At 31.6% G+C, this 57,671-nt stretch carries 56 protein-coding genes; 13 read left to right on the top strand and 43 right to left on the bottom strand.

From position 1 onward, the window contains the following. Positions 1-61: 61 nt before the first annotated feature. The 3 genes from bhYOR_RS05560 (at position 62) to bhYOR_RS05550 (ending at position 2,757) form a co-directional block, all read left to right on the top strand. Entirely contained in the window at positions 62-1,198 is a 1,137-nt protein-coding gene (locus bhYOR_RS05560; protein WP_025434195.1) for a hypothetical protein, read from the top strand. Between the two features lie 709 nt (positions 1,199-1,907). Next, on the top strand, positions 1,908-2,498 hold the full coding sequence (locus bhYOR_RS05555) for a hypothetical protein (RefSeq protein ID WP_025434194.1): 591 nt from the start codon (positions 1,908-1,910) through the stop codon (positions 2,496-2,498). Next, a complete protein-coding gene (locus tag bhYOR_RS05550; protein WP_025434193.1) occupies positions 2,479-2,757 on the top strand; it encodes a hypothetical protein in 279 nt (92 codons plus the stop codon). The genes bhYOR_RS05555 and bhYOR_RS05550 overlap by 20 nt, the downstream gene beginning before the upstream one ends. Positions 2,758-2,972: 215 nt before the next feature. Here the strand turns inward: bhYOR_RS05550 and bhYOR_RS05545 are convergent, their stop codons facing one another. From bhYOR_RS05545 to bhYOR_RS05360, 38 genes are all read right to left on the bottom strand, one after another. Beyond that, on the bottom strand, positions 2,973-3,827 hold the full coding sequence (locus bhYOR_RS05545) for a complement regulator-acquiring protein (RefSeq protein ID WP_025434192.1): 855 nt from the start codon (positions 3,825-3,827) through the stop codon (positions 2,973-2,975). 236 nt (positions 3,828-4,063) lie between these two features. Further along, positions 4,064-4,927 (bottom strand): complement regulator-acquiring protein, encoded by an 864-nt coding sequence (locus bhYOR_RS05540; protein ID WP_025434191.1) that lies wholly within the window; start codon positions 4,925-4,927, stop codon positions 4,064-4,066. Positions 4,928-5,161: 234 nt separating this feature from the next. Further along, positions 5,162-6,019 (bottom strand): complement regulator-acquiring protein, encoded by an 858-nt coding sequence (locus tag bhYOR_RS05535; protein WP_025434190.1) that lies wholly within the window; start codon positions 6,017-6,019, stop codon positions 5,162-5,164. Between the two features lie 178 nt (positions 6,020-6,197). After that, positions 6,198-7,013, bottom strand: a complete 816-nt coding sequence (locus bhYOR_RS05530; protein ID WP_025434189.1) for a complement regulator-acquiring protein — start codon at positions 7,011-7,013, stop codon at positions 6,198-6,200. Between the two features lie 295 nt (positions 7,014-7,308). Continuing rightward, on the bottom strand, positions 7,309-8,121 hold the full coding sequence (locus bhYOR_RS05525; protein WP_025434188.1) for a virulence associated lipoprotein: 813 nt from the start codon (positions 8,119-8,121) through the stop codon (positions 7,309-7,311). A gap of 274 nt (positions 8,122-8,395) precedes the next feature. After that, on the bottom strand, positions 8,396-9,091 hold the full coding sequence (locus bhYOR_RS05520; protein ID WP_080684302.1) for a virulence associated lipoprotein: 696 nt from the start codon (positions 9,089-9,091) through the stop codon (positions 8,396-8,398). Between the two features lie 482 nt (positions 9,092-9,573). Beyond that, entirely contained in the window at positions 9,574-10,491 is a 918-nt protein-coding gene (locus bhYOR_RS05515; RefSeq protein ID WP_247088466.1) for a virulence associated lipoprotein, read from the bottom strand. Between the two features lie 277 nt (positions 10,492-10,768). Next, positions 10,769-11,581 (bottom strand): virulence associated lipoprotein, encoded by an 813-nt coding sequence (locus bhYOR_RS05510; RefSeq protein ID WP_247088464.1) that lies wholly within the window; start codon positions 11,579-11,581, stop codon positions 10,769-10,771. 343 nt (positions 11,582-11,924) lie between these two features. Next, a complete protein-coding gene (locus tag bhYOR_RS05505) occupies positions 11,925-12,746 on the bottom strand; it encodes a virulence associated lipoprotein (RefSeq protein WP_247088462.1) in 822 nt (273 codons plus the stop codon). A gap of 398 nt (positions 12,747-13,144) precedes the next feature. Continuing rightward, positions 13,145-13,936, bottom strand: coding sequence for a virulence associated lipoprotein (locus bhYOR_RS05500; RefSeq protein ID WP_025434183.1), 792 nt, complete (start codon positions 13,934-13,936; stop codon positions 13,145-13,147). Between the two features lie 344 nt (positions 13,937-14,280). Then, positions 14,281-15,138, bottom strand: a complete 858-nt coding sequence (locus bhYOR_RS05495) for a virulence associated lipoprotein (RefSeq protein WP_025400257.1) — start codon at positions 15,136-15,138, stop codon at positions 14,281-14,283. Between the two features lie 197 nt (positions 15,139-15,335). Next, positions 15,336-16,403, bottom strand: coding sequence for a CRASP family complement regulator-acquiring lipoprotein (locus bhYOR_RS05490; protein ID WP_025400256.1), 1,068 nt, complete (start codon positions 16,401-16,403; stop codon positions 15,336-15,338). A 260-nt stretch (positions 16,404-16,663) separates the two neighbouring features. Then, positions 16,664-17,758 (bottom strand): virulence associated lipoprotein, encoded by a 1,095-nt coding sequence (locus tag bhYOR_RS05485; RefSeq protein ID WP_025400255.1) that lies wholly within the window; start codon positions 17,756-17,758, stop codon positions 16,664-16,666. 167 nt (positions 17,759-17,925) lie between these two features. After that, on the bottom strand, positions 17,926-18,195 hold the full coding sequence (locus tag bhYOR_RS05480; RefSeq protein ID WP_025400254.1) for a hypothetical protein: 270 nt from the start codon (positions 18,193-18,195) through the stop codon (positions 17,926-17,928). A 288-nt stretch (positions 18,196-18,483) separates the two neighbouring features. Then, positions 18,484-19,059 carry a virulence associated lipoprotein gene (locus bhYOR_RS05475; protein WP_281506152.1) on the bottom strand — a complete coding sequence of 192 codons (576 nt, stop codon included), beginning with the start codon at positions 19,057-19,059 and terminating at the stop codon, positions 18,484-18,486. A gap of 173 nt (positions 19,060-19,232) precedes the next feature. Further along, positions 19,233-19,865, bottom strand: coding sequence for a hypothetical protein (locus tag bhYOR_RS05470; RefSeq protein WP_247088459.1), 633 nt, complete (start codon positions 19,863-19,865; stop codon positions 19,233-19,235). A gap of 21 nt (positions 19,866-19,886) precedes the next feature. Then, the gene (locus bhYOR_RS05465) at positions 19,887-20,081 is read right to left on the bottom strand and encodes a hypothetical protein (RefSeq protein WP_247088457.1); all 195 of its coding nucleotides are present in this window, start codon (positions 20,079-20,081) and stop codon (positions 19,887-19,889) included. A gap of 225 nt (positions 20,082-20,306) precedes the next feature. Continuing rightward, a complete protein-coding gene (locus bhYOR_RS05460; RefSeq protein ID WP_247088455.1) occupies positions 20,307-20,960 on the bottom strand; it encodes a virulence associated lipoprotein in 654 nt (217 codons plus the stop codon). 77 nt (positions 20,961-21,037) lie between these two features. Then, a complete protein-coding gene (locus bhYOR_RS05455) occupies positions 21,038-21,724 on the bottom strand; it encodes a hypothetical protein (protein WP_247088452.1) in 687 nt (228 codons plus the stop codon). A gap of 443 nt (positions 21,725-22,167) precedes the next feature. After that, complete coding sequence (locus bhYOR_RS05450; protein ID WP_247088450.1) at positions 22,168-23,406, bottom strand: virulence associated lipoprotein; 1,239 nt, start codon at positions 23,404-23,406, stop codon at positions 22,168-22,170. Positions 23,407-23,636: 230 nt separating this feature from the next. Further along, positions 23,637-24,623, bottom strand: coding sequence for a virulence associated lipoprotein (locus bhYOR_RS05445; protein ID WP_247088448.1), 987 nt, complete (start codon positions 24,621-24,623; stop codon positions 23,637-23,639). 241 nt (positions 24,624-24,864) lie between these two features. Next, positions 24,865-25,896, bottom strand: coding sequence for a virulence associated lipoprotein (locus bhYOR_RS05440; protein ID WP_247088446.1), 1,032 nt, complete (start codon positions 25,894-25,896; stop codon positions 24,865-24,867). 242 nt (positions 25,897-26,138) lie between these two features. Continuing rightward, complete coding sequence (locus tag bhYOR_RS05435; RefSeq protein WP_025434268.1) at positions 26,139-27,044, bottom strand: virulence associated lipoprotein; 906 nt, start codon at positions 27,042-27,044, stop codon at positions 26,139-26,141. Between the two features lie 241 nt (positions 27,045-27,285). Continuing rightward, entirely contained in the window at positions 27,286-28,221 is a 936-nt protein-coding gene (locus bhYOR_RS05430) for a virulence associated lipoprotein (RefSeq protein WP_025434269.1), read from the bottom strand. 286 nt (positions 28,222-28,507) lie between these two features. Next, positions 28,508-29,053, bottom strand: coding sequence for a virulence associated lipoprotein (locus bhYOR_RS05425; RefSeq protein ID WP_281506151.1), 546 nt, complete (start codon positions 29,051-29,053; stop codon positions 28,508-28,510). Between the two features lie 137 nt (positions 29,054-29,190). After that, entirely contained in the window at positions 29,191-29,439 is a 249-nt protein-coding gene (locus bhYOR_RS05420; protein ID WP_247088442.1) for a hypothetical protein, read from the bottom strand. After that, positions 29,440-29,634, bottom strand: a complete 195-nt coding sequence (locus tag bhYOR_RS05415; RefSeq protein ID WP_247088440.1) for a hypothetical protein — start codon at positions 29,632-29,634, stop codon at positions 29,440-29,442. It lies immediately after the preceding gene. A 251-nt stretch (positions 29,635-29,885) separates the two neighbouring features. Next, positions 29,886-30,530, bottom strand: coding sequence for a virulence associated lipoprotein (locus bhYOR_RS05410; RefSeq protein ID WP_247088438.1), 645 nt, complete (start codon positions 30,528-30,530; stop codon positions 29,886-29,888). 32 nt (positions 30,531-30,562) lie between these two features. Further along, on the bottom strand, positions 30,563-30,766 hold the full coding sequence (locus bhYOR_RS05405; protein WP_247088436.1) for a hypothetical protein: 204 nt from the start codon (positions 30,764-30,766) through the stop codon (positions 30,563-30,565). Further along, on the bottom strand, positions 30,767-30,958 hold the full coding sequence (locus bhYOR_RS05400) for a hypothetical protein (protein ID WP_247088434.1): 192 nt from the start codon (positions 30,956-30,958) through the stop codon (positions 30,767-30,769). It lies immediately after the preceding gene. Between the two features lie 240 nt (positions 30,959-31,198). Beyond that, positions 31,199-32,575, bottom strand: coding sequence for a virulence associated lipoprotein (locus bhYOR_RS05395; protein WP_247088432.1), 1,377 nt, complete (start codon positions 32,573-32,575; stop codon positions 31,199-31,201). 225 nt (positions 32,576-32,800) lie between these two features. Beyond that, the gene (locus bhYOR_RS05390) at positions 32,801-33,427 is read right to left on the bottom strand and encodes a CRASP family complement regulator-acquiring lipoprotein (protein WP_281506150.1); all 627 of its coding nucleotides are present in this window, start codon (positions 33,425-33,427) and stop codon (positions 32,801-32,803) included. A gap of 534 nt (positions 33,428-33,961) precedes the next feature. Beyond that, entirely contained in the window at positions 33,962-34,906 is a 945-nt protein-coding gene (locus bhYOR_RS05385) for a virulence associated lipoprotein (RefSeq protein WP_247088430.1), read from the bottom strand. Between the two features lie 241 nt (positions 34,907-35,147). Next, a complete protein-coding gene (locus bhYOR_RS05380) occupies positions 35,148-36,101 on the bottom strand; it encodes a virulence associated lipoprotein (RefSeq protein ID WP_025434278.1) in 954 nt (317 codons plus the stop codon). Positions 36,102-36,188: 87 nt separating this feature from the next. Further along, positions 36,189-37,004 (bottom strand): virulence associated lipoprotein, encoded by an 816-nt coding sequence (locus bhYOR_RS05375; RefSeq protein ID WP_025400411.1) that lies wholly within the window; start codon positions 37,002-37,004, stop codon positions 36,189-36,191. Positions 37,005-37,471: 467 nt separating this feature from the next. Further along, positions 37,472-38,221, bottom strand: coding sequence for a CRASP family complement regulator-acquiring lipoprotein (locus tag bhYOR_RS05370; protein WP_025400410.1), 750 nt, complete (start codon positions 38,219-38,221; stop codon positions 37,472-37,474). Positions 38,222-38,433: 212 nt separating this feature from the next. Further along, complete coding sequence (locus bhYOR_RS05365) at positions 38,434-39,222, bottom strand: complement regulator-acquiring protein (protein ID WP_025400409.1); 789 nt, start codon at positions 39,220-39,222, stop codon at positions 38,434-38,436. A gap of 363 nt (positions 39,223-39,585) precedes the next feature. After that, on the bottom strand, positions 39,586-40,446 hold the full coding sequence (locus bhYOR_RS05360) for a complement regulator-acquiring protein (protein ID WP_276325103.1): 861 nt from the start codon (positions 40,444-40,446) through the stop codon (positions 39,586-39,588). Positions 40,447-41,100: 654 nt separating this feature from the next. Between bhYOR_RS05360 and bdr the strand changes: the two genes are divergently transcribed. Beyond that, the gene (bdr, locus tag bhYOR_RS05355) at positions 41,101-41,571 is read left to right on the top strand and encodes a Bdr family repetitive protein (protein ID WP_025400407.1); all 471 of its coding nucleotides are present in this window, start codon (positions 41,101-41,103) and stop codon (positions 41,569-41,571) included. Between the two features lie 144 nt (positions 41,572-41,715). On the opposite strand, the gene bhYOR_RS05350 is transcribed toward bdr, so the two are convergent. Beyond that, positions 41,716-42,492, bottom strand: coding sequence for a hypothetical protein (locus bhYOR_RS05350; RefSeq protein ID WP_025434277.1), 777 nt, complete (start codon positions 42,490-42,492; stop codon positions 41,716-41,718). Between the two features lie 754 nt (positions 42,493-43,246). Here bhYOR_RS05350 and bhYOR_RS05345 point away from each other — a divergent pair. The 3 genes from bhYOR_RS05345 to bhYOR_RS05335 all read left to right on the top strand — a co-directional run bounded on the left by bhYOR_RS05345 (position 43,247) and on the right by bhYOR_RS05335 (position 46,712). Beyond that, entirely contained in the window at positions 43,247-44,311 is a 1,065-nt protein-coding gene (locus tag bhYOR_RS05345) for a BTA121 domain-containing protein surface lipoprotein (RefSeq protein ID WP_025434276.1), read from the top strand. Positions 44,312-44,581: 270 nt separating this feature from the next. Beyond that, on the top strand, positions 44,582-45,523 hold the full coding sequence (locus tag bhYOR_RS05340; protein WP_025400404.1) for a BTA121 domain-containing protein surface lipoprotein: 942 nt from the start codon (positions 44,582-44,584) through the stop codon (positions 45,521-45,523). A gap of 91 nt (positions 45,524-45,614) precedes the next feature. Next, entirely contained in the window at positions 45,615-46,712 is a 1,098-nt protein-coding gene (locus tag bhYOR_RS05335) for a BTA121 domain-containing protein surface lipoprotein (RefSeq protein WP_025434275.1), read from the top strand. Positions 46,713-46,921: 209 nt separating this feature from the next. Here bhYOR_RS05335 and bhYOR_RS05330 read toward each other — a convergent pair whose 3' ends face one another. From bhYOR_RS05330 to bhYOR_RS05315, 4 genes are all read right to left on the bottom strand, one after another. After that, on the bottom strand, positions 46,922-47,500 hold the full coding sequence (locus tag bhYOR_RS05330) for a hypothetical protein (RefSeq protein ID WP_025400402.1): 579 nt from the start codon (positions 47,498-47,500) through the stop codon (positions 46,922-46,924). Between the two features lie 148 nt (positions 47,501-47,648). Then, complete coding sequence (locus bhYOR_RS05325) at positions 47,649-48,785, bottom strand: hypothetical protein (protein ID WP_025400401.1); 1,137 nt, start codon at positions 48,783-48,785, stop codon at positions 47,649-47,651. Positions 48,786-49,213: 428 nt separating this feature from the next. Then, entirely contained in the window at positions 49,214-50,239 is a 1,026-nt protein-coding gene (locus bhYOR_RS05320) for a hypothetical protein (RefSeq protein ID WP_247088428.1), read from the bottom strand. Between the two features lie 12 nt (positions 50,240-50,251). After that, positions 50,252-50,995, bottom strand: coding sequence for a hypothetical protein (locus bhYOR_RS05315; protein WP_025434272.1), 744 nt, complete (start codon positions 50,993-50,995; stop codon positions 50,252-50,254). 507 nt (positions 50,996-51,502) lie between these two features. On the opposite strand from bhYOR_RS05315, the gene bhYOR_RS05310 reads away from it, so the two are divergent. The 6 genes from bhYOR_RS05310 (at position 51,503) to bhYOR_RS05285 (ending at position 57,144) form a co-directional block, all read left to right on the top strand. Then, positions 51,503-52,651 carry a hypothetical protein gene (locus bhYOR_RS05310; protein WP_025434271.1) on the top strand — a complete coding sequence of 383 codons (1,149 nt, stop codon included), beginning with the start codon at positions 51,503-51,505 and terminating at the stop codon, positions 52,649-52,651. Positions 52,652-53,614: 963 nt separating this feature from the next. Further along, positions 53,615-53,911 (top strand): hypothetical protein, encoded by a 297-nt coding sequence (locus bhYOR_RS05305; protein WP_025400396.1) that lies wholly within the window; start codon positions 53,615-53,617, stop codon positions 53,909-53,911. Positions 53,912-53,973: 62 nt separating this feature from the next. After that, positions 53,974-54,447: a hypothetical protein gene (locus bhYOR_RS05300; RefSeq protein ID WP_247088426.1), complete on the top strand. Its 474-nt coding sequence runs from the start codon at positions 53,974-53,976 to the stop codon at positions 54,445-54,447. 1,412 nt (positions 54,448-55,859) lie between these two features. Further along, the gene (locus bhYOR_RS05295) at positions 55,860-56,054 is read left to right on the top strand and encodes a hypothetical protein (protein ID WP_155265612.1); all 195 of its coding nucleotides are present in this window, start codon (positions 55,860-55,862) and stop codon (positions 56,052-56,054) included. Between the two features lie 128 nt (positions 56,055-56,182). Then, on the top strand, positions 56,183-56,950 hold the full coding sequence (locus bhYOR_RS05290; protein ID WP_025400393.1) for a hypothetical protein: 768 nt from the start codon (positions 56,183-56,185) through the stop codon (positions 56,948-56,950). A 41-nt stretch (positions 56,951-56,991) separates the two neighbouring features. Then, on the top strand, positions 56,992-57,144 hold the full coding sequence (locus bhYOR_RS05285; protein ID WP_155265611.1) for a hypothetical protein: 153 nt from the start codon (positions 56,992-56,994) through the stop codon (positions 57,142-57,144). Positions 57,145-57,671: the final 527 nt, after the last annotated feature.

The following is a 57,671-nucleotide window of genomic DNA, read 5'->3' as shown; positions in this document are numbered from 1 at the left end:
TATTAATTATATTAATTACACGTTGATTTATAAATTTATTTTAATGTTCAAGGAGAAGTGAGTGAAAAAATTTAGTGTATTAATTTTTTGTGTTATAAGCATAATGATGATAGGATGTGGGCATCAAGGGAAGAAACGTTTAGATGGTGTAATTTCCAAAGGACGTCGGGCAATAAGAGGTCCTGCTTTAAATAAGGTGGTTGTACCACGACGTGCTCCATTAGTTAGGGAAGAGTTAAGAAAGGGTATTTTAACGCCAATAAAAGTAGATGATGTTAGTTCGTTGGTTGGAGGTGATGGAGCTGTAGATGGTGATGAAACTGTAGATGGTGATGGAACTGTAGATGGTGATGAAACTGTAGATGGTGATGAAACTGTAGATGGTGATGAAACTGTAGATGGTGATGGAACTGTAGATGGTGATGAAACTGTAGATGGTGATGGAACTGTAGATGGTGATGAAACTGTAGATGGTGATGAAACTGTAGATGGTGATGAAACTGTAGATGGTGATGAAACTGTAGATGGTGATGGGAAGCAAGATGGTAAAGCAGCTAGAGATCTGGCTTATAAAATATTCACCATGAGATTAGACTTTCATATTAAAGAGCTTAATGCTGTAGTAGATACAGTTGCAGCCAAAGAAGCAGGATTTGATCCAAAAGACTCTTTATTTGATGACCAGGTTATTGCTAAAAAATTACAATATTATGAGCATCAAAGGATAAAGAGAAAAATTTATGCAACATTAGGAAATAGTATTGAAGATATTCAAGTTTTAAAAAGTCTATGTAAAGAGTTAGATTTATCAATCGATATTAATGATTATAGATATAACGATAGTGAAACGAAGCTTATGGCAGGTGTGTTATACCAATTATATTATGCTTCAGCTTATGCCTATCTAAATTTAAGTTTGAATTTCAGTGAAGAAAAATTAGCTTTAATTAATAAAAACATGTCTTCAGAAAAAATAGCTGCAATTGACCTTAAGTTACAAGAGTTTATTGACGTAAGAGAAAATGTGATGCTTAAAATAGTTAATAAGTTGAATGGGGCAATAGGATATAAAAATAATAGAGATAGGATGTTGTCGTCATTGAGAGTAATTGCTGCTTCAGATGGGCCTATAGCGTTGGAAATCCACTCTTTATTGAAAATATCAAATGACATTGGACATTTAATTCGTTCTTTATAAGAAGAGGGTAAGTTTAAATTTAAATGGAGCGGTTAAACTTCCCATAGTATAATGACAATAGCATTAATTATTATGTTATGTGTATGCCGCTTAAGCCAAGATGTCTTTTGTCATGTCTTTTATTTAGTGTAAAGATTAAATATAAGATAAACATGAAAATAAAGAAATTAGTTAATTTAGGTCTGTTTCAGGCCTTTTTTTTGAAAAAATTTCAGAGATTTTAATGTATTTAGGTGCGGTATGAATTTGTTCCAATATTATGTTACAATGCTTAAATAAATACAATGAGTGTTAATAAAGCTATAAATTTAGGCTGTATTCAAATATTAAAGAACAAGAGAAATAAAAACTAAGGTTAAAACAGTTTGAAGTTAAGTTTGTGGATATTAGCTCTAGTGAATTTAGTGTTCTTAGAATCTAAAAAGCATACAAGAAGTCACTTCTATAAAAAGATCATAGAAACAGTAGTTTACCCATAGTAAATCCTGAAAAGATGTAATAAAGATTTAAAAAGGTTAAGCCACCTACAGCTTGGGGTATTCCAAGCTGATATTTTAAATATTGTTTGTTGTGAATGGACGAAGTAATAAATTTAAAAACCTTAAATTATATGGATTGTAACGTATAATAAGTATCATAATGTAATATTTATTATATAAGATTAATTATTGTTTGTATAGTGAAAAAACTAAAAAGAGGAGATATATTAATGAAAAAATTTAATATATTATTTTGGGCATTATTTGTAGTCATTGTATCTTGTGGGGAAAAAGATAAATTAAATATGCCAAGAGATAAAAAAAGAATAGTAATTCGTAGTACTAGAGTACCGGAAGGAGGCAGCAGCAGCAGCGGAATAACGACTAGTAGCTTGCTAAAACAGGGAAAAATGCCAATTGATGACCTAATGCATATAAATGATAGTGATACACCTTATGAGATATTAGTAGGAGAGGTACGGAAGTTTAGCGCATCACTTCAAAAGCTAAGAACTGACTTTAAACAAGGTGGGTGTTCATTTAATATTCCTTTTAAAGAATTTCCACAATATTTTAGTTTCCCAGATACATACTATGACGTTTATGAGAGTTTAGGGTATGATGTTATTTTTATTGAGAAGTTGGAGAGTATATTGATGACTTTAATAGGCGAAAAAAATATTGATTCCCAAAGGGTTTATCAAAGACGTAAGGATAGGGAGGTTGTTAAAAATGTGTTAAATAGTTTACGTAAGGTTGCAGTTGTTTCCAGAGGAGGGGATGGACGGCGGATGCATTTAAATGATTACGCTTTGGGGTAAACTTAAGGAATTAGCGACTGAAGATGAAATTAATAATGCTACATTGCAATTACGTGCATTGATTAATTTAAGGGAGAACATAATATTTCAAATTAAAATGCATATAGGAGAAGCGTCAAGGGCTAATGATAGACAAATAATATTGGCCCATTTGGAAAATATCTATCATGAGGAGAAAGGGCTTAATCCATTGTTCAATCAGATTGTACGGTCTTTATATGTGCTTAAAGGACTGGTTAAGAGAATAATAACTAATTAATATAAGTTAGATCCATTACATCGGGAATTACTAAGATATGATCAATGATATGATCAATTATTATATTGATATTAGAAAAGGATGTACGAGAGTAGATTTGCTTTATGGATTTTGTGAATTTAGTTGATTTTATTTCTTTTTGGTATTTTCTCTGTAAAAAGATAAAGGAAGGAAATTATTTTTTCCTTCCTAAGGTTCTAGTGTTTTGTAAAGTGTTATTTTAAAATTTTTTCAATATCTTGAGTTAGTGCTTGAGTCTTAGGAATTTCATCCTTAAATACCCGGCCATACTTAGAGCTTACGTACTTTAATAATTCTTGGTGGTTATTTGGAATACCATCAATATTAGCTTCATAATCAGCAATGATGTTATTGATAGTATCTTTCCATTGCTGTCTTAATGTGTCAATATCTTCAAGTTTGCTTTTAATATTTTTTAATTCTTGAAGTGTCAAAGTCTTAAGATTATCTTTTTTGCTTTCTATTTTATCAATTATTTGTTCAAAATTCCCTTGAGCATAGTCTGTTCCTGCGTTTAAGATATTTTTTGCTAAATCTTTGTTTTCATTGTTTTCTATTTCATTTATAATTGTTCCAAATTTTTTAATTTTGTCTTCACTCCAGTCTAGGGATGAATATAATTGCTTTCTTAGGTATTGATTTTCATCAGAATTCATTATTTTTTGATTTGCTTTGTTCTTTAAAAATTTAAATACCCTACATTTCATTCCGTATTGCTCAGAGTCTTCAATATTATTGTTATATTTATTTATTAAAGCCATATCAGTTTGAGCTTTGTTTGTTATCCAGGCTACTAATGATGCTTTATCTTCTTCTTTGTCTTTTTCTGATTTTACGCCTTGGGCTTTTTCCAAAGTGTTTTGTGCTAATTTTTGTTTGTCATTTAGATTTGGTTTTGTTAGATTTGGTTTTGCTAGAGTTTGTGTTGTTGCATCATCGCTATGACCATCTTGTAGGGCAGTAAGATCACCACCCTTTGGGTTACAACCAACTAGCATAGATGCCATTAAAGTAAATCCGATAAAAATGTTATTTAAAATATTTCTCATAAAATATTCTCCTTCCTTAATATTATTATATCATAATCAAATTAATAATGATTACAATATGATATTGTATATCAAATAATTTGAAAACCAATAAACTAAAGAAAAAAATAATATTTTTTTCTTTAGTTTATTGGTTGAGATTTATATTTTTTATTTCTTTTTGGTATTTTCTCTGTAAAAAGATAAAGGAAGGAAATTATTTTTTCCTTCCTAAGGTTCTAGTGTTTTGTAAAGTGTTATTTTAAAATTTTTTCAATATTTTGAGCTAGTACTTGAATGTTAGGAATGAAATGTTTAAATGTTGTGCCATACTGAGAGTTTACATGTTTTACTAATACTTGTTTATTATTTTGAATGTCATCGGTATTAGCCTCATAATCAGAAATGATGTTATTAGTAGCATTTATCCATTTCTGTCTTAATTTATCAATTTTTTCAAGGTTGACTTTAATGTTTTTTAATTTTCGAAGTGTTAATTTATTTAGATTTTCTTTTCTTTCGTATGTTATATCAATTATCCATTCAAAATATCCTTGAGCATAATTTATTCCTGCTGATAAGATCGTTTTTGCCAAATGATCACCATCATTTGGTCCTATTGTGTTCAAGATTGTGCCAAGCTTTCTGATTTTGTCTTCGCTCCAGTCTAAGGATGAATATAATTGCTTTCTTAATCGTGTATTTTCGACAAAATGTATTGGTTTATTATTATCCGTGTTATTTAAAAATTTAAATACTCCCAATTTCATTCCGTATTGCTCAGAGTCTTCAATATTATTGTTATATTTATTTATTAAAGCCATATCAGTTTGAGCTTTGTTTGTTATCCAGGCTATTAATGTTTCTTTTTCTTTATTTTTTTCTTTATCTTTTTCCGACTCTACGCCTTGGGCTTTTTCTAAAGTGTCTTGTGCTAATTTTTGTTTGTCATTTAGTAGATTTGGTTTTGCTAGATTTAGATTTGCTAGAGTTTGTGTTGTTGCATCATCGCTTTGACCATCTTGTAGAGCAGTAAGATCGCCACCTTTTGGGTTACAACCAACTAGCATAGATGCCATTAAAGTAAATCCGATAAAAATGTTATTTAAAATATTTCTCATAAAATATTCTCCTTCCTTAATATTATTATATCATAATCAAATTAATAATGATTACAATATAATATTGTATATCAAATAATTTGAAAACCAATAAACTAAAAAAAAATATTATTTTTTTCTTTAGTTTATTGGTTGAGATTTATATTTTTTATTTCTTTTTGGTATTTTCTCTGTAAAAAGATAAAGGAAGGAAATTATTTTTTCCTTCCTAAGATTTTAATGTTTTGTAAAGTGTTATTTTAAAATTTTTTCAATATCTTGAGCTAGTGCTTTAATTTTAGGAATCTCATCCTTAAATACCCGTCCATACTTAGAGCTTACGTACTTTAATAATTCTTGGTTGTTATTTTGAATGTCACCGGCATTAGCCTCATAATCAGAAATGATGTTATTAGTAGTATCTATCCATTTCTGTTTTAATTCGTAAATTTCCTCAAGTTTGCTTTTAATATTTTTTAATTCTTGAAGAGACGCGGTCTTAAGATTATCTTTTTTGCTTTCTATTTTATCAATTATTTGTTCAAAATCTCTTTGAGCATGACCTGCTCCTGCTAAGAAGATGTCTTGTGTCAAATTACCGGTGTTATTTAGATCTATTTTGTTAAAGATTGTGCCAAACTTTCTAATTTTGTCTTCATCCCACTCTAAGGATAAATAAAATAATTTTCTGAGGCGTGTATTCTCATCAGAATTTACTATTTTTTGATTTCTCAAGTTTTTTAATAATTTAAATACTCCCTGTTTCATTCCATATTGGTCGTCATCTTCAATCTTATTTTTGTATTGCTTGATTGAAGCTATACTAGTTTGAGCTTTGTTTGTTATCCATGCCATTAATGGTGCTTTATCTTTTTCTTTGTCTTTTTCTGATTTTATGTCTTGAATTTTTTCCAAGGCGTTTTGTGCGAATTTTTGTTTGTCATTTAGTAGATTTGGTTTTGTTAGATTTAGATTTGCTAGAGTTTGTGTTGTTGCATCATCGCTTTGGTAATCTTGTAGGGCAGCAAGATCGATACCCTTTGGGTTACAACTAACTAGCATGAATGCCATTAAAGTAAATACAATAAAAATGTTATTTAAAATATTTCTCATAAAATATTCTCCTTCCTTAATATTATTATATCATAATCAAATTAATAATGATTACAACATCATATTGTAATCATTATTTTGTCTGAGATATTAGCTATAAGTTTTTAACTAAAAAAGAAGAGAAGAATATCTTCTCTTCTATGGTTGTAATTATTATGTTTAAATATATTTTGTGATGTTATTTTATTTCATCTATTATTTTTTTAATTTCAGTACCTGTGTCTTTAGTACTTTGAAGAGCAGCTTTAATGTCTTTGTCGTATGATATCTTTATATGTGCTACTAATTTTGCAACGTCATTTTTGATGCTACCTTTATCAGCCGTGTGATCTGCGATAATTCCATCTACAAATGTTTTCCAAGTCTTTTTTGATTGTTCAATTTTCTCGAGGTTGCTTTTAAGTGCGTTTAGTTTTTCAAGACTTAAAGAATTAAGCTTGTCTTTTTTTACGTCTATTTGAGTGGTTGCCTTACCAAGTTCTTCTTGAATATTTTGTCCTGCTTTTATTAGATCTGCATTCCAAGTACCTTTATTAGCGGCATCTGCTTCGATTTGAACAATGATTTTTCCAAAGTCCTCAATGGTTTTTTCGATCCAATCCAAAGATGCATAAAATGTCGCTCTTAAAGACTTGTTACCATCATCGTCGTAGGTTTTGTTATTAGCAGTGTTAGTTAATTTTTTAAACGCCCCATCTTTCATTCCGTATTGATCATTCTTTTCAACCTTGCCTTTTTGTATGGCTTGTTCACTTGCGGCTTTTTGCTTAAGAGCATCTATTACAATTTGTTTTTGAGCTTCATTTGCTTGAGCAACATTATCTGCTGGTTTGGCTGGTATTGGTTTTTTTGGAGTTTGTGTTGTTGAGTCATTGCTATTGCCTTGGGCGTCTTGTAGGGTAGCAGGGTCATCACTGCCTTTTGGGTTACAACCAACTAATATAAATGCTATTAAAGCAAATACAACGAAAATGTTATTTAAAATATTTCTCATAAAATATTCTCCTTCTTTAATTTTGATTATTATTTAATAATCATTCTTAAATGATATTATACACTATTGAATTTGGATGTCAAGTGAATTGATCAAAAAAAATAATAAAAATTTTGATCATAATATTTGTTAGTGCGGCAATCATCTTGTGTATGGCCTATGATAGGCCTGATGGTAGGTCTTTTAGGTGCATTTTAGTTTTATTTGAAGTGATTTAAGCTTATATGTTAGTTTTGAAATTTATTAAATCTTAAGAATACTTTTGCAAGATATTGTATCTCGTATTTCAATTAACCTATTGATTAATGTAATAGTTGTGTTTTATTGTCTTTAAAATTTTATTAGTTTTATGAGCTATGTCTTTGATACTATTAATTTTATCTTCTATTTTTGTGTATTTAGTGATTATGTGTTCTAGTAATTTTATGCTGTTATTTTTAATATCTGCATCAGTTCTATAATCATTAATTATATTATCTACAAATGCTATCCAAATTTTTCTTAAGTTTTCAATTGTATCAAGATTGTTTATAATGTTTGTTAGTTGTTTAACATGCAGAAGAGTTAAATTGTCTTGTTCTATATTGATTTGATTTATGAGTGCTTCAAATGGCTTTTGATAGTATTCCCTTCCTGTGTTTATGATTGCTTTATAAAGTTTATTGCCTTTCTTAGTATTAGGGGCTTGCATTTGAATCAGAATTTCTCCCAGCCATTTCAATCTTATTATATTGTAATTTAAAGATGCGTGGAATAGCTTTATTTTGTATTTGTCTATGGGATATATCTTATTTGACGCATGCACCACATTCTGGTAGTGAATTTCATCAAAAATTGCACATTGTATTCCAAGCTGTGCTGCAGACTCCTTGATAATATCTTTTTCATGTGTCTTTATTAAAGTTATGTCAGTTGTGACTTTGTTCTTTATTTTATTTATTAAGTTTCTTCTTGCGTTTAAAATATTTTTTATTCTTAACGATTTTTTTGAGAATATGTCTTTTTGAGCGGTGTTTAATGTGCCATTTGACTTGTGACTTGGATTACAACCAATTAGAGCGAGTAGTGGTAAAATAAACGTAATAGAAAAAATATGTTTATGTTTCAAAATATTCTCCTTGTTTGTAGAGTTAAGAACTAATTAATAATTTAATCATTAATTTTGTAAGTATGATTTGCTAATGCAAGTTTAAAAATTATTAATTAGTAATTATTGTTAATTAACATTATATGTTCATTTTGATTTAAATATCAATATAAATAAGCAGATAATAAGGTAGATAGTAAGGTGGTTATATAAACAATAAAAAGGAGCTAAGTGTGTTTGCTCCTTTTAGAGTAGTTATAAAGTTATTTTAAAAAGTTATTAAAATGTATAGGCATTATATTGTATCTAAAATATTTTTAATTTCCCTAGCTAGCGTTTTGACTACCTCAAATGAATTATTAAATTTTGTCTTATGTTTTATTAGGTAATCCTTTAATTTAGCAGCATCCTTTTTAATTTCCCATTTATTGGCCTTAAGATCATTGTAAATTGTTGTTTTTGCGTCTTTGATGTGCATTTCCCTTTCTGCTATAAGTTTATCAAACTTTTGATCAAGTGCTTGCAAATTATCTAAACTTAAAGAGTTAAGGTTATTTTGCTTTTTAATTAGTTCTCCAAATGCAATTTCAAAGTAATTACAAGCATACTCTCCTGTTTTATCTGCAATTTCTTGAAGTAATTTATTGTATTCATTGGGATTAGGTATGCTATTTGTGGCTGGTTCAAATTCATCAGCAAAAGGTACAAGGGTGTTAAGTACATCTCCAAAAATCATAATGAGGTTTGCGTCATACTCAAATGCCAAATAAACTTTTGATCTGGCATCTTTTGACTCAGGCGCGCTATATGTCAAATTGCGATTATAAGGAGAGAGAATTGTATTAAATGTAAGAAAGGCAAATACATTATTAGATGGCGAACTAGCTATGCCTTCCATTCCATATTGGGTTCCTCCTGGCCCATAGTTATTCCATCTATGGTCCACATCACCATCTTCAATCCAGGCGTAGTTGATATGATCATTTAACATCTTTTCGTATTTTGGAACTCTAAGTTTTAATTTAGCGATTATAAATTCCCGTTTATGCTGTTTTATTTGTGCTTGTATTGCTTGAATGGCTGGCGATTCAGGAATTTTACCCCCCCCCCCAATTTTTCAGGTTTTGCATTACAAGCAACCAGAGTAAGTAGTGGTAAAATAAATGGGATAATAAATGTGATAGAAGGGATCAAAAAAATATGTTTATGCTTCAAAATATTCTCCTTGTTTTTAGGATTAAAATCCAATTAATAATTTAATCATTAATTTTGTAAGTATGATTTGCTAATACAAGTTTAAAAATTATTAGTTAGTAATTATTATTAAATAATATTATATATTTATTTTGATTTAAATATCAATATAAATATGATATAAGATGTTTTTAAACAATAAAAAAGGAGCATAAGTAGCTTTGCTCCTTTTAGAGTAGTTATAAAGTTATTTTAAAAAGTTATTAAAATGTATAGGCGTTATATTGTATCTAAAATGTTTTTAATTTCCCTAGCTAGCGTTTTGACTACCCCAAATGAATTATTAAATTTTGTCTTATGTTTTATTAGGTAATCCTTTAATTTAGCAGCATCCTTTTTAATTTCCCCTTTATTGGCCTTAAGATCATTGTAAATTGTTTTTGCGTCTTTGATGTGCATTTCCCTTTCTGCTATAAGTTTATCAAACTTTTGATCAAGTGCTTGCAAATTATCTAAACTTAAAGAGTTAAGGTTATTTTGTTTTTTAATTAGTTCTCCAAATGCAACTTCAAAGTAATTACAAGCATACTCTCCTGTTTTATCTGCAATTTCTTGAAGTAATTTATTGTATTCATTGGGATTAGGTATGCTATTTGTGGCTGAATCAAATGGAACAGCAGAATCTGCAAGTTTGTTAAGTATTCTGCCAAAAATTCTAATGAGGTTTTCGTCATATTCAAATGCCAAGTAAACTTGTCTTCTAGAGGTTTTGCTAGATGGGAGATCATAGTCGGCATATTCGGTATTGTTATATGCTCCGGTCCTATGATTATATTTAGCATAATGAGGAGATAAAATTACATCAAATACTTTATTCTTCCCTTTCATTCCATATTGAGTTCCCCCATCTCCATAGTGAAGATGCCATCTATTTGCTTCATCACCATCTTCAATCCAGGAATAGTTATGAGCATATAACAGATTTTCATGTTTTTGAACTCTAAGTTTTAATTTGGTGGTTATAAATTTCCGTTTATGCTGTTTTATTTGTGCTTTTAATGCTTGAATAGCCAGTGATTGAGGGGAGCTTTTCGTTTTTCCAGGTTCTGCATTACAAGCAAGCAGAGTAAGTAGCGGTAAAATAAATGGGATAATAAATGTGATAGAAGGTACCCAAAAAATATGTTTATGCTTCAAAATATTCTCCTTGTTTTTAGGATTAAAATCCAATTAATAATTTAATCATTAATTTTGTAAGTATGATTTGCTAATACAAGTTTAAAAATTATTAGTTAGTAATTATTATTAAATAATATTATATATTTATTTTAGTCTAAATATCAATATAAATAAGCAGATAATAAGGTAGATAGTAAGGTGGTTATATAAACAATAAAAAGGAGCTAGGTGTACTTTGCTCTTTTTAGAGTAGTTATAAGGTTATTTTATAAAGTTATTTAAAATGTATAGGCGGTTATATTGTATCTAAAATGTTTTTAATTTCCCTAGCTAGCGTTTTGACTACCTCAAATGAATTATTAAATTTTGTCTTATGTTTTATTAGGTAATCCTTTAATTTAGCAGCATTCTTATCCTTTTTAATTTCCCCTTTATTGGCCTTAAGATCATTGTAAATTGTTTTTGCGTCTTTGATGTGCATTTCCCTTTCTGCTATAAGTTTATCAAACTTTTGATCAAGTGCTTGCAAATTATCTAAACTTAAAGAGTTAAGGTTATTTTGCTTTTTAATTAGTTCTCCAAATGCAACTTCAAAGTAATTACAAGCATACTCTCCTGTTTTATCTGCAATTTCTTGAACTAACTTATTGTATTCATTGGGATTAGGTATACCTAAGATCCCATCAAATTTAACAGCTGGTCTTCCTAGCGAGAAAAGTACATCTCCAAAATCTTCAATGAGGTTTTCGTTATACTCAAATGCCAAATAAATTTTTGATCTGGCATCTTTTGACTCAGGCGCGCCATATGTCAAATTGCGATTATAAGGAGAGAGAATTATAAAAAATATATTCCGAGCTAGTTCGAGGCGATGCATTCCATATTGCCTTCCTCCTGGTCCATAGTTCTTCCATCTATGCTGCACATCACCATCTTCAATCCAGGCGTAGTTGATATGATCATTTAACATCTTTTCGTATTTTGGAACTCTAAGTTTTAATTTAGCGATTATAAATTCCCGTTTATGCTGTTTTATTTGTGCTTGTATTGCTTGAATGGCTGGCGATTCAGGAATTTTACCCCCCCCCCAATTTTTCAGGTTTTGCATTACAAGCAACCAGAGTAAGTAGTGGTAAAATAAATGGGATAATAAATGTGATAGAAGGGATCAAAAAAATATGTTTATGTTTCAAAATATTCTCCTTGTTTGTAGAGTTAAGAACTAATCAATAATTTAATCATTAATTGTGTAAGTATGATTTGCTAATACAAGTTTAAAAATTATTAGTTAGTAATTATTATTAAATAATATTATATATTTATTTTGATTTAAATATCAATATAAATATGATATAAGATGTTTTTAAACAATAAAAAAGGAGCATAAGTAGCTTTGCTCCTTTTAGAGTAGTTATAAAGTTATTTTAAAAAGTTATTAAAATGTATAGGCGTTATATTGTATCTAAAATATTTTTAATTTCCCTAGCTAGCGTTTTGACTACCTCAAATGAATTTTCAAATTTTGGTTTATGTTTTATTAGGTAATCCTTTAATTTAGCAGCATTCTTATCCTCTTTAATTTCCCCTTTATTGGCCTTAAGATCATTGTAAATTGTTTTTGCGTCTTTGATGTGCATTTCCCTTTCTGCTATAAGTTTATCAAACTTTTGATCAAGTGCTTGCAAATTATCTAAACTTAAAGAGTTAAGGTTATTTTGCTTTTTAATTAGTTCTCCAAATGCAACTTCAAAGTAATTACAAGCATACTCTCCTGTTTTATCTGCAATTTCTTGAACTAACTTATTGTATTCATTGGGATTACGTATACCTAATCCCCCATGATGAAATGTAGCAGCTCGACCTCCTAGCGAGAAAAGTGCCTCTCCAAAATCTTCAATGAGGTTTTCGTTATACTCAAATGCCAAATAAATTTTTGATCTGGCATCTTTTGACTCAGGCGCGCCATATGTCAAATTGCGATTATAAGGAGAGAGAATTATAAAAAATATATTCCGAGCTAGTTCGAGGCGATGCATTCCATATTGCCTTCCTCCTGGCCCATAGTTCTTCCATCTATGCTGCACATCACCATCTTCAATCCAGGCGTAGTTGATATGATCATTTAACATCTTTTCGTATTTTGGAACTCTAAGTTTTAATTTAGCGATTATAAATTCCCGTTTATGCTGTTTTATTTGTGCTTGTATTGCTTGAATGGCTGGCGATTCAGGAATTTTATTACCCCCCCCCCCCCAATTTTTCAGGTTTTGCATTACAAGCAACCAGAGTAAGTAGCGGTAAAATAAACGCGATAGACAAGATTAAAAAAATATGTTTATGTTTCAAAATATTCTCCTTGTTTGTAGAGTTAAGAACTAATCAATAATTTAATCATTAATTGTGTAAGTATGATTTGCTAATGCAAGTTTAAAAATTATTAGTTAGTAATTATTATTAAATAATATTATATATTTATTTTAATTAAAATATCAATATAAATAAGCGGATATGATTCTTAAGAAATAAATTTATGTGTGTTTACATGGATATTTTGGTAGGGTAGAAATATGCGTATTTTTATTAGAAATATGATATAAGATGTTTTTAAACAATATAAGAAAGAGCAAAGTATACTTTGCTCCTTAAAGTTATTTTAAAATATATAGCGTTTTTATATTGTATCTAAAATGTTTTTAATTTCCTTAGCTATTTGTTCTATTGCTGCAAATGATTCTATAAATTCTTTTTTGTTATCATCTATGTGTTTTATTAACTGATCTTGTTGTCCTATATTGCCCTGTGGATCCTTGAATTTGTTTTGTATTGCATCTGCACGGTGTCTAATAATTTGTCTTTTCTCGTCAAGATCTCTAAAGTGCGTTTGAAGTGATTCTAGGTCATCTATGCTTAAAGAGTTAAGTTTATCTTTTTTGTTAGTCAGTGGTATGAATGCAGTTTCAAAGTAATTTGTGCTAAGAGCAGTTACTTTGTCTACGATTGTTTCAAGCAATTTGTACTGTGGATTTGGCGGTTGCTCAACTGCACCTTCTGCTAGTTTATTTAGAATCAATCCAAAAGATGTAATGGAATCGGTGTGATATTCTAAGGCTAGGTAAAATTTTCTTCTGAGATTTTTGTTGTCATTATGGTTGTATGCTTTGTTATTTTTTTTAAGTATGTCGAATGCCGCATTATTGTTAGTATCGTCATGCATTTTAAATTGAGCCGGGTCTTCTTTGCTCCAATTCTTATCTGAGTGGATATCTAATGTCTTTTGAGCAATGGTAGCTCTTAGATTTAATTCCATTAGTGCATACTCTATTTTTTGTTTTTCCAGTTCTGCTTTATACATTTCTTCTGTTAAGGGAGTTCCGCCTTTATTATTTGTTTGGTCAGTTCCTGAATTGCAAGCAACTAGAACCAAGAGTGATAATAAAAATGTGGTAATAAAAAAGTTTTGCAAAATATTCTCCTTGTTTTTAGAATTAAAAACTAATTAATAATTAAATCATTAATTGTGTAAGTATGATTTGATAGTGCAAGTTTAAAAATTATTAGTTAGTAATTATTATTAAATAATATTATACATTTATTTTGATTTAAATATCAAGATGTAAGATAAAGATTATATCTTATCATAAATTTTAAATTGTTTTGAATATGCTTTGGAATATGATTATTGCAATGTGATTTATGTATGTGTATTTAAAAACCGTTTGTTTTGAATATGCTTTTAATTTTAAGTATGATTTTAAATCAAGGAAGAATATTTTCTTTTATGAAGTTGCTTGTAAATAAATATTCAAATCAATATATTTTTATCTTATTTAAGATTTGGTTAATCTGGTAAGCCGTTTCTTCTGTTTTTTTAATCAATTCTTTGAATTTATTCTTATAATTATTTTTATTTATGTAGTTTCTTAAATTAGCAGCATCACCATCTTTGATATTATCTTGATCATTTTGAAAATCATTGTAAATTGTTTCTGCGTACATTTTGCAAGTATCCCTTATTTTTTGAAGTTCGTCAAATTTGTCTTTAAGGTTTTGCAAATCATCTAAACTTAAAGAGTTAAGCTTATCTTGTTTATCATGCAGTGGTATTAATGCAATTTCAAAGTAATTATGAGCATATTTTCTTGCTTCAGCTAGGATATTTTCTATTAAAATATTATATTCTGTTTGAAGATCATGTTCATTTGGTGCGTGATCAACATTGGTATTTGCACCTTCTGCTAGTTTACTTAGGATTTTTCCAAAATTTGTAATGACTGATCGGCGATGCTCAAGGGCTAAATAAATTTGTTTTCTGGCAGCCTTATTGCGGTCACTTGCATAGACCTCACCAGTATCACTATTCTTGGCTATATGAAATGCTTGGCCTTGTGCATTTATTTCATATATATCATTGTCTTCTATCCAGGTATCATGCTTGTGTATCTTTAATGTATATTTGGCCTTTATAATTTTGCTTTTTAATATGGCGATTATAAGTTTTCTTTGTCTTTTTTGTTCTGCATCTGTTCTGACTGTTTTTACCCTTAAGGCTATTTGTTTTGCGTCTTTTGCTTCTTTTAGTGCTTTTTCTAATTCTGCACTCAGATTAGCTTTGCAAGTTAAGGTGGTAATGGTGATTAAAGTGATGATAGAAATTTTAATCTTCAAAACATTCTCCCAACCTGTAGAAACAGATCAATTAACAGTTATAGTCAATATTATCATTTAATAATGCTTATTAAGCAGTATTATGAATAATACATTTATTGTACATTTATTGGGTTTTAATATCAAGATTTCTAGGTAAGAATAGTTATTGTAAGAATTAATCTTGATATTGAGTTTAAGATGTCAAATAAAAGCTTTTATATTTGATCAAGTAAGTTTTTGAACCGGTTAGCTAGGCTTGTTATTATGTTAGCTGTTGTTATGAATCTTTCTTTATATCTGTTAGCAGACATGTAGGCTGTTATGTTAATGTGATTACCATCTTTAATATTATATATATTATTGTGGTAGTCATTATAGAGTGTTTTCATGCGATTTTCGAAATTCTGCTTTTCTGTTTCAAGTTGTTCAAATGCGGTTTGAAGTGCTTTTAGCCTTGCAAGATTTAAAGAGTTAAGCTTGTTTTGTTTGTTACGCAGTGTCATTAATGCAACTTCAAAATAGGCATTAGCATAATCAATCGTTGCATTAAGAATATCTTCGACAGTTAAATGTATGCCAGCATCTATTAGTCTGTTAAAAATCTCTCCATGCTTTTGAATACTGATTCTATCGTACTTAAAACTTAAGTAAATTTTTCTTCTGTCTTTGGCGGCTTGATTGCTTTCTAAGAGGTAAGGGTAGGTTTCGTAGCCTTTTTGATTGTATTTTTTGCTTGCTCTATTAAATGCACTAATGTTTCTTTGCTGGCCTGGTAGGGATGTCATCCCAAAGTGATTACTAGGCTCGTGCCAATTGGTATCTGTGTGCATATTTAATATTGTTGCGTTATCTTCAACTTTAGACTTTAATTTATTGATTATGATCTGTCTTAAATTTTGATTCAGTGCTATTGCTATTTTTATTGCTTGTATTTTTGCTTTTAGTATTTCGTCTTGTGTTTGCTGTATTTCTTGTTTTGCGGTTTCTTGTTTTATTATTGCCGCTTCTGCGGTTTTTTGTTTTGCTTGCGTTATTGTTGTTGCTAGTACTGCTTCAATTTCTGTGATTTTTTGTGCTTCAATTTCTGCTTCCGCTTCTATTTCTTTTATTATTGCGTTTAGTTCTGCATTTGCTCTTACTGCTTGTGCTTCTAAGACTATTTGTTCCGCGTCTTTTGCTTCTTTTAGTGCTTTTTCTAATTCTGAACTTAGATCTGCTTTGCAAGTTAAGGTGGTGATGGCAACTAAGGTAATTAAAGTGATGATAAGAACTTTGTGTTTCAAAATATTCTCCCAACTTGTAGGCACAGATCAACTAACAGTTATGATTTGACGGTTATTATTTGATAATGCTTACTAGCAATAGTATACATTTATTGGATTTTAATATCAATATTGGCTAGGTAGTAAGATAGTTATTTTCATGGCTATCTTCATAGTTAATCTTGATATTAAGTTTAGGTATAGATTCTAGAATCAATGTTATCAATGTTAATTCATTTGCTCCATATTAATCGGTATTGAATCGATATTGAATAAGAGATTTATGTTTTATATATAATGTTATTAATCTGGGTGATTAGTGTTTTAATTTGTTCAATTGCCCCTTTGAATTTGTTTCTGTATGCATTGTTAGTTATATATTCTTCTATTTTTTTGATACCACCGGTTCTAATTTTGTTTTTATCATTCTGGAAATCATTGTAAATCTTTGTTGCGTACATTTTGCAAGTATGTCTTATCTTTTGAAGTGCCTCAAATTTTTTTAGAAGTTCTTGTAGACCGCTAAGCTCTAAAGAGTCAATTTTATTTTGTTGATTACTTGGTATTCTAAATGCATTGTTAAAGTAGTGATCGAAATGCTCATGAATGTTATTTATGATCTCTTGTAATAAGTCATTAGCCTGATCATGTGCAGAAGTTTTTTGTTTTGCCTGGTCAGGTGAGAGATAAGAATCCTTTGCAATTTTGTTAAGAATTTCTCCAAGAGATTTTATGTAAGTATCCTGGTACTCAAATACCAAGTAAATTTTCTTTCTAGTCCCCTTATTATCGCTATGATAATATGGATTTGGGCCTTGCTTGAGCACATCAAATGCCTTGTTGTTAGAAGTGCGATCGTGCAATCCAAATTGATCAGGCGGTTCAATCCAATAATCATTGTCGTATTTCATTAGCAGTGTTGCGGTATCTTGAATTTTGTGCCCTAGTTCAAGCTTTGCTTGCATAAGTTTAATCTGTGTTAAATCCTGCTTCCGTGTTTTTTCTATTTGTGCTTCAAATTGTTTTGTCTTGTTTTCTATTATTAGTTTTTCTTTTTCTGCACGTTCTTTTTCATTTTGTGCGACTTCTTTTTGCTTTTCCGCTTCTTTTATTGCTTTTTCTGCTTCTTTTATTGCTTCTGCTGATGATACCACTATTGCTTCTAGTGCTTTGTCTGTTGCTGTTCGTGCTGTTTCTGCTTTTGCTGCTGCCTTTGTTGCTGCCTTTGTTGCTGCCTTTGTTGCTGCTACTGTTTCTATTTCTGCTTCTTTTAGTATTTTTTCTATTTCTACAGCCTTGTCAAGATTTGCTTTGCAAGTTAAAGTGGTGATGATAATTATGGTAATTAAAGTAATGATAGAAATGTTAGTTTTCAAAATATTCTCCCAACTCGTAGAAACAGATCAATTAATAGTTATAATTAACAGTTATTATTTGATAATGCTTACAATAACATTATACATTTATTGGATTTAATATCAAGGTTGCTAGGTAATCTTGCAAGTTTGTCTTTTGGTACGTTAATTATCCTCTTGACTTATTACTATGGATTTAGTCTTAGTATTTCATTTAATAGTTGTTTTTTTCTTTTTTCTTTTGCTTGTTTTGTTACTTCGTCTTCTGGTATTTCTATGAATGTTTGTATTATTGCTTCTTGTGTTTTCCTTTTTGCTTTTTCCTCTTTTTTTCTTATCTCTTCTTGAACTTGACGTGCTCTTCTGTCTATTTCTGCCTTGTTTAAGTTTGAGTTACAAGTAATTAAGCTTATTAAAATGAGTATGACAATTAATACAACAAAAAAATTCTCTTTCAAATATTCCCCTTGCTTTAGCTATAATCATTAGTTAGCAAATAAGTTAGTAATTATAGTTAAATGACATTATATGTTTGTTGAATGTATATGTCAAGCATATAAGATATCAGAAATAGTAACCTTCAGTTAGGATGCAATATTGCAAAATGGTTGCATTTATGGCATTTAGTAATTTTTATTTAAATAATATAAGGCTGAAAAAAAGAATAAGGAGAAAAATGTTTCTCCTTATTACAAAATTTAATAACAAATTTATTATGTAATAGATTTATGACCGATGTTTATATCTTATTGAATCTTATTTAAGATACCGGCAATCTCATTAGCTGTATCTATGACTGTATTGAATTCGGATTCATTTGAAGTGAATTTGCCGTTTAGATAAGCTTGTATTTCCTCAGCGGTAGCATTATCTTGAAGTGTATGTTTAGCGGTACCAATTTCTATGTTATTATAGTAATCATTTGTAATTGGCTTTACGAATGCTGAGTAAATCTTTTGATCTGATGAATTAATTGTTGGAAACTTTTGTATCAGTATTTGTAAATCATTTAGATCCAGTTCCATAAGCTTATCTTTTTTGTTAATTAGCGTATTGTATGCTGTTAAGTAGAAAGCTCTAGCATATTGTCTTATCTTCTTCACCATATTTGTAAGCTCGGTTTTCATTTGTACATTTTTAGTTGCTACCATTTTGTTTGCAAGTGCTCCAAAAGCTTTAATGGCGAGGACATTATAACCAAAGCCTAGGTACATTTCGCGTCTAATTGTTTTACTTCTATTATCATTGACATTGTATTTTGTTTTTTGGCTCTGAGCATTATCATATTCAATTACATCAAATAATTGATTGGAGCCTGAGATGTTATAATCTTCCGCATATTCATCCCAAGCTATATGATTATGTAAGTTTATGTTTTGTTTTATTGTTGGAATAATAAAGCTTATTAAGTAATCGATAGTATTCTGTTTTGCATCTTCGCCGCTAAGATCAATTGCGCCTCCGCCAAGATCAGTTGCGCCTCCGCCAAGATCAATTACGCCTCCGCTAGGACCAGTAGTTGCTCCGCCGCCAGGATGATTGCCCGCACCGCTGCCAGGATCAGTTGCCCCTCCGCCAGGATGATTACCCGCACTGCTGCCAGGATCAGTTGCACTTCCGCCAGGATGATTACCCGCACTGCTGCCAGGATCAGTTGCCCCTCCGCCAGGATGATTGCCCGCACCGCTGCCAGGATCAGTTGCGCCTCCGCTAGGACCAGTAGTTGCTCCGCCGCCAGGATGATTGCCCGCACCGCTGCCAGGATCAGTTGCCCCTCCGCCAGGATGATTACCCGCACTGCTGCCAGGATCAGTTGCCCCTCCGCCAGGATGATTGCCCGCACTGCTGCCAGGATCAGTTGCACTTCCGCCAGGATGATTGCCCGCACCGCTGCCAGGATCAGTTGCCCCTCCGCCAGGATGATTGCCCGCACCGCTGCCAGGATCAGTTGCCCCTCCGCCAGGATGATTGCCCGCACCGCTGCCAGGATCAGTTGCACTTCCGCCAGGATGATTGCCCGCACCGCTGCCAGGATCAGTTGCCCCTCCGACAGGATGATTGCCCGCACTGCTGCCAGGATCAGTTGCACTTCTGCCAGGATGATTACCCGCACTGCTGCCAGGATCAATTACCTCACCGTTAGGATCAATTACCTCACCGTTAGGATCAGTTGCTCCGCCGCCAGGCTTAGGTGGTGGATCTTGCTTGCGTGGATCAGGAGTGTTTGTAGGAATTTTACCCCCCCCCCCCCCAATTTTTCAGGTTTTGGGTTGCAAGAAACCAGAGCTAAGAGTGGTATAAACAAACCTGTTAAAATGAATATAATAAAGATCTTGTATTTCAAAATATTCTCCTTATTTTCAAGATAAACAAATATATTAAATATTTATTGAATATATTTGTTAATATTATTAGCAATAGTATTAATAAATAATAGTTATTATAAAATAATATATATTTATTTAATTTAAATATCAAGATAATATAAGGCTGAAAAAAAGACTAAGGAGAAGTAGTTCTCCTTAGTACAAATTTATTATGTAATATATTTATAGTCGATATTGATATCTTATTGAATTTTATTTAAGATACCGGCAATCTCATTAGCTGTATTTATGGCGTTATCGAAGTCGGATTCAATTGGAGTGAATTTGTCTTTTAGGTACTTTTGTATTTCCTCAGCGGTAGCAGTAGTTTTAAGTTGATGTTTAGCGGTACCAATTTTTATGTCCTCATGGTAATCATTGTAGATTGAAGATATGAATTTTGAGTTAATATTGTTATGTGATGAACAAATTGCTCGAAGCTTTGTTCTTAGTGTTTTTAGATCATTTAGATCTAGCTTCATAAGCTTATCTTGTTTTTTAATTATCGTATTGCATGTTGTTAAGTAGAAAGCTCTAGCATATTCTCTTATCTTATCCACCATATTTGCAAGCTCGGTTTTCATTTGTACATTTTGAGTTGCTACCATTTTGCTGGCAAGTTTCCCAAAAGCTTCAATGTATGGTGGAAAATAGCTAAAACCTAGGTACATTTCGCGTCTAGCTGTTTTACTCTCATCATCCTGAGTATTATAAAGTTTTTTCTGTTTTTTAGCATCAGTATACTGAATTACACCGAAGAATTGAGTGGCGCCTGAGATGATATAATCTTGTTTACCCTCATTCCAAGTTGCATTATTATGTGTGTTGAAGGGGTCTTTTATTCCTTGATGTATCAAGCTGCTTATTGAGTAATTGACAATGCGCTGTTTTAGAGCTTCATCCTGTTGGTCTGCAGCTCCGCCGCTAGGACCAGTTACCCAGCCGCCAGGATGATTACCCGCACTGCTGCCAGGATCAGTTGCCCCACCGCTAGGACCATTTGCCCCTCCGACAGGATCAGTTGCCCCTCCGACAGGATCAGTTGCTCCGCCGCCAGGATCAGTTGCCCCGCCGCTAGGACCAGTAGTTGTCCCGCCGACAGGATCAGTTGCCCCACCGCTAGGACCATTTGCCCCTCCGACAGGATCAGTTGCCCCTCCGCCAGGATGATTGCCCGCACCGCTGCCAGGATCAGTTGCCCCACCGCTAGGACCATTTGCCCCTCTGCTAGGACCATTTGCCCCACCGTTAGGATCAGTTGCTCCGCCGCCAGGACCATTTGCCCCACCGTTAGGATCAGTTGCTCCGCCGCCAGGATCAGTTGCCCCACCGCTAGGACCATTTGCCCCACCGTTAGGATCAGTTGCCCCACCGCTAGGATCAGTTGCTCCGCCGCCAGGATCAGTTGCCCCACCGCTAGGACCATTTGCCCCTCCGACAGGATCAGTTGCCCCTCCGACAGGATCAGTTGCTCCGCCGCCAGGATCAGTTGCCCCGCCGCTAGGACCAGTAGTTGTCCCGCCGACAGGATCAGTTGCCCCGCCGACAGGATCAGTTGCCCTGCCGCCAGGATGATTACCCGCACTGCTGCCAGGATCAGTTGCCCTGCCGCCAGGATCAATTACCTCACCGTTAGGATCAATTACCTCACCGTTAGGATCAGTTGCTCCGCCGCCAGGCTTAGGTGGTGGATCTTGCTTGCGTGGATCAGGAGTGTTTGTAGGAATTTTACCCCCCCCCCCCCCCCAATTTTTCAGGTTTTGGGTTGCAAGAAACCAGAGCTAAGAGAGGTATAAACAAACCTGCTAAAATGAATATAATAAAGATCTTGTATTTCAAAATATTCTCCTTATTTTCAAGATAAACAAATATATTAAATATTTATTGAATATATTTGTTAATATTATTAGCAATAGTATTAATAAATAATAGTTATTATAAAATAATATATATTTATTTAATTTAAATATCAAGATAATATAAGGCTGAAAAAAAGACTAAGGAGAAGTAGTTCTCCTTAGTACAAATTTATTATGTAATATATTTATAGTCGATATTGATATCTTATTGAATTTTATTTAAGATACCGGCAATCTCATTAGCTGTATTTATGGCGTTATCGAAGTCGGATTCAATTGGAGTGAATTTGTCTTTTAGGTACTTTTGTATTTCCTCAGCGGTAGCAGTAGTTTTAAGTTGATGTTTAGCGGTACCAACTTCTATGTTATGCCTGTAATCCTTTTCGATTGGAAATATGAATTTTGAGTCAATATAGCCACTTGCTGAACGAATTGATTGAAGCTTTGTTCTTAGTGTTTTTATATCATTTAGATCCAGCTTCATAAGCTTATCTTGTTTTTTAATTAGCGTATTGAATGCTGTGAAGTAGAAAGCTCTAGCATATTGTCTTATCTTATCCACCATCTTTGTAAGCTCGGTTTTCATTTGTACATTTTGAGTTGCTACCATTTTGTTGGCAAGTTTCCCAAAAGCTTCAATGTATGGTGGAAAATAATCAAAACCTAGGTACATTTCGCGTCTAGCTGTTTTACTCTCATCATCCTGAGTATTATAAAGTTTTGGCTGCTTCTGAGCATCAGTATACTGAATTGCGCCGAAGAATTGAGTGGCGCCTGAGATGATATAATCTTGTTTACCCTCATTCCAAGTTGCATTATTATGTGTGTTTAAGGGGTCTTTTATTCCTTGATGTATCAAGCTGCTTATTAAGTAATTGATAATATTTTGTTTTAGAGCTTCATCCTGTTGGTTTGCAGCTCCGCTGCCAGAATTGCCTGCTGCTGCCCCGCCGACAGGATCAGTTGCCCCTCCGACAGGATCAGTTGCCCCGCCGCTAGGACCAGTAGTTGTCCCGCCGACAGGATCAGTTGCCCCTCCGACAGGATCAGTTGCCCCGCCGCTAGGACCAGTAGTTGTCCCTCCGACAGGATCAGTTGCCCCTCCGACAGGATCAGTTGCCCCTCCGACAGGATCAGTTGCCCCTCCGACAGGATCAGTTGCCCTGCCGCCAGGATGATTGCCCGCACCGCTGCCAGGATCAGTTGCCCTGCCGCCAGGATGATTACCCGCACCGCTGCCAGGATCAATTACCTCACCGTTAGGATCAGTTGCTCCGCCGCCAGGCTTAGGTGGTGGATCTTGCTTGCGTGGATCAGGAGTGTTTGTAGGAAATTTACCCCCCCCCCCCCCCAATTTTTCAGGTTTTGGGTTGCAAGAAACCAGAGCTAAGAGAGGTATAAACAAACCTGCTAAAATGAATATAATAAAGATCTTGTATTTCAAAATATTCTCCTTATTTTCAAGATTTAACAAATATATTGAATATATTTGTTAATATTATTAGCAATAGTATTAATAAATAATAGTTATTATAAAATAATATATATTTATTTAATTTAAATATCAAGATAATATAAGGCTGAAAAAAAGAATAAGGAGAAAAATGTTTCTCCTTATTACAAAATTTAATAACAAATTTATTATGTAATAGATTTATGACCGATGTTTATATCTTATTGAATTTTATTTAAGATACCGGCAATCTCATTAGCTGTATTTATGGCGTTATCGAAGTCGGATTCAGCTGAATCGAATTTGTCTTTTAGGTACTTTTGTATTTCCTCAGCGGTAGCAGTAGTTTTAAGTTGATGTTTAGCGGTACCAATTTTTATGTCCTCATGGTGATCCTTTTCGATTGGAAATATGAATTTTGAGTTAATATTGTTATGTGATGAACGAATTGCTTGAAGATTTGTTCTCAGTGTTTTTATATCATTTAGATCTAGCTTCATGAGCTTATCTTGTTTATTAATTATCGTATTGCATGTTGTTAAGTAGAAAGCTCTAGCATATTCTCTTATCTTATCCACCATATTTGCAAGCTCGGTTTTCATTTGTACATTTTGAGCTGCTACCATTTTGCTGGCAAGTTTCCCAAAAGCTTCAATGTTGAGGTCAATATAATCAAAACCTAGGTACATTTCGCGTCTAGCTGTTTTACTCTCATCATCCTGAGTATTATAAAGTTTTTTCTGTTTTTTAGCATCAGTATACTGAATTACACCGAAGAATTGATTGGCGCCTGAGATGATATAATCTTGTTTACCTTCATTCCAAGTTGTATTAGTATGTGTGTTTATTGTTTGTTTTATTCCTGGAGTAATAAAGCCTATTAAGTAATTGACAATGCGCTGTTTTAGAGCTTCATCCTGTTGGTTTGCAGCTCCGCTGCCAGAATTGCCTGCTGCTGCCCCTCCGACAGGATCAGTTGCCCCGCCGCCGCCAGGATGATTACCCGCACTGCTGTCAGGATCAGTTGCCCCACCGTCAGGATTATCAGGCTTGTCAGTTAGTCCACCAGGCTTAGGTGTAGGAGTGTTTGTAGGAATTTTACCCCCCCCCCCCCCCAATTTTTCAGGTTTTGGGTTGCAAGAAACCAGAGCTAAGAGAGGTATAAACAAACCTGTTAAAATGAATATAATAAAGATCTTGTATTTCAAAATATTCTCCTTATTTTCAAGATTAAACAAATATATTAAATATTTATTGAATATATTTGTTAATATTATTAGCAATAGTATTAATAAATAATAGTTATTATAAAATACTATATATTTATTTAATTTAAATATCAAGATAATATAAGGCTGAAAAAAAGAATAAGGAGAAAAATGTTTCTCCTTATTACAAAATTTAATAACAAATTTATTATGTAATAGATTTATAACCGATATTGATATCTTATTGAATTTTATTTAAGATACCGGCAATCTCATTAGCTGTATCTATGACTGTATTGAATTCGGATTCATTTGAAGTGAATTTGCCGTTTAGATAAGCTTGTATTTCCTCAGCGGTAGCATTACTTTTAAGTGTATGTTTAGCGGTACCAATTTCTATGTTCTTATAGTAATCATTTGTAATTGGCTTTACGAATGCTGAGTAAATCTTTTTTTCTGATGAATTAATTGTTACAAACTTTTCTTCCAGTATTTGTAAATCATTTAGATCCAGTTCCATAAGCTTATCTTTTTTGTTAATTAGCGTATTGTATGCTGTTAAGTAGAAAGCTCTAGCATATTGTCTTATCTTCTTCACCATATTTGCAAGCTCGGTTTTCATTTGTACATTTTGAGCTGCTACCATTTTGCTGGCAAGTTTCCCAAAAGCTTTAATGTCGAGGTCAATATAATCAAAACCTAGGTACATTTCGCGTCTAGCTGCTTTGCTCTCATCATCCTGAGTATTATAAAGTTTTGGTTGCTTCTGAGCATCAGTATACTGAATTACACCGAAGAATTGAGTGGCGCCTGAGATGATATAATCTTGTTTACCTTCATTCCAAGTTGTATTAGTATGTATGTTTATTTTTTGTTTTATTGCTGGAATAATAAAGCTTATTAAGTAATCGATAGTATTCTGTTTTGCAGCTTCGCCGCTAAGATCAGTTACGCCTCCGCCAAGATCAGTTGCGCCTCCGCCAAGATCAGTTACGCCTCCGACAGGATCAGTTGCCCCACCGTTAGGATCAGTTGCTCCGCCGTCAGGATGATTGCCCGCACCGCTGCCAGGATCAATTACCTCACCGTTAGGATCAGTTGCTCCGCCGCCAGGCTTTGGTGGTGGATCTTGCTTGCGTGGATCAGGAGTGTTTGTAGGAAATTTACCCCCCCCCCCCCCCAATTTTTCAGGTTTTGGGTTGCAAGAAACCAGAGCTAAGAGAGGTATAAACAAACCTGTTAAAATGAATACAATAAAGATCTTGTATTTCAAAATATTCTCCTTATTTTCAAGGTTAAACAAATATATTAAATATTTATTGAATATATTTGTTAATATTTATTAGCAGTAGTATTAATAAATAATAGTTATTATAAAATAATATATATTTATTTAATTTAAATATCAAGATAATATAAGGCTGAAAAAAAGAATAAGGAGAAAAATGTTTCTCCTTATTACAAAATTTAATAACAAATTTATTATGTAATATATTTATAGCCGATATTGATATCTTATTGAATTTTATTTAAGATACCGGCAATATCGGGAGCTTCCTTTATGACTGTGTCGAAGTAGGATTCAATTGGAGTGAATTTGCCGTTTAGATAAGCTTGTATTTCCTCAGCGGTAGCATTATCTTGAAGTGTATGTTTAGCGGTACCAATTTCTATGTTCTCATCGTAATTACTGTAGATTGAATATACGAATTTTGAGAAAATATTGCCACTTGCTGAACGAATTGCTTGAAACTTTGTTCCCAGTGTTTCTATATCACTTAGGTCCAGCTCCATAAGCTTATCTTTTTTGTTAATTAGCGGATTGAATGCTGTGAAGTAGAAAGCGCTAGCATATTGTCTTATCTTCTTCACCATATTTGCAAGCTCAGTTTTCATTTGTACATTTTGAGCTGCTGCCATTTTGTTGGCAAGTGCCCCAAAAGCTTTAATGTAGTCTTTCTCATAATCAAAGCCTAGGTACATTTCGCGTCTAGCTGTTTTGCTTTCGTCATTATTGACATTGTATTTTGTTTTTTGACTCTGAGCATTATCATATTCAATTACATCAAATAATTGATTGGCGCCTGAGATGTTATAATCTTCCCCGACCTCATTCCAAGCTGCATTATTATGTAAGTTTATTTTGTCTTTTATTACTTGATGTATAAACTTTATTAAGGTATTGATGATACGCTGTTTTTCAGCTTCATCCTGTTGGTCTGCAGCTCCGCCGTTAGGATCAATTACCTCACCGTTAGGATCAATTACCTCACCGTCAGGATTATCAGGCTTGGGTGTAGGAGTGTTTGCATTTAATTTTACTCCCTCTGTTTTTTCAGGTTTTGGGTTGCAAGAAACCAGAGCTAAGAGAGGTATAAACAAACCTGCTAAAATGAATATAATAAAGATCTTGTATTTCAAAATATTCTCCTTATTTTCAAGGTTAAACAAATATATTAAATATTTATTGAATATATTTGTTAATATTATTAGCAGTAGTATTAATAAATAATAGTTATTATAAAATACTATATATTTATTTAATTTAAATATCAAGATAATATAAGGCTGAAAAAAAGAATAAGGAGAAAAATTTTTCTCCTTATTACAAAATTTAATAACAAATTTATTATGTAATAGATTTATAACCGATGTTTATATCTTATTGAATCTTATTTAAGATACCGGCAACATCGGGAGCTTCCTTTATGATTGCATCGAATTCGGATTCATTTGGAGTGAATTTGTCGTTTAAGTACTTTTGTATTTCCTCAGCGGTAGCAGTAGTTTTAAGTTTATGTTTAGGGTCAGCAGTACCAATTTTTATATTCTTATCGTAATCCTTTTCGATTGAAGATGTGAATGTTGAGTAAATCTTTTTATTTGATGAATTAATTGTTACAAACTTTGCTTTCAGTGTTTGTAAATCACTTAGGTTCAGCTCCATAAGCTTATCTTGTTTTTTAATTAGCGTATTGTATGCTGTTAAGTAGAAAGCTGTACCATATTGTCTTATCTTATCCACCATCTTTGTAAGCTCGGTTTTCATTTGTACATTTTGAGTTGCTACCATTTTATTTGCAAGTCCCCCAAAAGCTTTAATGATGCTTGAAGTATTACGAAGGCCTAGGTACATTTCGCGTCTAGCTGCTTTACTCTCATCATCCTGAGTATTATAAAGTTTTTTCTGTTTTTTAGCATCAGTATATTGAATTACATCAAATAATTGATTGGGAGCTTTCATGTTGTATCTTTGTTCATCTTCATTCCAAGTTGCATCATTATGTGTGTTTATGTTTCTTTTTATTCCTAGATTAATAAGTGCTATTAAGTCATTGATAATAGTTTGTTTTGCAGCTTCATCCTGTTGGTCTGCAGCTCCGCCGTTAGGATCAATTACCTCACCGTTAGGATCAGTTGCTCCGCCGCCAGGCTTTGGTGGTGGATCTTGCTTGCGTGGATCAGGAATGTTTGCCTTTAATTTTGCTCCTAATTTTACTCCCTCTGTTTTTTCAGGTTTTGGGTTGCAAGAAACCAGAGCTAAGAGAGGTAGAAACAAACCTGCTAAAATGAATATAATAAAAATCTTGTATTTCAAAATATTCTCCTTATTTTCAAGATTAAACAAATTTATTGAATAACTTTGTTAATATTATTTGTAATAGCATTGCTATATAATAGTTATTATAAAGTACTATATATTGATTTAAACTAAATATCAATAGGATGAAAAGATAATGAGGGTTAAAACTAATATAATTGTACTAATAATATATTAGTTATATGTATGACATATCTATAAAGACGCAAAAAAAGACTAAGGAGAAGCAGTTCTCCTTAGTACAAATTTATTATGTAATATATTTATAGTCGATATTGATATCTTATTGAATCTTATTTAAGATACCGGCAATCTCATTAGCTGTATTTATGGCGTTATCGAAGTCGGATTCAGCTGAATCGAATTTGTCTTTTAGGTACTTTTGTATTTCCTCAGCGGTAGCAGTAGTTTTAAGTTGATGTTTAGCGGTACCAATTTTTATGTCCTCATGGCAATCCTTTGCGATTGAATATACGAATTTTGAGTTAATATCGCTATTTGATGAATCAATTTCACTAAACCTTTCTTTCAGTATTTGTAAATCACTTAGAGCCAGCTTCATAAGCTTATCTTGTTTGTCATTTAGCGTATTGTATGTTGTTAAATAGTAAGCTTTACTATATTTTCTTATCTTATCCACCATATTTTCGAGATCGGTTTTCATTTGTACATTTTGAGTTGCTACCATTTTGTTGGCAAGTTTCCCAAAAGCTTCAATGTGTGGTGGAGAATAATCAAAACCTAGGTACATTTCGCGTCTAGCTGTTTTACTCTCATCATCCTGAGTATTATAAAGTTTTGGCTGCTTCTGAGCATCAGTATACTGAATTGCGCCGAAGAATTGATTGGCGCCTGAGATGATATAATCTTCTCCGCCCTCATTCCAAGTTGTATTAGTATGTGTGTTTATTGTTTGTTTTATTGCTGGAATAATAAAGCCTATTAAGTAATCGATAATACCCTGTTTTAGAGCTTCATCCTGTTGGTCTGCAGCTCCGCCGCCAGGATGATTGCCCGCACCGCTGCCAGGATCAGTTGCCCTGCCGCCAGGATGATTGCCCGCACCGCTGCCAGGATCAGTTGCCCTGCCGCCAGGATGATTGCCCGCACCGCTGCCAGGATCAGTTGCCCTGCCGCCAGGATGATTGCCCGCACCGCTGCCAGGATCAGTTGCCCTGCCGCCAGGATGATTGCCCGCACCGCTGCCAGGATCAATTACCTCACCGTTAGGATCAGTTGCTCCGCCGCCAGGCTTAGGTGGTGGATCTTGCTTGCGTGGATCAGGAGTGTTTGTAGGAAATTTACCCCCCCCCCCCCCAATTTTTCAGGTTTTGGGTTGCAAGAAACCAGAGCTAAGAGAGGTAGAAACAAACCTGTTAAAATGAATATAATAAAAATCTTGTATTTCAAAATATTCTCCTTATTTTCAAGATAAACAAATATATTAAATATTTATTGAATATATTTGTTAATATTATTAGCAGTAGTATTAATAAATAATAGTTATTATAAAATACTATATATTTATTTAATTTAAATATCAAGATAATATAAGGCTGAAAAAAAAGAATAAGGAGAAAAATTTTTCTCCTTATTACAAAATTTAATAACAAATTTATTATGTAATATATTTATAGCCGATATTGATATCTTATTGAATCTTATTTAAGATACCGGCTAATCTCATTAGCTGTATTTATGGCGTTATCGAAGTCGGATTCAATTGGAGTGAATTTGCCGTTTAGATAAGCTTGTATTTCCTCAGCGGTAGCATTATCTTGAAGTGTATGTTTAGCGGTACCAATTTCTATGTTATTATAATAATCCTTGTGGATTTGAAATACGAATTTTTCGCGAATATTGCTATTTGCTGAATGAATTGTTAGCATCTTGTCTTCCAGTGTTTGTAAATCACTTAGATCTAGCTTCATGAGCTTATCTTGTTTATTAATTATCGTATTGCATGTTGTTAAGTAGAAAGCTCTAGCATATTCTCTTATCTTATCCACCATATTTGCAAGCTCGGTTTTCATTTGTACATTTTGAGTTGCTACCATTTTATTTGCAAGTTTCCCAAAAGCTTTAATGTCGAGGTCATCATAACCAAAGCCTAGGTACATTTCGTGTCTAGCTGCTTTGCTCTCATCATCCTGAGTATTATAAAGTTTTGGCTGCTTCTGAGCATCAGTATACTGAATTACACCGAAGAATTGAGTGGCGCTTGAGATGTTATAATCTTCTCCGCTCTCATTCCAAGTTGCATTATTATGTATGCTTAAGGTGTCTTTTATTCCTTGATGTATCAAGCTGCTTATTAAGTAATTGACAATGTGCTGTTTTAGAGCTTCATCCTGTTGGTCTGCAGCTCCGCCGCCAGGATGATTGCCCGCACTGCTGCCAGGATCAGTTGCCCTGCCGCCAGGATGATTGCCCGCACCGCTGCCAGGATCAGTTGCCCTGCCGCCAGGATGATTGCCCGCACCGCTGCCAGGATCAGTTGCCCTGCCGCCAGGATGATTGCCCGCACCGCTGCCAGGATCAATTACCTCACCGTTAGGATCAGTTGCTCCGCCGCCAGGCTTAGGTGGTGGATCTTGCTTGCGTGGATCAGGAGTGTTTGTAGGAAATTTACCCCCCCCCCCAATTTTTCAGGTTTTGGGTTGCAAGAAACCAGAGCTAAGAGAGGTATAAACAAACCTGTTAAAATGAATATAATAAAGATCTTGTATTTCAAAATATTCTCCTTATTTTCAAGATAAACAAATATATTAAATATTTATTGAATATATTTGTTAATATTATTAGCAGTAGTATTAATAAATAATAGTTATTATAAAATACTATATATTTATTTAATTTAAATATCAAGATAATATAAGGCTGAAAAAAAGAATAAGGAGAAAAATGTTTCTCCTTATTACAAAATTTAATAACAAATTTATTATGTAATAGATTTATAACCGATGTTTATATCTTATTGAATCTTATTTAAGATACCGGCAATCTCATTAGCTGTATTTATGGCGTTATCGAAGTCGGATTCAGCTGAATCGAATTTGTCTTTTAGGTACTTTTGTATTTCCTCAGCGGTAGCAGTAGTTTTAAGTTGATGTTTAGCGGTACCAATTTTTATGTCCTCATGGCAATCCTTTGCGATTGAATATACGAATTTTGAGTTAATATCGCTATTTGATGAATCAATTTCACTAAACCTTTCTTTCAGTATTTGTAAATCACTTAGAGCCAGCTTCATAAGCTTATCTTGTTTGTCATTTAGCGTATTGTATGTTGTTAAATAGTAAGCTTTACTATATTTTCTTATCTTATCCACCATATTTTCGAGATCAGTTTTCATTTGTACATTTTGAGCTGCTACCATTTTGTTGGCAAGTTTCCCAAAAGCTTCAATGTGTGGTGGAGAATAACCAAAACCTAGGTACATTTCGCGTCTAGCTGTTTTACTCTCATCATCCTGAGTATTATAAAGTTTTGGCTGCTTCTGAGCATCAGTATACTGAATTGCGCCGAAGAATTGATTGGCTCCTGAGATGTTATAATCTTCTCCGCCCTCATTCCAAGTTGCATCATTATGTATGTTTATTTTGGTTTTTATTGCTGGAATAATAAAGTCTATTAAGTAATCGATAATACCCTGTTTTAGAGCTTCATCCTGTTGGTCTGCAGCTCCGCCGCCAGGATGATTGCCCGCACTGCTGCCAGGATCAGTTGCCCCACCGCTAGGACCATTTGCCCCTCCGACAGGATCAGTTGCCCCACCGTCAGGATCAGTTGCTCCGCCGCCAGGATGATTGCCCGCACTGCTGCCAGGATCAGTTGCCCCACCGCTAGGACCATTTGCCCCTCCGACAGGATCAGTTGCCCCACCGTCAGGATCAGTTGCTCCGCCGCCAGGATGATTGCCCGCACTGCTGCCAGGATCAGTTGCCCCACCGCTAGGACCATTTGCCCCTCCGCCAGGATGATTGCCCGCACTGCTGCCAGGATCAGTTGCCCCACCGCTAGGACCATTTGCCCCTCCGCCAGGATGATTGCCCGCACCGCTGCCAGGATCAGTTGCCCCACCGCTAGGACCATTTGCCCCTCCGCCAGGATGATTGCCCGCACCGCTGCCAGGATCAATTACCTCACCGTTAGGATCAATTACCTCACCGTTAGGATCAGTTGCTCCGCCGCCAGGCTTAGGTGGTGGATCTTGCTTGCGTGGATCAGGAGTGTTTGTAGGAAATTTACCCCCCCCCAATTTTTCGGGTTTTGGGTTGCAAGAAACCAGAGCTAAGAGCGGTATAAACAAACCTGCTAAAATGAATATAATAAAAATCTTGTATTTCAAAATATTCTCCTTATTTTCAAGATAAACAAATATATTAAATATTTATTGAATATATTTGTTAATATTATTAGCAATAGTATTAATAAATAATAGTTATTATAAAATAATATATATTTATTTAATTTAAATATCAAGATAATATAAGGCTGAAAAAAAGACTAAGGAGAAGTAGTTCTCCTTAGTACAAATTTATTATGTAATATATTTATAACCGATGTTTATATCTTATTGAATTTTATTTAAGATACCAGCAACATCGAGAGCTTCCTTTATGATTGCATCGAAGTCGGATTCAACTGAAGTGAATTTGCCGTTTAGGTAATCTTGTATTTCCTCAGCGGTAGCATTATCTTGAAGTGTATGTTTAGCAGTACCAACTTCTATGTTCTTATCGTGATCATCGTAGATTGAATATGCGAATTCTGAGTAAATCTTTTTATCTGATGAATTAATTGTTTTAAACTTTGCTTTCAGTGTTTGTAAATCATTTAGATCCAGCTCCATAAGCTTATCTTGTTTGTCAGTTAGCGTATTGTATGCTGTTAAGTAGAAAGCTGTACCATATTGTCTTATCTTATCCACCATATTTTCGAGATCAGTTTTCATTTGTACATTTTGAGCTGCTACCATTTTATTTGCAAGTGCCCCAAAAGCTTTAATGATGCGTGAAATATTACGAAGGCCTAGGTACATTTCGCGTCTAGCTGTTTTGCTCTCATCATCTTGAGTATTATAAAGTTTTGGCTGTTTCTGAGCATCGGTATACTGAATTACACCAAATAATTGATTGGAAGCTTTAATGTTGTATTTTTGTTTATCTTCATTCCAAGTTGCATTATTATGTGTGGTTATGTTTCTTTTGATTCCTAGATTAATAAGTGCTATTAAGTCATTGACAATACGTTGTTTTTGTTGGTCTGCAGTTTCGACAGGCTTAGGTGGATCTTGCTTGCGTGGATCAGGAGTGTTTGTAGGAATTTTACCCCCCCCCCCCCCCCAATTTTTCAGGTTTTGGGTTGCAAGAAACCAGAGCTAAGAGTGGTATAAACAAACCTGTTAAAATGAATATAATAAAGATCTTGTATTTCAAAATATTCTCCTTATTTTCAAGATTAAACAAATATATTAAATATTTATTGAATATATTTATTAATAGTATTAGCAATAGTATTAATAAATAATCATTATTATAAAGTATTATATATTTATTTGGTTTAAATATCAATAGGATGAAAAGATAATGAGGGTTAAAACTAATATAATTGTAGTAATAATATATTAGTTATATGTATGACATATCTATAAAGACGCAAAAAAAGACTAAGGAGAAGTGGTTCTCCTTAGTACAAATTTATTATGTAATATATTTATAGTCGATATTATGTCTTATTGAATTTTATTTAAGATACCGGCAATCTCATTAGCTGTATTTATGGCTTTATCGAAGTCGGATTCAGCTGAATCGAATTTGTCTTTTAGGTACTTTTGTATTTCCTCAGCGGTAGCAGTAGTTTTAAGTTGATGTTTAGCGGTACCAATTTTTATGTCCTCATGGTAATCCTTTTGGATTGAAGATATGATTGAGTTAATACCGTTATTTGCTGAATGAATTGCTTGAAGCTTTGTTCTCAGTGTTTCTATATCATTTAGATCTAGCTTCATAAGCTTATCTTGTTTGTCATTTAGCGTATTGTATGCTGTTAAATAGTAAGCTCTAGCATATTGTCTTATCTTATCCACCATATTTGCAAGCTCGGTTTTCATTTGTACATTTTTAGTTGCTGCCATTTTGTTGGCAAGTTTCCCAAAAGCTTCAATGTATGGTGGAAAATAACCAAAACCTAGGTACATTTCGCGTCTAGCTGTTTTACTCTCATCATCCTGAGTATTATAAAGTTTTTTCTGTTTTTTAGCATCAGTATACTGAATTACACCGAAGAATTGAGTGGCGCCTGAGATGATATAATCTTGTTTACCTTCATTCCAAGTTGTATTAGTATGTATATTTATTGTTTGTTTTATTGCTGGAATAATAAAGTCTATTAAGTAATCGATAATACCCTGTTTTAGAGCTTCATCCTGTTGGTCTGCAGCTCCGCCGTTAGGATCAATTACCTCACCGTTAGGATCAATTACCTCACCGTTAGGATCAATTACCTCACCGTTAGGATCAATTACCTCACCGTCAGGATTATCAGGCTTGGGTGTAGGAGTGTTTGCATTTAATTTTACTCCCTCTGTTTTTTCAGGTTTTGGGTTGCAAGAAACCAGAGCTAAGAGAGGTATAAACAAACCTGCTAAAATGAATATAATAAAGATCTTGTATTTCAAAATATTCTCCTTATTTTCAAGGTTAAACAAATATATTAAATATTTATTGAATATATTTGTTAATATTATTAGCAGTAGTATTAATAAATAATAGTTATTATAAAATACTATATATTTATTTAATTTAAATATCAAGATAATATAAGGCTGAAAAAAAGAATAAGGAGAAACATTTTTCTCCTTAGTACAAAATTTAATAACAAAATTTATTATGTAATAGATTTATAGTCGATATTATGTCTTATTGAATCTTATTTAAGATACCGGTAATCTTGGTAGCTTCATTTATGATTGTATCGAAGTCGGATTCAGCTGGAGTGAATTTGTCTTTTAGATAATCTTGTATTTCCTCAGCGGTAGCATTATCTTGAAGTGTATGTTTAGGGTCAGCAGTACCAACTTCTATGTTAAGATTGTAATCATTGGAGATTGAATTTGTGAAATTATATGAAATAGTGCTCTTTGTTGTATGAATTGCATCAAACCTTGCTTTCAGTATTTGTAAATCACTTAGAGCCAGCTCCATAAGCTTATCTTTTTTGTTAATTAGCGTATTGAATGCTATTAAATAGTAAGCTCTAGCATATTGTCTTATCTTATCCACCATATTTTCGAGTTCAGTTTCCATTTGTACATTTTTAGTTGCTGCCATTTTGCTGGCAAGTTTCCCAAAAGCTTCAATGGCGAGGTCATCATAACCAAATCCTAGGTACATTTCGCGTCTAGCTGTTTTACTCTCATCATCCTGAGTATTATAAAGTTTTTTCTGTTTTTTAGCATCAGTATACTGAATTGCGCCGAAGAATTGAGTGGCGCCTGAGATGTTATAATTTTGTGTACCCTCATTCCAAGTTGCATTATTATGTGTGTTTATGTTTCTTTTTATTGATGGAATAATAAGTGGTGTTAAGTCATTGATAATAGTTTGTTTTGCAGCTTCATCCTGTTGGTCTGCAGCTCCGCCGTTAGGATCAATTACCTCACCGTTAGGATCAATTACCTCACCGTTAGGATCAGTTGCTCCGCCGCCAGGCTTAGGTGGATCTTGCTTGCGTGGATCAGGAATGTTTGCCTTTAATTTTGCTCCTAATTTTACTCCCTCTGTTTTTTCAGGTTTTGGGTTGCAAGAAACCAGAGCTAAGAGAGGTATAAACAAACCTGTTAAAATACATATAGTAAAGATCTTGTATTTCAAGATATACTCCTTTTTTAAAGAAAACAAGGAGAAGAGTATTCCTTATCCTTGTTTTATAATAAATTTTATATCCGATATTTATATATCTTATTGAATCTTATTTAAGATTGTAATAATTTCGGGAACTTCTTTTTTTACTGCATTTAAGTCAGGTATAAAGCTATTTTTTTTGTCTTCTAAGTACTGTTTTATTTCCTCAGCGGTAGCAGTAGTTTTAATTTTATTTTTATTAGGGGAAACGGTACCAATTTCTATATCATTATCGTAGTCCTCTTTGATTACATCTGCTGCACTTTTAAGATTTGTTTTTGATGCTAGAAGTATATGGAACTTTGTTTTCAGTATTTTTAGATCACTTAGAGTCAGTTCCATAAGCTTATCTTTTTTGCTAGTTAGCGTATTGAATGCTGTTAAGTAGGAATCCTTAGCATATTTTCTCATCTTATCTACAATCTTCTCTAGAATACCCTTCATTTCTGGAGGTGCTGCTTGAGCTGTCATTTTGTTGGCAAGTGCCCCAAAAGTTTTAATGTAGTCTTTCTCATAAGCAAAGGCTAGGTACATTTCTCGTCTAGCTGCTTTGCTCTCATCATTATTGACATTATATTTTGTTTTTTGACCCTGAGCATTATCATATTCAATTGTATCAAATAATTGATTGGCACCTGAGATGTCATAAGCTTCTCCGGCCTCATCCCAAGCTGTATCATTATGTGTGTTTAGTTCTGTTTCTACTTGTTGAGCTTTTGCTGTTAAGTCATCAATAATAGCCTGTTTTGCAGCTTTTTCCTGTTGGGCTGTGTCGACTGGTGCTGCATGATCTCCCTTCCTCTTTGAATTTTGATCACAGCCCAGTAAAATCAAACCTGTTAAAATACATATAATAAAAACCTTGTTTTTCAAAATATTCTCCTTATTTGCAAGATTAAACAAAGTTATCAACATTACTTACAAGAGTATTAGTTAATAATTGTTATTATGTGATATTATATATTCATTTGATTTAAATATCAAGATGATAAGAGTAAATAATATTATTGTAATCATATTGTAATAATATTATTTATATGTATAACAATATAATTGTTCTTTATATAAATGATTATGCTAGTTGAATTTTGATGTTAAATGTTGTTTAGAGTGCCATTAAATGGTACAAATAAAATTGAATAAATAAAACGTACAAATACCCAAATGTGTTAAATATCCGAATAACACTTGCTGCCCTGTAAATTTCTTAAATGTAAATTCTTACGCTCAGTAAGAAGAAAAGAATACCTTTTCTTCATCATCATCATCATCATCTTCTTCTTCTTCTTCTTCTTCGTTATTTGAAATGTAATTTATGTTAAATATATGTTACATAATGTTTATATTTTGCCTAAGATTGAGCTAATGTCTTTACATATGTAGTCGATTGTAATAGCTGCATATGTAAGTTGTTCAGGATATTTATTATCGACAGTCAGGTATTTTATTAAATTAGCGATGCTACCTGTTTTAATATTATTCTGATTATTATTGAAATCATTTTTTATCTTGAGCAGCATATTTTTAATCTGTTGTTTTTTATTTTCAAGTGTTTTGAATTTATTTGTAAGTTTTTTTAAGTCACGAAGGCTTAAAGAGGTAAGTTTATCTCTTTTGTTAATTAGTGGTGTGAATGCAACTAAAAAATAATTTCTAGCATATTGCCTTACTTGGTTTATGACCATATTTAGGTGTTGAATGTCTTGATTACTGCCTTTAATAGCACCATCTGCTAATTTGTTGGCAATTGTTCCAAATTCTCTAATGGAGTTTGTGTGATACTCGAAGGCTAAATAAATTTCTCTCCTGGTAAATTTATTATCCTTATATTTTTTGTTATTATCAGTGGTAATGACATCAAATAATTGATTTGTTCCTTTCATGTCAAATTGAGTGTTATCCTCGACCCATTTATCATTGATGTGTATATTGAGTATGTGTTTAATATTATCAGCTTGGCTTATCAGCTTATCTATTAGAATTTTGGTCTTTCTATTTATTGTCTCATTAGGAACTGGTTTAAGGTTTGGATTGCAGGCAATTAGAATAAAGGTTATGAAAATTAATGATGCAAAAAAATAATTTTTCAAAGTGTTCTCCTTGTTTTTAAAATTGAATACAGTGTTTGTTTATAACAATGCTTATTATTAATTGATAATCATTATTTATTAATAGTATGTATTTATTATATTGATTTGATTTTGAATATCAATAGGAAAAGCAATAGGAATATCAATAGGAAAAGTTAAATAATCAGGTTATTATTTGAAATATGTAATATATCTTTTCTTAACCCCATCGTTTATCTAAGTTCTTTTAAGATTATTGCAATGTTACTACTTATTGTATCAATTTTATTAATTGCGGTTGTAAAGTTCGATCTATAGTTATGAGTTATGTGGGATATGATTTTGGTTTTGTTAGTTCTAATGTTATTTTTATCATTAATGTAATCATTGGTAAGATTTTTTACAGTTTGTTTCCAATGATTTCTTATCCTTTCAAGAATATCAAATGCTTCTTTAAGGAAGAGGAGGGCATTAAGATTTAAAGATTCAAGTTGATCCTTTTTATTAATGAGTACTGTGAATGCAAGTTCAAAATAGTTGGAAGAGTATATTATTGCTGCATTTGCGATCTTGGTAAGCAGCGTATTGTTTCTTTGAGTAATAGTTGCTGTTATTTGGTTAAGAATTGTCCCGAAGTTTTTAATTGTTTTATCATCGTATTCCAAAGCTAAATAGAATTGCCTTCTAACCGACTTATTTATATTATTACTTACTTTTTGAGTATTTGCCTTATTGTCAATCATATCAAATGCCTTGCCATTTCCTTTCATTCCAAATTGAGTACTATCTTCGATCCAGGCATCATTATTGTGTATATCTAATATGGGTTTAATATTGGAAGCTTTTTTTCTTAGCTCATTTATTAAAGCATTTTTAAGTTTTTCTATCGCTTCTGGCTCTAAGCTATCAAGAAAGTTGCGCAAGCCTATTATTCCTGTTTTTGGAAATAAATCAAGATCTGAGTTGCAAGTAGTTAGAGTAAAAATTATTATAAAAGGAATGACAAAAAAATAGATTTTCAAAATATTCCCCTTATTTTTAAGATTTAATAACTTATGGTTTATAACCATTAAATAATAGCAATTAAATATTATTTATTAAATAATAGCTATAAATAATATTATACACGTATATCTGTGTAGTAATGCTATTGTCAAGATGGTATGTATTGTGTTAAGGGATTATTTTAAAGTTTTACTTTAAGACAGTTATAGATTGTTGTATGTCTTAAAGAGAAAAGAACTATCATAGTTACATCTTCTTTATTGAATTTAAGTAAAAATTTTAAGCATGAAGGTAAAAAATAAAAGCAGAAAAGAGGATACCTTCTCTTCTGCAGTTTATAAATTCATTATTGTCATTATTGTAATGTTTAATATAGATTGCTAATTTATTTTTTTTAAAATTTTGTTAATATCACCAGCTAGTATGCCGATTGCAGGGATTTTCTTTTGAAGTATGTTGCCATATTTTTCTTTTATATGTTCAATTAATTTTTTGCTATCAGTTTTAATTCCATCCCTGTCATCATCATAATCCTTGATGATACTATCTACTGTGTTTTGCCACAGTAATTTTACTTTTTCAATTGCATCAAGTTTAATTTTAATTGTTCTTAAATCTTGAAGGGCCAGAGAATCAAACTTGTTTTGAGCTTCTTTTATTTTATCGATTACCCGTTCAAATAAGAATTGCGAGTAAGCTCTTCCTGCATTTGTGATGTCTATGTGTAATTGTCCCCTATTGGTACCATCAGATGTTATTTGATTAAGAATGATCCCAATCTTTCTAATTTTTTCTCCGTCGTAATTTAGAGATGAATAGAATTGTCTTCTGTTATTTTGACTTTCAGGATCATTGTAAGCTTTCTGACTAGGATTGCCTATGATGATTTTAAATGCTCCATTTTTCATCCCAAATTGATCCGCAGGCTCATTCTTTTGAGTATTTGTTTTGTCTATCTCTATTAAAACCGTGGCATTTTGAATCTGTTCTCTTAAAGATTTTATTAACATTTGTTTTGCTTTTTTTTCAGCTTCTTCTTTGCATTTTTTTTGTATCTGTGTCTGTGGTGATGATATGTCATCTCTTTGCGTTGACTGTGTCCAATTTGGTTGATCCTTGTGATGCAATCCTTTTGTTCTTTGCTCGTTAAGGTCTGATTTGCAAGCGGTAAAAATTATTAGAAAATACATGATTAAAAAATAGTTTTTCAAAATATTCTCCTTGCTTGTAAAATTTAACAAATATTAATTAATATTTTATCAAATAATATTAATTATTATTTGATATTACATGTAATTTACATTATATATTATTTAATATTATATATAATATTAAATTTAAATATCAAGATGGGGGAGGTATAATATTCATTATAGGTAATGTTTATTCAATAATTGATGTTTAGTAATATGTAGTATTCATTTTATAATTTTTATTTGTCACTTGGATTATTCTATATGTAGTTATTCGTCATTGGAATAAGGAATGACTGGCTTAAATTTGTAATGATTGATTATAAAATAAGTCCTGATATTTAGAATTTAAATGCAGGCAACTAAAGTTAGGGTTATTAGAGTCGATATAATGAAGGAATTACGTTTTATAATAATTTTCCTTTTTGTCAAATTAGACAATTAATAATCTCTTAAATATAGCTATCATGGTATATTGTATAATTCGTATTGCATATTGTTGGAATATAAGTGCAATTTAAAAAGGAATAAGTTATTACATTAATGATAGCTAGTTAAGTGTAATGTTGACTTTATGGTCTATTGATACCCGTAATTGTTTTGTAGTTAATGCTAACTTGGTGTAGTTTATTTGGTTTTAAAGATGATTTTTTATTGATTATTTATCTAGATTTTAAAGTATCATAGATTAGGGGCGTGTTTATGCAGAATGTAAAGGTTAAGGATAATCCTTACATCACAGAAAAGCGAATTTATAGTGAGTTTGTTAAGATAGGTATGCATAAAGCTATTGCGCTTGATTTGTCAAAGCGTTATTATCATAATGAGCTTACGTATAAAGACTTAGAAAATTTAGAGAGAAATTTTAATCTTAAGATAGAAAACTTCGAGAAACAATTTAATGTTAAATTTACTTATCTAGAAGATAAGATAGATAATGTAAAGGCAGAGCTTAATATTAAAATAGATAATGCAAAAGCAGAACTTAATACCAAGATAGATAACGTAGAGAAAAACTTAAATTTAAAATTTGATTATCTAAATGATAAAATAGATGTTTCAGTTAAGGCATTAAATGAAAATATAAAAGAGACAAATAATCTTGTTAGATGGGTATTTGGTTTTACTTTTGTTATTGCAATTACTATAATAGCAGGTTTTATTTTCAAATAGATCTGATAATTACATGTTTGTTCATGACCAGAAATACTCAAGTTGCCTAAACAAAGGTTTATACGCTTATTAAAAATATAATATATACCAAAATAATGTCATAAAGACATTTTCTTAGTATATCGTTAATGATATTCAAATTGATTAATAATTGCTATTAAAACATAGCTCAATTATTCCTGCTGCAGTGCTTATAGAGTCGGCAGCCTCTTTTAGAGATGTCAAAGCTTCTTTAAGATTACTTGGAGCTTGGTCTAAATTATCGCTTAACTCATCATAGACACCATTAAAAAAATATCTACTTACATTTGTCATAATAATCCTTATGTATGCTTTCGTGTGAGCTCCAGATTCATTGATATAAATTTGTAAGCTTGGATTATGTGTATTGAATTGCTTTATTGTCTTTTTGATCTCTAGTTCTCTACTATTATGAGTTGTCCTGGTAGCTATGTCTAATAACTTATCCAGTAAAGTTAGCATTTTTATCCCACTATCTATGTTACTCTTGACGGCATTTGCTACAGGACCATTGTATCCTGCATTTAATAATGCCTTGAATGCTATTTCAATCTTTTCAGCAGAATTTTTAATTGCTTTAATAAGATTTGGGATATCATTTACTTCTAATTTTGCTTTACCTGTAGTTTTTTTAAAATGATCAATTCCCTTTTTAGAGTCTTCAGATTTTGATTTTGCCCCGGCAGCAATTTTAGCGAGCTCTTCTGTACTTAAAGCCTTAATCTTAGTTATTTCTAATCCTGTAAGTTTACTTACTTGTTCGGTAGTAGATTCTTCTACAGATTTTGCGGTTTCTTTTGCAATTTTAGCATCACTTTTTGCATTCAGCCTGTTATTATCTGATTTACAATTGATCGTTAGTAGCAATGCTGCGATACTGATTATTTTTACATACCCCATATAATATCTCCTTTTACAAAAAATATACTTCATAAATCTGATAGCACTTGATAAACGTTTATTAAAGTGGGCTTTACCTAAATTGGTTTAACCTTTAGATTTTGTTTATTCTTGATCTCAGTTTGAGTGTTGTTAGTCTTTTAATTTGATTAGAATGTTGCGTTTTGATGTAATGAAATAAGTTTAAAAATGAATAATATAATTAGTGATTCTGTTAATTTGATGTGTGTTATTTAGATTAATACTTTATATAAAGTTGGATATACGTGTAAGAGGGCATTTATGCTTTTAAGAAATGGTTGAAAAAAAGCCCCCTTGGTAAAGGGGACATTTAAAAGAATGTATAAAACATTGTGAGTAAACAATCTTCCTTTTGAAAAATTAAAGTATTTGGTAATTAATTATTAGTTCAAAAAATTATTTATTTCAAGTTTTTTTAAAAAAAATTTTAAATTTTTTAAAGTTCCTGTGGTTATGCTATAAAAGTTTATAGCGATGCTTGTGTAGTCCGGATTATTAAAATCTTAACTTTTTCAATTAGCCCAATTTGTTAAAGTATACGTAGTAGTCACTTGAGTAGATGAATAAAGGAGATATGTTAATAAGCTTTTCAAAGATATTTGTAAATTAATATTAATGCAGAAACTTAATAATGTTGAAACTTAATATTTGTTATTATATAATATAATATATTAATTTGTAATATATTGTATTATATAATAACAAATATATAAGATAAAAAAGGAGAATATTTGTGCAATTAAGTAGTATTAAAGTAGTGTTAATGTTATTAACATTATTAATAAGTTGTGATCTATTTAAAAAAGAAAATTCAGCTGGAGCTGCTTCCAGTGAGCAAGGTGTATATTCAGTTACTGGGGGGTCATATGTAACTAATGGGCAGCATGCATTGATTCCTAGATCAACTAGATCAACTAGTCAATCAGATGAATTACTTAAAGATTTTGATCTAACTACTGAAGAGAAGAAAGCTATAAATTACTTGAAAGATACATTAATGAATTTTAAGCATTTTATACCCGGTGTATATAGAAAGGATTACAAAACGTATACCAGTGAGGAGTTTTATAGTTTGCTAGATAGTTTTGGTAAGGCTGGTATTAAAAAAGTTGCTGGAAGCATTGTGGCGGTTCTAAATGCGCAAGCCGAAGCTGAGGAAGCTGTCAGCAAGATAGGGGATTTAATCGAACGAGAAGTATTCAAGCAGCTGGAGTTAAGGCAGAATTGGTATAAAAAGGTATTAAAAGTTGCATTCGATGATCCTTCATTGACATATAATGAGCTTGTTGAACGGAATGTGAAAGTAAAGGACGTATTTGAAAAAGGAATTAAGAGAAGTGCAGAGTTAGCTGCTAAAATATATGACACCTTTAATCTGGATCTTTATGAGAAAAGAGTTGTTCGGTACATTTTAGCTTTATCAATTGTTTATGGTGAAGATGATGATACTGGAGTAAAGGTAACCCCGTATACTAAATATGAGATTTATGGGCTATTAGCGTCCCCTCCTTTTGGTGCTGCTAACATTAAAAATACTTTTAAGAACATGAAAAAGACTATTAAGGTCCTGAACGCAGCTGAAGCGGCTATTGGCAAGATAAAAGATGAGACTATAAAAAATGATTTAAAAGAGCAGTTTAATCGCCAGAAGGATTTGTATGATCAAGAGTTGAAACCTGTATTAAAGGATCCTGATAAGCTATATGCTAAGCTTACTAGTGATATATTTGATCGTTTAAGTCATACTGTTGCAGGTGAATTTGAGAGAATTAAGCAAGAGGCACGAAGCAAAAGTTAGTGCAAGCAGCAGGTCTTAAAACCGGAATAATAACTAGCAAGTTATTGCTAGTATTTATTGTGCATTTAAAAGGAGATTATTTATTAGTAATAATCTCTAATTATTACTAATGTTATTAATTAGTTAGGTGTAATTTGGTTAAAAAAATTTATATAGTTTATTAATGAATTAGAAGAAGCTAGAAGTTATAAGTAGCAGGATTATTTATATTATATTAAAAAAAAGTTAAAATGTACATATAGGAAATCTGCTAAAAAAGGGGTTTTAGGTATGAAGATGAATAAGATTAAGTTGTTATCATTATTATTGTTGTTAGTTAGTTGTAGTTTGTTGGATAAAGGGGAAGATGATGTAGGTCGTTATGCAGATATGTATAAAAATTTTAATCTAACAACCGAAGAGAAGAATACTATAGATTACTTAAAAGATATATTAATGAGCTTTAAGCATTTTATACCCGATGTATATAAAAAGGATTACAAAGCGTACACCAGTGAGGAGTTTTATAGTTTACTCAATAGTTTTGGTAAGGATGGCACTAAAGAAGTTGCTGAGAGCATTATGGAAATCCAAAAGGCATTAGAGAAAACTAAGGGAGCTATTGATAAGGTGCAATATGAATTTGAAAAAAGTAGATTGCATGAGCATTTAAGCCGAGTTTGGAATGAAAAGTTTTTAAAAATTGTATTTAATAGGCCTGATCAGGCATCTGTGTTGACTGACGTAATTGAGATAGCAAAGGGCGAGCTTGGTAATGTTGAGAAAATTGCAGCATTATCCGCTGAAGTATTTAACAAGTTTAATTTGACTCTTGAAGAGAAAAAGGCTGTATATTACTTGCGAGATGCATTAACTGCTTCTGGTATTTCTCCAAGTAATGTGGTAGAAGTAGTATATGATGATGATGAGGTTTATTCTGTATTAATATCCCTTCCTTTTAGTGCTTCTAACATTAAAAGGGCTTTAGATTCAATTGTAAAAACCCTAAGAATAGTAGAGGCAACCATTGTAGCTGTTGATAAGGTGCAAGAAGATGCAAAAAGAAATCGATTGCTAGCAGATATTGAGCTTAATGATAATGTATATAAAAACGAGTTAAAACTTATTTTTAAAGATTCTACTAAGGCATATAACAAACTTGTAGGCGGGGCGTTTGCTAATTTGAGTTTTGACTATAAAGCTAGGTTGGAGAACCTTCAAACAAAAATATAGCTAACACTTAGCAGTAAGAGCGTGAAGTTAAAAGCGGGAAGGGGAGTGGATATTATAGCATTTATTGTATGTCAATTGAAAGGAAATGGACATGAAGAGTAATAAGAGTAAAGTATTATTAGTATTGTTATTAGTTAGTTGTAATGTGGATAAAAAAGGTACTGTCTCTAGTTCAGTAGATGGGTATCATAATGCTAGTTTTCCAATGAATAGGGCATTTGTTAGTGTTGGTAATCATAATAATGTTAGATTTGATGAATTATTTGTTAAATTGAATCTAACTGACTACCAGGCAAGAGCTGTTTTGTGCTTGAAAAATGTATTGACTGATTCTAGGTTTGTTGTACGTGATGCAGATGGGGTAAGAGTAAAAACATATGATGAATTTGATTTTTATAAGCTGCTATCTATTACTTTTGGTGCTGTTAGAACTCAAACAGTTGCTGAAAATATTGCAGTTATTTTTAATGCAAAAGCCTCAGCTGAAGCAGCTGTTGCTAAGGTACAAGATGTAACTAAAAAAGATGCATTAAGTAAGCGGTTTGTGAGCGCTAATAATTATTATGAGAAAGTGTTAAAACTGGCATGTGATGATCCTAATCAAGCATATGATAATCTTACTAATGATAGCAACTTTGCTAAATTGATTGTGGATGCGAAGGTCAAGTTTGAGGCAATTGATATTGATGTGGCGTTGATTTCTAAAATAGATTATAAATTTAATTTGACCGATGAAGAGACGAGAGTCATTAATTACTTGAGAGATGTAGTAGTGAATTCCAAGTTTATTATGTTTCGTAATGTGCGGGAATGTTTTAAAAAACCGCGGCATAAAGAAGATCATAAACATCTGAGCAAGTTTGAAATATATACTGTTAATAATTTTCATTATGTAATGTCTGGATTTGTTTTTAATACTGATAAATTCAGGATGGTTATTCAAAATATTATGAATATTCTTGAGGCAAGAGCCGAAGCGCGAGCAGCTATAAGCATAATAAATGACCGGGCTGAAAAAGATAAATTAAATGATGATTATTTAAAAGTTGATAATGATTATACACAAGAGTTAAAAGCCGCATTCTATAATCCTGCGGAGGAGAATGTAGAATTATGGCATAAACTTATTGCATTAAGTTATGCAGATAAATTTAAGCAAATTAAGGCAAAGGCACATGCGATAAATTAGTCTTTGAGCGCTGATATAAAAATTAGTGTATTTCAATGTATTGCTTTGTATATTAGTAGTAACTCAAAAGAGAAATAGGTAGTAATTGAAGTACTGCCTATACTCTCAGGTTAACATATAAATAATACTGATATTAAAATTTATGTAAAACCAAAAGATTTCAGTTAATAAGGTTTTGATTTTACATCAGTTTGATTTATAAGATCAACTTAAGTTTTTAAATATTCCATTATAGTTTCAAAAAAATTGTCTGCATTGCTAATTCCATTGATATAGAAATAGTATTCAACATATAATTTACCATTGATATATTGCAATGCCCGTTCTTTTTTTTGCTCTAAATTTTGCAAGTCATTGAAATTTGAAGATGAAAAGCTTGTAAGCGTGCCGTCTTTAATAGACTGTAGCATTATATGCAATTGTTGAAGGAATTGTTTAGCCTTAGCATTTCCAAGTTCATTAAGTAATTTATTGAATTGACTCTCATCATACTCAGAGTTTAGTGTTTTTTTAAGTCTATCTTGCAAATCAGGATCTTCTTTCTTTTTCTGTAAATTGTCTAAAAAACTTTTCTGTTGTTCCATTAAATCATTTAAATATTTTTTATCTTGAAGTTTATCTTTAAAGTAAATGAGAGCTTGTTTTTGATTATTATCAAGAGTTTTTAGTAAATTATCAAGAGTTTTTAGTAAATCAGCATCTAATTTTTTGTTTTTATTGAATAAATCACAGCTAGCAAGGCTTAATAATAAAAAAATTACTAGTAAATATTTTTTTGTTAATTGCATTTTGCCTCCTTTAAAGCAAATATAGTGCAATTTAATTTAAAAACATTTAATACATATTAATTAACAGATAGACTGTAAATTGAGTCTATCTGTTGTTTTAAGTTAAAAATTATATTTATATAATCTCATTTTTAAGGAATAAACCAACTTATTTTAAGGCTTTTTTGATTAAACTTTTTGCATCTTTTAAATGCTTTTCTAATTCTGAGAATTTAGAGCCATGACCTATGCCTGTTCTTTTTGCGTAAGCATCATAAGTATTAGCTGAGCTTTCAACGGCTTTTATAAGATCGTATAATATATCTTTAGCCAAATATAAGCTTTTGGTTGTCTCAGTAGCATCATTACTTTGGGAGATTTCTGATGAGAATTCGTAAGAATCTTCTATTGCACCCTCAATTGTTAGCTTAGCATTCTTATCAATTTTTTCCAAAAGATCTTTAAGTTCTTGTACTAGTTTTGCTTTGCTAAACTGGTACAACTTTGCTTGGGCGGTTGCTCTATCCTCTGAGGTAGAATAACCAGACATTCTCATAGTACCTTGAAGTTCGACTTGATTTCTATCTTCTTTTAGTTTTTCTAATATCTTAAATGCAGAATCGATATCTTTTTCAGCTTGCTTTAATTTATCATAATATTCGTAGCGTGGGTCATCTTCTTCTTCTGTCATAGAACCAGAGAAACCTGAGATTGTTGCTGAAGAATAAGTGTACTCATAGTCACCTGAGTATTCACTAATTGAACTGCTAAGAGGACTTAAATTTGAACCTTGTGTTGAAGAACTAAATGTTTCGCTGCTTAAACCGTCAAGAGTGCCTGTAGTGCCACTTAGACCGCTTGTAGGTATTGTATATTCTGTGATACCTGGTGTAGTAATTTCTCCTTCTTGACTGCTAAGAGAAGTTAAATCACTTTTACCGTTGACACTAACAGGTAAATTTTCCCCCTCCTCTCCTTTAAGTGTACCTTGGGTCATAGAACTTGAAACTAATATACCATTGACAATAGGAGCCCCAACATGAGCAGCAGGGCCATCGCCTTGTCGCAATCTGTCTCTTGTTATAACTTTTCTAAGTTTTTTACTTCCCTTTTTCAAAGGTCTTTTAATTGCTTTATCTGACTTGCCAGAGGTATTTCTGCTAGCTTGCTCTTTAGTATCCCAGATAGAGTAGACCTTATCGAGTAGGCCAGCAGATTGATCTTGCATTTTTTTGTCAAATAATAAGTCACAGCTAATAAAACTTATCATTATAAGTGTAAACAAACATTGTTTTTTCAATTGCATTTTTATCTCCTTAGTTGAAGAAATATATATCAATAAGTGAATAAAACAAGAGATAGGGCATTTTGAATTAGTAATTTTATTAGTAATTTTATCAATTTTTACCTTGATAGTTATATTTAAATAGTATTTTAAATATAAGTGGGGTGTTTGTAGAGGTTAAATTATGATTTGTTCTTTGTTAAAGTACCAGTAGATTAATCATGAAATAGATTGATCATGAAAGTAATTCGTGAATTTGAGTGATTAGAGCCCATCTTATTATAAATTGTACGGATTTAGTTCTGTTTTAACTTAGCTGTTAAAGGCATGCCTTTTGTGTTTTGCTTTATTGGCGAGTTTGTTTGCACTTATATATCCTTTGAAGCCCCTTGTGTTTTTCACAGTGTGTATTTGTTATTAGATACAACTGCTTTAGGCACTATTAAACGTCAAATTCTAAAGTCAACCCTTGAGCCTTCATCATTTTGTTTATCTTCTTCATCTATTTTGTTTGTTCTCTTTCCTTCTGCTTCGGTGTATCCTTTATAATGAGAACTATACAAATATCCTTGATCTTCTCTTTTTAGTTTGTATTTTCCCATGTTTATGTATATTTTAATTCTGCTGTAATACATAAGAGGCCTAATTGCATCATCTTTAGCTCTAGTAACATTGTGATACATACCAAAATGATAACCTATGTCGCAAGCTCTTCTAATCTCGTAGAGAAATTCATCTTCTAGTATCTTTATATCTAGATTATAATCAACTTGATTTATAGGGCTCTTATTATCAGCTTTAAGGGATTTTTCAAATTCTATAAAGTTATTTTTCCCCTCTGTTGTAATTTTAATTTTATTAAAAAAATAATGCATTTTATCAGTATCTATTAGATATTTCACAAAGTTATCAACTTCTTCTTCTGTATAAACTTTAAATTTGTCAACCCGCCACTCAGTTGATCCTTCATTATAATTCGCGTAGCGATAAATAGTCCTATTCATCAAAGCTTTTTTAAGAAGATTTATTGAGTCTTGAAGTAGAGAAAAAGGAGGTGTATTGTAGATTTGTTTATCTTCTATAGGATATACTTCGTCTAATTTTAATTCTTTGCTTGGAGAGTTTTGTAATACTTCTCTTAAAGTCTGCTTTAGTCGTTCTTTTTTTGCAGGTTCTTGTGCCACTTGTTCTTGTGTTACTTGTTCTTGTGCCACTTGTTCTTGCGTTACTTGTTCTTGTGCCACTTGTTCTTGCGTTACTTGTTCTTCAGGTTTTTTTTTATTTACAAGTCCTGTTTTATTCCCTTGTGCTACTTGTTCTTGTGTAATTTTCATTTTAATGTTTTGATTAATATATTTACTTTTATTGCTATCTAAGCCAGTATTTTTTGAATTTTTATTTTTTCCTAAATGTGGATCGCAATTAATTATCAGTATTGATATTGATATACCTAAAAATCTTAAAAATTTATTCATAATATAATCCTTTTATTTGAAATATGAGCTTCGTCGTAACAAACCCATTCCATCAATCATTTTAACGCCTGTACTATATGCTGTATTTTGATACGCTTCAAGATCTTCTATGTCTTTCTTAATCGCGTTATAGTAATTTATTATATGTTTGTCAGTCATACTTTTATAAAAATCCTTATAAAGAGTTTGATATTCAGTCCGATGATAGTAAATGCTACTATCATCATCACAATACATCTCAAAAGCATTTATAATAAGGTTTTCGTAATTATTGATAACCCCATTATTTTTAAAATCTTTTTTAAAAATACCATTATAATTGTTAATAGCTTGTTTTGCCTCTTTTTGAGCATCTAATGTTGCTATTACATTTGTAAGAATTTTTTTAATTCTATTAATTCCTGAATCTAATAAGAATTTATTAAATTTAGCTTGTTTTACATTAAGATCTGGCTTAAAAAGCTGCATATCCTTGTTTAAACAAATATCTCTTAAAAACCCAAAAGCTTTTTTTTCCTCATTATTTAATTCTTCTTCTAAAATTTCTTCTATCAATGTTAGAATCTCTTCTGGTGATTCTTTTGCAATACTTATAATTGCTTTTGATAATTTTTCTTCCATAACCTGATCACTGAACATACTATTATTGGCATCTAAACCAGTATTTTTTAATTTTTGATTTTTTCCTAAATGTGGATTGCAATTAATTATCAATATTGATATTGATATACCTAAGAATCTTAAAAATTTATTCATATATATAATCCTTCTGTTAAAATGTATTTCTGCTTCCTGTAAATTAATTTAAAATAATGGTAATAGTTGTAATAGTTTTTCATGGTTAAATATTCTCCGCATTTATCTATTAAAACTTACTATAAGTATATTTTCATTGATAAGCTTATAAAGCTATATTGTATATTAATTATTATTAATTGTATACTTAGATGAACGAAGTTATAGAGAAAGTTTGGAAGTATTTATCAGACTATAGATAAGGGTTTGGTTATAAGAGAGAAATAAAGGTTGGTGCTAATGATGATACACTGAAATAATTAGTTTAAATTTTTTAGTATACAACTATTTAAGTTCAGTAATAACTTAAAAACAGTTTTCCAAGGTTTACAAAGACAAAACATTCTATCTACTCGAGTAAATAAATTATCATTGCAAGCTCATCTTAATTTTAATTTTATAAAGATTATAAATGTGCAGCGTATTGTTACTTTTTGGTAAGATAGATAATGAGTAAAGGAGCAATTTATGGTAAGAGTAAGTATGGTATTGCTGAGTGTGTTGATAATAAATTGTTATCAAGATACAGAAGAAAGCAAAGTTAAACCAGAGAAAATAATAATTAGCAATAAGTTAGAAGGTAAAGGAATCAAGATACCAATCGTCCCATTAGTTGTTATAGATAGAGAGATACCGATTCCTTTAGTTAATGAAATACAGGAAGGAGAAAAGCCAGGAGAGCAAGATGTAGTTGGACCTTCATCCCCCCTTCCTTCTGAAGTTAAAAGCGAAGAAAACGCATTAACACCAGTGTTACAAAAGTGTGAACCTGTATATAAAGAATGGGTATCAAATCTGATAGGTCTTGATGAGTATGGAGAAGGATTAGATTGGGAGTGGTTGTTATCAGAAGGAGGGCCCAGCGACGTAAAAACGAAAGAAGAATCTATAAATCAATTTGATGGAATATATAAATATGTTTTTAACTATAAAAAAAACTATTATCATACACATGCTTTGTATTTTGAAAAGCTTAAGCGGCGCCCTTATCGTGCTGCTGATACTTATCCATATGTGACCTTTGCTAAGGTATTGGACGCGGAACTAATGCAATCTAATGAGATGAATGATGAATATATTTATATGGCTTTTAAATATCATCGAGATTTTATTTATGCGTTGGTATTTAGTGTGAATAAATTGAGGAGCGAATGTTCTCCGTTGCCTTGTAAGTTTGAAGTAGTCCATAAATACAATAATACTGTTGTTAAATTTCTTAAGATTATAAATGATATGATGAGGGATGTTGGATCTGTTTTTGTAAAACAACTTTATAGTAATTATTACCTTCCTATAGATAGTAAGATTATACCTAGGGATTTTGTTAAGTCTAATTCAAGGAAAGAGTTTGATTCTAAAGTGACTATGGAAGAGCTTGTTGATATGAATAAACGGCTAGCTAAATATTTAACAATGTTAGAGCTAGTTAGAAATGTGATTTTTAATATTCTAGAATGTGTGGCTTTAAAGAAAAATATTAGCAGTAGCACTAAAGAAGATGTTTATTATATGTTGAATAAAATTGTAAATGATGAGCATGTTATTAGAGCGGTTAATATTGTGAAACAAAGAGGAATAGAATTGAAAGAATCATATTTGAAGATATTTGCCAAATAATGAGATTGAGTCCTTGCTTTATTAAGATATAAATGTATCTGATTATAAAATAAGAAAGTATTTATCAGACTTAATGGATAGAGGTTTGGTTATAAGCGAGAAACGAAGATTGGTACTTAATGTTGATAATATATCAAATTACTGGTTTAGAATTTAGAGTTTCGTAAAAATCCAAAACAATCTTGAAAAAGAAAAATAGGATTCATTTTTATATAAATGGATGAAAATACTGTTGGAAAGATTGGAAGTGTTGAAAAGTTAGCTAGCATACTAAAGTATATTGTTTTTTATGTTTAGATATAAATCTAAATATTTTTCTACTAAATCCCCCAAGATTCTTGTTCTTTTTGCAAGTAGAAACCTAAATAATAAGACTCACTACTATTAATTCCATTTGGATTCATCAAACATCGTTTTGTAGTAACACACCATAAATAACAAAATTATGTTTAAAATTGTTTGTTGACAGGAATTTCATTGTAACTAAACCTATTTTATTTTATTAAAAGATACGCGTAAATTAAACAAGAGTATTGGTATGTATATTTCAAATGCCAATGAAAAACGTATTGTACAAAAAATCGAATATTTTCAAGAAACAAAGGGACTTTTTTATAATAGCACATTTACAAATGTATCTTGCAAAGTAGTAATGATTTTTTTAGTATATTATCATATACAATGTTGATTGGTTTATTAATAATTTAATCATTTTTATTAAATGAGCTTGATATTTGAAATAGTGTTAACTTCTATTTAAGAGTAACTATTATTTGATAGCAAGAAAGGGGAATATTTATGATAAATAACATTTTAGTAATATCATTATTATATTTTCTGTAATCCACTGTAATAATATTTATGTTTGTCGGTTGCAAAACATACGGTTATCTTGAGGCCACAACAAATACCCAAGATTTTTAGTACGTTTTATTATGATTTTAAAGAAGGAGATATTTAGGTATGAAAATATTTTATGTGGGAATTCATGCATTATTTATATTTATGCTAGGTTGTTCCCAAAATACTCAAAGAGAGTTAGATAAGATTGCAAGTCATGAGAGTGCAATTTCAAATGTTTTTGGAGTGGCGGATAAAAAACTAGAGGAACAGCAAAGACTAGAAGAACAGAAAAAACAAGCTCCTTATAATAGTTTGATAGGTAGACTTAATGACTATATTGAAAAATTTAGGAAACTATGGTTCATCACTGGTCTTGAAAGTGATACTGGAGAGTTCTTTTTTACGGCAAAAAAATGAGGAGTTTATCTGCAAGAGGAGTTAATCATAGTTATTTTGCTGGAGGTCGAAATTATGTTTATATGAGCGTAACAAAAGATCTTAAAGAAACATCGATTTTCGAGCGCTATTTATTGCCATTATTGAGGCATGCCAAATTAGGCAATTTTGATGGTAAAAGTGTGCAATCTAAGGATATATATGATCCTATTGACAATATGTTTGCACTTTTATTTGATTTGACGGCTCATATAAGAAAATTAACATATTATCTTAGTTCCCAGATAACAGATAATTCACTTTCCGAGAATCCAAAATTTGATGCAGATGTTATTGTTAAAATTGATAATTTGCTAAAACAGGTATTTGAAAGAAGGGAAGAGCTTTTAAAACAAGCTATCGACGAAATAAAGAATTTGAAAGGTATATCCGATTTAATAGAAATAAAAGGGCGATTGAATAGTTTTTTCAAAGAAGAAACCATCATAGAATTTGAAAATCTGGTAAGAGATAAGAGGGAAAAAATAGAAGAATTGGTGCAACAAGTATTAACTTAAGATAGTTATTGAAAAATAATAAAAAGAATAAGAAGTTTGGGCTTGAATGTTTAAATTTCTTTTCTTTTTGGGTTTATATATTATTTCTATAACATTTGGAGCCATTTTGGTATGGTTTCCTTGTTAACTACTTATATTCAAAGTTTAACATGGCATAACAGGGAAAGAAGGATAGGATTTATATCAATTGTGATAGGTATTTTGTTTATATTGGCAGTGTGTTTTTGCCTTTATTTATTACTGTTCTTATTAGTGTGCTACATCAGCTGTTTTGATATATGTAGGATTTGTGTGCGATGAGATAATGAAAATTGATTTTTAAAATATGAGAGAAGTTGTTTCAAGTTTTTTAATATTATTTTTTGATTCCTACTAGCTACAATAGTTAGTATAAAAATATTGCTACTAAAATATCTACTACTGACTCATTTGAGATAAATCTTAAAGAAATTATTTCTTTCTCTAAAAAACTTCTTAATATCAAATAGTACAAAGCTTAAATCAATTGGTATCATATTCTCTGCCGTATTCCTTTGACCACTCTAAATAACAAAAATTTTACTATTACTAACTTTGCAGATAATATTATTTATTATACTTTATCTTCTGGTTTACAAATTAAAAAGCATACTTTGCTTAATCCAAAACTAATTACAAACGCCATTTATTCATAAAGCGACATGGGTTTTGGAACTTTGATATGAGCTATGAAGTGCATAGTAAATAGATTCTAGATGTTTAGTGGTAACGTTTGATAAGAATAGTTTTTAAGAATACGATGAAGTTTTCAAGCAAGGATAGTAGAATTAAGCTTTTTTAAAGAATAGTCTTTTGATCAACATTTTAAACTAAATGTCATGCCATATTTCATTTTAACCTAAAATTTTTATTCTGTTCTTGAGTTGGAAGCATAATTCCTAAATTAGCTATAGATATTTCCTTAGTAGTTTTGAATTCTTTAAAATTGTTCTTAAGCACAATCTCCAATCAGCCGTGTGGGTGAGGGGCTCCGCTTATGCAAAAGTCATAAGGTATTAATAAAGGTCAGAAGAAAAGAGAAGAAATTATATATATTTAGTTACAGGAGTGATATACAAATTAATTTTTTGTTAAAGACAATTAACGCAGATTAATTGTTGTGTTATACTTAGTTTATAAGATGAAGTACCTTAGTGTAGCAGAGAAGATAGAGAAGGATTTGTAGTTATGCAAAGTACGTATTTAATGTCAAATTCAGACTTAAGGAGAAGATGTAAAAAGATCTATCTTAGATAGAGAGTCTATTTATGTAAATAGGAGGGTGGGGTTTGGTTACAATCCTGATTGACTTTATGTATACATGACCATGGTATTTGTGATTATATCTCAAGTTACAAATTGTCAGGTGATACAGAGGGGAAAAAACTAGAGTGTTGGGAATTATGATATATTTTTCTTATATTGAGCGGATGTGTAAGCTTATTGTGGTATATTTTATAAATACAGTAACTATTAGTGAAAAAGAAGCAGGGCTGAAGTGTATGAAAGGTATGCACGTACTTTGGCTTTATATACTGGGTCTTGCTGTAAAAATTCAATCTGAACTTGAAGAATTTTTACAGGTTTAGGAGGAAAATATTAAATTATGTTAGTAAATTATAAAAATTTTAAGGAGGTAAATATGAAAGATGCACAAGTAGTTGATGAGAGTATTTCATCAATTGGTATGGTAGTAGAAAATTTTTATAATTTAGGGGTGAGCAGGAATATTTTTGTAGAGTCAAGTGGTGTTTACAGTGGAGATGTTGTACAGATTGTAAAAGGGGGCCTTGAAGAGTTCATACCTTATAAGATTATAAGCAGAAGTGAGCTTAGACAAGGATATTATGTGGCTCGTAAAGCATTGCAAGAGATGGAATATAAAATTTATGGTGCATTTAACACAGTGCAACGCATATCTTTAGAAGATTTGATGTCTGGTTCTATGAGTGAGGATGAAATTAAGGCTAATTTGGAACTTGGTCTTATGAACGATGCTTATCATTCAATTATATTTGGAAAGCCTGATATTAAGATGGAAGTTATTGCAACACTTACGGGCAGAAGTAAAATAACAAGTACGTCTTCTTCATCATTAACTAGTGGAAGTGTTTTGCATCAAAAAGTTGTGGAAGCTAAACATAAGTCTGAGGAGTATAAGGAAAAACTTGATGGGTTTTATCACCTACTCTTACCTTATAAATTTTCACGTCTTTTGTTAGATCTCTACAGTGAACCGCAATACATAACAGTCAAGGACGCGCTTCTAAAAGACCATCATATAGTAACTTTGGTGTTGAAGGGTCTTGAGCATCCAATTCTTTATGAGCCTAATCCCGAAGTAATGTTTGTGCCAATAATTCCTGAAATATTCTTTAGAAGATTTGCAGGTCCTGATGGTGATTATATTCATGCATCAATGCAATCAGCAGGGGTTATTCATTTTAATCCACAAGAAGTTGTTGAGATTACTATTTCAAGTTGAGAGTAATTTTGACCAATATTCTAAAAGAGATTTACTAATATATGAGTCAGAATAATGATATTAATGATAGAGATATTCTAAATATGTGGATAAGTTCAACTTCCATAGAGTCTTTGCGTATGATGTGCATTAGGGAAGATGGTAGTATAGATATACCATCTTCCCTTCAATCAAAGAGCTTTTGGAGTGTTTAAGGTATTCAAAATCGATTTTGGGTCTTTATCATATGGGAAATGAAGCTTACAGGAATTGGTTATTCATGTTGATTGATGTTGTGTACGGTGAAGTATTAATACTAGATGTTTTAAACCGGGACAACAGAAAGATTATAAGTTTAGATGACCGAAGAGAATAAAGTTACTATATTATTTAGACACTAAAAAGTTAACCATCAAAGTTGCAACCTCAAGATCAAGAGTTGGATGGTCATACAGTGCGTATAAACTAAAAAATCAAGACCTACCGCAAAAGAATAATCTTATATGAGATTGAAAAACAAGATTTAATTAATGAAATTTCGAACTCTAAATTTAAAACCGAATTTAAGAAATTAGAATATGAAAACATGATTAGGGAATATGAAAATTCAATTGAAAATTATAATGAAAAAATTGAGGACTATAAATATCAAATAATATGTGATGAAGTTGAATATAAACGATATGAAGCCTTGAGAAATTCCGATGATGTATCATTAGAAGCTCTTAAAGATAAACTTCAG

This window comes from Borrelia nietonii YOR (genome assembly GCF_023035795.1).
Lineage (GTDB): Bacteria > Spirochaetota > Spirochaetia > Borreliales > Borreliaceae > Borrelia > Borrelia hermsii.
This window is presented reverse-complemented; position numbering and strand designations above follow the sequence as displayed.

Bases quoted from the DNA above. Each gene is read 5' to 3' on its own strand.
- bhYOR_RS05340 (WP_025400404.1), top strand. From the start codon at position 44,582: ATGAAGATGAATAAGATTAAGTTGTTATCATTATTATTGTTGTTAGTT.
- bhYOR_RS05325 (WP_025400401.1), bottom strand. From the start codon at position 48,785: ATGCAATTGAAAAAACAATGTTTGTTTACACTTATAATGATAAGTTTT.
- bhYOR_RS05530 (WP_025434189.1), bottom strand. From the start codon at position 7,013: ATGAGAAATATTTTAAATAACATTTTCGTTGTATTTGCTTTAATAGCA.
- bhYOR_RS05510 (WP_247088464.1), bottom strand. From the start codon at position 11,581: ATGCAAAACCTGAAAAATTGGGGGGGGGGTAAAATTCCTGAATCGCCA.
- bhYOR_RS05310 (WP_025434271.1), top strand. From the start codon at position 51,503: ATGGTAAGAGTAAGTATGGTATTGCTGAGTGTGTTGATAATAAATTGT.
- bhYOR_RS05350 (WP_025434277.1), bottom strand. From the start codon at position 42,492: ATGGGGTATGTAAAAATAATCAGTATCGCAGCATTGCTACTAACGATC.
- bhYOR_RS05545 (WP_025434192.1), bottom strand. From the start codon at position 3,827: ATGAGAAATATTTTAAATAACATTTTTATCGGATTTACTTTAATGGCA.
- bhYOR_RS05335 (WP_025434275.1), top strand. From the start codon at position 45,615: ATGAAGAGTAATAAGAGTAAAGTATTATTAGTATTGTTATTAGTTAGT.
- bhYOR_RS05285 (WP_155265611.1), top strand. From the start codon at position 56,992: ATGAGTCAGAATAATGATATTAATGATAGAGATATTCTAAATATGTGG.
- bdr (WP_025400407.1), top strand. From the start codon at position 41,101: ATGCAGAATGTAAAGGTTAAGGATAATCCTTACATCACAGAAAAGCGA.
- bhYOR_RS05300 (WP_247088426.1), top strand. From the start codon at position 53,974: ATGAGCGTAACAAAAGATCTTAAAGAAACATCGATTTTCGAGCGCTAT.
- bhYOR_RS05315 (WP_025434272.1), bottom strand. From the start codon at position 50,995: ATGAATAAATTTTTAAGATTCTTAGGTATATCAATATCAATATTGATA.
- bhYOR_RS05550 (WP_025434193.1), top strand. From the start codon at position 2,479: ATGATTACGCTTTGGGGTAAACTTAAGGAATTAGCGACTGAAGATGAA.
- bhYOR_RS05535 (WP_025434190.1), bottom strand. From the start codon at position 6,019: ATGAGAAATATTTTAAATAACATTTTTATTGTATTTACTTTAATGGCA.
- bhYOR_RS05320 (WP_247088428.1), bottom strand. From the start codon at position 50,239: ATGAATAAATTTTTAAGATTTTTAGGTATATCAATATCAATACTGATA.
- bhYOR_RS05540 (WP_025434191.1), bottom strand. From the start codon at position 4,927: ATGAGAAATATTTTAAATAACATTTTTATCGGATTTACTTTAATGGCA.
- bhYOR_RS05505 (WP_247088462.1), bottom strand. From the start codon at position 12,746: ATGCAAAACCTGAAAAATTGGGGGGGGGGGGGTAATAAAATTCCTGAA.
- bhYOR_RS05305 (WP_025400396.1), top strand. From the start codon at position 53,615: ATGAAAATATTTTATGTGGGAATTCATGCATTATTTATATTTATGCTA.
- bhYOR_RS05520 (WP_080684302.1), bottom strand. From the start codon at position 9,091: ATGTTAAATGATCATATCAACTACGCCTGGATTGAAGATGGTGATGTG.
- bhYOR_RS05555 (WP_025434194.1), top strand. From the start codon at position 1,908: ATGAAAAAATTTAATATATTATTTTGGGCATTATTTGTAGTCATTGTA.
- bhYOR_RS05330 (WP_025400402.1), bottom strand. From the start codon at position 47,500: ATGCAATTAACAAAAAAATATTTACTAGTAATTTTTTTATTATTAAGC.